At 40.5% G+C, this 45,491-nt stretch carries 40 protein-coding genes and 1 pseudogene (1 of these 41 only partly in view); 19 read left to right on the forward strand and 22 right to left on the reverse strand.

What is annotated here, in order from left to right:
• The 3 genes from V7K97_RS23980 to V7K97_RS23990 all read right to left on the reverse strand — a co-directional run.
• Positions 1 to 467: the start of an ATP-binding protein gene (locus tag V7K97_RS23980; protein ID WP_334803485.1), read on the reverse strand. It extends 1,564 nt beyond the left edge of the window; the window shows 467 of its 2,031 coding nt (coding positions 1-467); its start codon is at positions 465 to 467; its stop codon lies beyond the left edge, outside the window.
• Positions 454 to 768, reverse strand: coding sequence for a hypothetical protein (locus V7K97_RS23985; RefSeq protein ID WP_334803486.1), 315 nt, complete (start codon positions 766 to 768; stop codon positions 454 to 456). The genes V7K97_RS23980 and V7K97_RS23985 overlap by 14 nt, the downstream gene beginning before the upstream one ends.
• A gap of 609 nt (positions 769 to 1,377) precedes the next feature.
• A complete protein-coding gene (locus tag V7K97_RS23990) occupies positions 1,378 to 1,878 on the reverse strand; it encodes a fatty acid hydroxylase (protein WP_334803487.1) in 501 nt (166 codons plus the stop codon).
• Positions 1,879 to 2,475: 597 nt separating this feature from the next.
• On the opposite strand from V7K97_RS23990, the gene V7K97_RS23995 reads away from it, so the two are divergent.
• Positions 2,476 to 3,174: a haloacid dehalogenase type II gene (locus V7K97_RS23995; RefSeq protein WP_334803488.1), complete on the forward strand. Its 699-nt coding sequence runs from the start codon at positions 2,476 to 2,478 to the stop codon at positions 3,172 to 3,174.
• A 588-nt stretch (positions 3,175 to 3,762) separates the two neighbouring features.
• A complete protein-coding gene (locus tag V7K97_RS24000; RefSeq protein ID WP_334803489.1) occupies positions 3,763 to 4,632 on the forward strand; it encodes a DUF5895 domain-containing protein in 870 nt (289 codons plus the stop codon).
• A gap of 122 nt (positions 4,633 to 4,754) precedes the next feature.
• Here the strand turns inward: V7K97_RS24000 and mltA are convergent, their stop codons facing one another.
• Positions 4,755 to 6,017: a murein transglycosylase A gene (mltA, locus tag V7K97_RS24005; RefSeq protein ID WP_334803522.1), complete on the reverse strand. Its 1,263-nt coding sequence runs from the start codon at positions 6,015 to 6,017 to the stop codon at positions 4,755 to 4,757.
• Positions 6,018 to 6,020: 3 nt separating this feature from the next.
• Positions 6,021 to 6,275: a hypothetical protein gene (locus V7K97_RS24010; RefSeq protein WP_179066232.1), complete on the reverse strand. Its 255-nt coding sequence runs from the start codon at positions 6,273 to 6,275 to the stop codon at positions 6,021 to 6,023.
• 199 nt (positions 6,276 to 6,474) lie between these two features.
• On the opposite strand from V7K97_RS24010, the gene V7K97_RS24015 reads away from it, so the two are divergent.
• Entirely contained in the window at positions 6,475 to 6,600 is a 126-nt protein-coding gene (locus tag V7K97_RS24015; protein ID WP_334803490.1) for a hypothetical protein, read from the forward strand.
• Positions 6,601 to 6,769: 169 nt separating this feature from the next.
• Here V7K97_RS24015 and V7K97_RS24020 read toward each other — a convergent pair whose 3' ends face one another.
• On the reverse strand, positions 6,770 to 7,003 hold the full coding sequence (locus V7K97_RS24020; RefSeq protein WP_334803491.1) for a hypothetical protein: 234 nt from the start codon (positions 7,001 to 7,003) through the stop codon (positions 6,770 to 6,772).
• Positions 7,004 to 7,697: 694 nt separating this feature from the next.
• Between V7K97_RS24020 and V7K97_RS24025 the strand changes: the two genes are divergently transcribed.
• Positions 7,698 to 9,074: a serine/threonine-protein kinase gene (locus V7K97_RS24025; RefSeq protein WP_334803492.1), complete on the forward strand. Its 1,377-nt coding sequence runs from the start codon at positions 7,698 to 7,700 to the stop codon at positions 9,072 to 9,074.
• A 335-nt stretch (positions 9,075 to 9,409) separates the two neighbouring features.
• Here V7K97_RS24025 and V7K97_RS24030 read toward each other — a convergent pair whose 3' ends face one another.
• Complete coding sequence (locus V7K97_RS24030; protein ID WP_334803493.1) at positions 9,410 to 9,892, reverse strand: O-antigen ligase family protein; 483 nt, start codon at positions 9,890 to 9,892, stop codon at positions 9,410 to 9,412.
• A gap of 109 nt (positions 9,893 to 10,001) precedes the next feature.
• On the opposite strand from V7K97_RS24030, the gene V7K97_RS32155 reads away from it, so the two are divergent.
• The 3 genes from V7K97_RS32155 to V7K97_RS24040 all read left to right on the forward strand — a co-directional run bounded on the left by V7K97_RS32155 (position 10,002) and on the right by V7K97_RS24040 (position 11,960).
• On the forward strand, positions 10,002 to 10,373 hold the full coding sequence (locus V7K97_RS32155; protein ID WP_442936881.1) for a transposase: 372 nt from the start codon (positions 10,002 to 10,004) through the stop codon (positions 10,371 to 10,373).
• The gene (locus V7K97_RS24035) at positions 10,336 to 10,647 is read left to right on the forward strand and encodes a transposase (RefSeq protein ID WP_334803494.1); all 312 of its coding nucleotides are present in this window, start codon (positions 10,336 to 10,338) and stop codon (positions 10,645 to 10,647) included. The genes V7K97_RS32155 and V7K97_RS24035 overlap by 38 nt, the downstream gene beginning before the upstream one ends.
• A 182-nt stretch (positions 10,648 to 10,829) precedes the next feature.
• Positions 10,830 to 11,960 carry a hypothetical protein gene (locus V7K97_RS24040; protein ID WP_442938924.1) on the forward strand — a complete coding sequence of 377 codons (1,131 nt, stop codon included), beginning with the start codon at positions 10,830 to 10,832 and terminating at the stop codon, positions 11,958 to 11,960.
• A 79-nt stretch (positions 11,961 to 12,039) separates the two neighbouring features.
• On the opposite strand, the pseudogene V7K97_RS24045 reads toward V7K97_RS24040, so the two are convergent.
• The 3 genes and pseudogenes from V7K97_RS24045 to V7K97_RS24055 form a co-directional block, all read right to left on the reverse strand.
• Positions 12,040 to 13,289, reverse strand: a pseudogene (locus V7K97_RS24045) (ISL3 family transposase).
• 472 nt (positions 13,290 to 13,761) lie between these two features.
• Positions 13,762 to 13,974: a hypothetical protein gene (locus V7K97_RS24050; protein WP_334803496.1), complete on the reverse strand. Its 213-nt coding sequence runs from the start codon at positions 13,972 to 13,974 to the stop codon at positions 13,762 to 13,764.
• Positions 13,975 to 14,527: 553 nt separating this feature from the next.
• Positions 14,528 to 15,442, reverse strand: coding sequence for a Tll0287-like domain-containing protein (locus V7K97_RS24055; protein WP_334803497.1), 915 nt, complete (start codon positions 15,440 to 15,442; stop codon positions 14,528 to 14,530).
• Positions 15,443 to 15,624: 182 nt separating this feature from the next.
• Here V7K97_RS24055 and V7K97_RS24060 point away from each other — a divergent pair, with 182 nt between their 5' ends.
• Positions 15,625 to 16,479, forward strand: coding sequence for a phosphate/phosphite/phosphonate ABC transporter substrate-binding protein (locus V7K97_RS24060; protein ID WP_334803523.1), 855 nt, complete (start codon positions 15,625 to 15,627; stop codon positions 16,477 to 16,479).
• 661 nt (positions 16,480 to 17,140) lie between these two features.
• On the opposite strand, the gene rsmI is transcribed toward V7K97_RS24060, so the two are convergent.
• On the reverse strand, positions 17,141 to 18,001 hold the full coding sequence (gene rsmI, locus V7K97_RS24065; protein ID WP_334803498.1) for a 16S rRNA (cytidine(1402)-2'-O)-methyltransferase: 861 nt from the start codon (positions 17,999 to 18,001) through the stop codon (positions 17,141 to 17,143).
• A 145-nt stretch (positions 18,002 to 18,146) separates the two neighbouring features.
• On the opposite strand from rsmI, the gene V7K97_RS24070 reads away from it, so the two are divergent.
• From V7K97_RS24070 to V7K97_RS24090, 5 genes are all read left to right on the forward strand, one after another.
• The gene (locus tag V7K97_RS24070; protein ID WP_334803499.1) at positions 18,147 to 19,040 is read left to right on the forward strand and encodes a sugar kinase; all 894 of its coding nucleotides are present in this window, start codon (positions 18,147 to 18,149) and stop codon (positions 19,038 to 19,040) included.
• Positions 19,040 to 19,900, forward strand: a complete 861-nt coding sequence (locus V7K97_RS24075; RefSeq protein WP_334803500.1) for a 3'(2'),5'-bisphosphate nucleotidase CysQ family protein — start codon at positions 19,040 to 19,042, stop codon at positions 19,898 to 19,900. The genes V7K97_RS24070 and V7K97_RS24075 overlap by 1 nt, the downstream gene beginning before the upstream one ends.
• A 14-nt stretch (positions 19,901 to 19,914) precedes the next feature.
• Positions 19,915 to 20,043 (forward strand): hypothetical protein, encoded by a 129-nt coding sequence (locus V7K97_RS24080; protein ID WP_334803501.1) that lies wholly within the window; start codon positions 19,915 to 19,917, stop codon positions 20,041 to 20,043.
• Positions 20,044 to 20,295: 252 nt separating this feature from the next.
• Positions 20,296 to 20,607: an RNA recognition motif domain-containing protein gene (locus V7K97_RS24085; protein ID WP_334803502.1), complete on the forward strand. Its 312-nt coding sequence runs from the start codon at positions 20,296 to 20,298 to the stop codon at positions 20,605 to 20,607.
• 502 nt (positions 20,608 to 21,109) lie between these two features.
• Entirely contained in the window at positions 21,110 to 21,829 is a 720-nt protein-coding gene (locus V7K97_RS24090) for a hypothetical protein (RefSeq protein WP_334803503.1), read from the forward strand.
• Positions 21,830 to 21,951: 122 nt separating this feature from the next.
• Here V7K97_RS24090 and V7K97_RS24095 read toward each other — a convergent pair whose 3' ends face one another.
• From V7K97_RS24095 to murG, 4 genes are all read right to left on the reverse strand, one after another.
• Positions 21,952 to 22,839: a hypothetical protein gene (locus V7K97_RS24095; protein WP_334803504.1), complete on the reverse strand. Its 888-nt coding sequence runs from the start codon at positions 22,837 to 22,839 to the stop codon at positions 21,952 to 21,954.
• A 49-nt stretch (positions 22,840 to 22,888) separates the two neighbouring features.
• Entirely contained in the window at positions 22,889 to 23,404 is a 516-nt protein-coding gene (locus V7K97_RS24100) for a hypothetical protein (protein ID WP_334803505.1), read from the reverse strand.
• 838 nt (positions 23,405 to 24,242) lie between these two features.
• A complete protein-coding gene (locus V7K97_RS24105) occupies positions 24,243 to 25,559 on the reverse strand; it encodes a hypothetical protein (protein ID WP_334803507.1) in 1,317 nt (438 codons plus the stop codon).
• A 52-nt stretch (positions 25,560 to 25,611) separates the two neighbouring features.
• Complete coding sequence (gene murG, locus V7K97_RS24110) at positions 25,612 to 26,685, reverse strand: undecaprenyldiphospho-muramoylpentapeptide beta-N-acetylglucosaminyltransferase (RefSeq protein WP_334803508.1); 1,074 nt, start codon at positions 26,683 to 26,685, stop codon at positions 25,612 to 25,614.
• 84 nt (positions 26,686 to 26,769) lie between these two features.
• Here murG and V7K97_RS24115 point away from each other — a divergent pair, with 84 nt between their 5' ends.
• Positions 26,770 to 27,609 (forward strand): nuclear transport factor 2 family protein, encoded by an 840-nt coding sequence (locus V7K97_RS24115; protein ID WP_334803509.1) that lies wholly within the window; start codon positions 26,770 to 26,772, stop codon positions 27,607 to 27,609.
• Positions 27,610 to 28,652: 1,043 nt separating this feature from the next.
• On the forward strand, positions 28,653 to 29,813 hold the full coding sequence (locus V7K97_RS24120; RefSeq protein WP_334803510.1) for a histidine decarboxylase: 1,161 nt from the start codon (positions 28,653 to 28,655) through the stop codon (positions 29,811 to 29,813).
• Between the two features lie 86 nt (positions 29,814 to 29,899).
• Here the strand turns inward: V7K97_RS24120 and V7K97_RS24125 are convergent, their stop codons facing one another.
• The 6 genes from V7K97_RS24125 to V7K97_RS24150 form a co-directional block, all read right to left on the reverse strand.
• On the reverse strand, positions 29,900 to 33,283 hold the full coding sequence (locus V7K97_RS24125) for an amino acid permease (RefSeq protein WP_334803511.1): 3,384 nt from the start codon (positions 33,281 to 33,283) through the stop codon (positions 29,900 to 29,902).
• 320 nt (positions 33,284 to 33,603) lie between these two features.
• Positions 33,604 to 34,488, reverse strand: coding sequence for a ParA family protein (locus V7K97_RS24130; protein WP_334803512.1), 885 nt, complete (start codon positions 34,486 to 34,488; stop codon positions 33,604 to 33,606).
• Between the two features lie 475 nt (positions 34,489 to 34,963).
• Entirely contained in the window at positions 34,964 to 35,710 is a 747-nt protein-coding gene (locus V7K97_RS24135; RefSeq protein WP_334803513.1) for an SDR family NAD(P)-dependent oxidoreductase, read from the reverse strand.
• Between the two features lie 343 nt (positions 35,711 to 36,053).
• On the reverse strand, positions 36,054 to 38,630 hold the full coding sequence (locus V7K97_RS24140) for a DNA translocase FtsK (RefSeq protein WP_334803514.1): 2,577 nt from the start codon (positions 38,628 to 38,630) through the stop codon (positions 36,054 to 36,056).
• Positions 38,631 to 38,651: 21 nt separating this feature from the next.
• Complete coding sequence (locus tag V7K97_RS24145) at positions 38,652 to 40,778, reverse strand: ATP-binding protein (RefSeq protein ID WP_334803515.1); 2,127 nt, start codon at positions 40,776 to 40,778, stop codon at positions 38,652 to 38,654.
• 42 nt (positions 40,779 to 40,820) lie between these two features.
• On the reverse strand, positions 40,821 to 41,681 hold the full coding sequence (locus V7K97_RS24150) for a transcription factor RcaD (protein WP_334803516.1): 861 nt from the start codon (positions 41,679 to 41,681) through the stop codon (positions 40,821 to 40,823).
• Between the two features lie 341 nt (positions 41,682 to 42,022).
• Here V7K97_RS24150 and V7K97_RS24155 point away from each other — a divergent pair, with 341 nt between their 5' ends.
• From V7K97_RS24155 to V7K97_RS24170, 4 genes are all read left to right on the forward strand, one after another.
• Entirely contained in the window at positions 42,023 to 42,346 is a 324-nt protein-coding gene (locus V7K97_RS24155; protein ID WP_334803517.1) for a phasin family protein, read from the forward strand.
• 78 nt (positions 42,347 to 42,424) lie between these two features.
• A complete protein-coding gene (locus V7K97_RS24160; protein ID WP_334803518.1) occupies positions 42,425 to 42,946 on the forward strand; it encodes an FKBP-type peptidyl-prolyl cis-trans isomerase in 522 nt (173 codons plus the stop codon).
• A 182-nt stretch (positions 42,947 to 43,128) separates the two neighbouring features.
• The gene (locus tag V7K97_RS24165) at positions 43,129 to 43,635 is read left to right on the forward strand and encodes a hypothetical protein (protein WP_334803519.1); all 507 of its coding nucleotides are present in this window, start codon (positions 43,129 to 43,131) and stop codon (positions 43,633 to 43,635) included.
• Positions 43,636 to 43,863: 228 nt separating this feature from the next.
• Positions 43,864 to 44,190: a DUF6464 family protein gene (locus tag V7K97_RS24170; protein WP_334803520.1), complete on the forward strand. Its 327-nt coding sequence runs from the start codon at positions 43,864 to 43,866 to the stop codon at positions 44,188 to 44,190.
• A 498-nt stretch (positions 44,191 to 44,688) separates the two neighbouring features.
• Here the strand turns inward: V7K97_RS24170 and V7K97_RS24175 are convergent.
• On the reverse strand, positions 44,689 to 45,491 hold an 803-nt coding region (locus V7K97_RS24175; RefSeq protein WP_442938923.1), incomplete at its 5' end, for a hypothetical protein.

The raw sequence follows: 45,491 nt of genomic DNA on the forward strand, positions 1-45,491 counted from the left end.
CCAAATTCGGCAATGATTTCAAAGGCAGTTGCATCTGGACTCAGCAGCAGAATCATCCCCGCAGATGATTCAATTAATTGACTCAATTCCTGAAGCACAAGTTGGGCAATCTGTCGCGGATCTAAACTTGTTGTGAGTTGAGTCGAGATATCCTGAAACAAATCAATTTCTTGGTATCGCTCCAGTAATTCTTTGGCGAGTTCTTTTTTCTCAGCTTCCTGCTTTGCTAGAAACGAGAGCAAAGTTGCAAGTATAGTCGCCTGTTCTCCCCCAACAACCCAACCGATGATTTCTCCTGACACCTCGATTGGATATCGGTTTTCGGCAGTTTGCTCCCCAATACTAATTAGTTTCGTACCGTCTACCAGTTCAATATCAATGGCGATGTTGAACTGGTAGACTAAGTTATGAAGGAGAGATGGCAACTCTTTTTTGTTAAGAATCTTTCTGAGGCTAACTGCCGGCATGAAACACCTCATCTAGAGCAGGTTGCAAATTGACCACATTCAAGCTAACCGAGTTGTTAATTTTATTAGAAACTTCCAAGAAATAAATTAGACATCTTGTGGAGTGGGCAGCCTTCGACTGACTTGTACTAATCGTTGTCGTTCGCGTAGTGTCTCGCAGAAAAGTAGCGCTCACGCCGAAGTCCTGCGGCTCGACTGAGCGCTCGCCGAATGTCCTCCTGCCTTCTTCACCGTAGCTATCCGTACCCCTTCGGATAAGCAAGTTACGCCTAGCATCTCCAGAAAAGAGAGGAATTGTCATAAAAATCTAGGGATATAATAATTTACTAATTAAGACTAGTTTTCCCAAAAACATTAACGATATAACAGCGAAGTTGAGCGGTAGCAGATACCTTTAAACTCCCTGCCAGAGACATTCTTAGGTCTTTGCAAGTCTCTTACTGGTTGATTATTTTTAGAAAACCTATAAGTAAATATTTTATAATTAGAGAAAGGTATAGACTTAAATCTATGGTCAATTGATATCTTTTGTTGCTACTACTCGGAAATTGTCATCAGCTTTTTTGAGTATGTGGGTGAGCGCATTTCTGAGACTGGAATAATCTGACTTTTCACGGCATCTGGAAAATTTCACTTCTATTTCTCTCTTCCTTTAAGGCTACGGTGTACACACAAGTCTTAAAAACCTAACTTGATAAGGCTTTACTCTGTGTGTACACCGTAGTCCTTTAAGGAGAGAGACTTGGAATTTTTCCCATTCCCGTGTCGGGAAGGGGGTTAGGTCAATCGTTAGCTTTTCCACATAACGTGAAAAGTTAGTGGAATAATCCCATATAGTGTAAGAAAATCAGCTGCGATCGCAGCTGATTTTCCTACTTTTAAAAAATATTTAGGTAAGCAGTAGCTTCAGTTAGATTCGAGAGTAGCGAAAACGAATTCTGAGTAGCCGAAGCCAGCGTAACCACATTTGGGCAGGTTGTTCAAAGAAGGTGAAAATATCACCGAAGCCTAAATTAGTTTTGTGATGATGTAACCAATGCCTTTCAGGAGTAGTAACAAATAGAATTTGGCATAAAATATTTATCGGCTTTGGAGTTTGCCAACCCAGTACGCTGATGTGTCTCCACCATACATGAAACTGACCAAGCAGTAATCCAGAAATCACGCCAATGGGAGAGAAAGACCACAAGACTACTGCTATGAGTACATAAGGCAAAGCTCCCAAGATCCCATCTAAAAGAACCTGGGGATTAAAAGTCAAAATAGCGTAGTGGCGAAAGTCCTTCTTCCAGGAGTGGTGCGTTTTTAAATGAAGGCTACCAAAAACGTGCTCGGGTACGTGGTAAAAGAATGTAGATAGAAAATCACCAAAAAACAGTAATAACCAAGCAACAGCGATAGCCTCAAGCATTTGTACTCCTCAAGAATAGTTAAGAAAACTCCACAGAAAATATGCAAATGTCATGCTGTCGGCGTAGATACCTAGCTTTCCACTATGCAAGCAGCATCTCTGTGTTTCATGGGTCTACGCTCCAGTTAATTTTGCTCAGAGTAGATGTAATTGGATCAGTTGCAGTTTCATCAATCTCCGATCCTTAATGCAGTAAACAGCAACTCGTAAGAACCTCCAATTTGACTTCTAGCTCTGGGTTAATGGTATCAATACATCTAAAACCCGATTGGGATACAGTATTTTACCATAGTTACTACACAATCTTCTTACTAAGGCATACAGCGTAAGCAAAGGTTGAGTTAAAGTTAGTACAAATTTAGGTTAAGGCTTGCTTTAACATTGTTAATACTAAATTGATTGCAATTAAGCTTCAATTATGAATCTAATCACAACGATGGAAATAGGTATTCTGCCAAGGTAACTTGGGTTATCGAGGTGAGTTAAAAGGGGTGAAAAGTTGATCTTAGAGTATCAAATCTTGATTTTTCACATATCATTTATAAACCAGTACCCAGTATCCAATTCCGAATTAATCAAGTTTGGGAGTATAAAAAGGTGATTGATTTCAATCAGTATAAGGCTTTAACTTTCGATTGTTACGGAACCCTGATTGATTGGGAAAATGGCATCTTAGGGGTGCTAAAGCCACTTCTGCGGGTACACAACACTAATTTGGATGACGATCAAATTCTGGAACTTTTTGCTGAATTTGAAGCAGAACTGGAAGAAGGAGAATATATCAAATATCGAGAAGTTTTGAAGAGAGTAGTCCAGAAATTTGGTGAACGATTTGGCTTTGAGTCAACTGGTAACGAACTCAATTTGCTTGCTGATTCGATTCAGCATTGGCTGCCTTTCCCCGATACAGTTGAGGCACTTAGAGCTTTAAAGCAAAAGTTTCAGTTGGTAATTATCTCAAACGTAGATGACGATCTCTTTGCTTTCTCGGCAAAGCACTTGGAGGTAGAATTTGACCAGATAATCACAGCAGAACAGGCAAAAAGCTACAAACCCTCCTTAAACAACTTCAGACTGGCTATTGAACGAATTGATTTACCGCTAGAGCAGATATTACACGTTGCGGCTAGTGTATATCATGATATTGTTACAGCTAAATCTCTAGGACTATCTACAGTCTGGGTGAACCGTCGAGCAGACCAGAAAGGAATTTTTACCACAGTAGCAGCAGTAAGTCAACCTGATTTAGAAGTGCCTGATTTAAAGACTCTCGCTGCTTTGAGTTCACCAAAATAATATTGAGAAAGAGGAAAAGGGGCAGGGAGCAGGGAGCAAGGGGGATAGAACAGAAAAGGGATTCGACCCCTCCAATACGAGAACCACTTAGCAGAAGTGGGGGACGTAAGAACATGTTCCGCTCCGCAAACTAGGCAGGAGTCAGGGGTCATTTCCCCCCGCTCCCTGCCCCCTGCCCCCTGCCTCTTCGTTGAGCAATAAATCCTGAGTACCCAGCACTGTTTCCATGAGTTTATCCTAATACCAATTTAATGTGAAGTTGCACATATCTTGATCCCCCTAAATCCCCCGATAAATTGGGGGACTTTGATAGATGTTTTTCCGGTTCCCCCCTTATTAAGGCTTGCTCGGGGGGATCGAATTCTATGCAGCTTCATAAAAAATTGGTATAAGTTAACAATTTACTAGATAAACCTGTAGAATCATAGTCATATACTGACAAATGTCTGATGTATAAACCTAGTGAATTTGCCGAAAAAATAGGGATCTCTGTTAAAACTGTACAAAGGTGGGATACGCCAGTTTGACGGCACGTTTGCCCTTCTGCCGATAAACTTGTTCAATAAAACACTTTGATAGCCTAAAACGATGAAAGCATCTGCTAATTTCGACTTTGAAGACGAGAAATTCAATGCACCGCCTTCTCAAGTCATCCCTTGGTGTCAGATGATTAATCCTCGGTATGGCACAGATGGTATGCAATCCCACGGTTTGGCGATTAAATTAGATAATGCCAATGCTGTCGGCTTTGTGCCAGATGATAATTGGCAGCAAGTGGAGCATGAATTTAGCTCTGGAGTCGAAACTGTCTTTATTACCACTACTCCACGCTTGGTTCTAGTGCGTCGGGGACCATTGTCTGTTAAAGATCGGGAAAGTGGTCTAAAACTGGGTACGCTCAAAGAGAATTATGATGCTTTTTTAGCCGACAAACTGAAATTTAAAATTTTTACTCGCTATCTGATTTTTATAGTGGGAGAGAATCAAAAGTTTTTACATGAATCACCACTACAACTAACTCTTAATGGTGTCGCCGGAGCGAGTTTCAGCAAAACCTACTGCGAATATCAACAAGGCAAAGTAGTTAGTGGATTCGTTGCTGAACTAGAAAAAGCTTATGCTATCTACCGCAAGCAACCTTTGACACCAAAAGGTCCTTTGTTCCATGCTCACGGGATTTTTTGCCCGATAATTGAGTGTGAAGAAAGAGGTATTGAACCAAATACAGTTTTGGTAGCTTCAACTGTAGACTACAAACATCCCACGGTAGGGACTTTAACAGAATACTTAATTGCTTCCGATTCTCTTGAGTCTGCAATGATTTGCAAGATTTTTGAAGAATACAAAGATTTTGGGAAGGAACCTGTGAAAGCTGAAACGCCTAAATTGGAAATGGCAGGAGTTTCCAACTCTTACGTTTATGCTGATGAAGATGATTTTGCTTATCCGCCGTATTAGGTGGGAGTGGGGAGTGGGGAGTGGGGAGATGAGGGAGATGAGGGAGATGGGGGAGATGAGGGAGATGGGGGAGACAAGGAGAATAACTAATGCCCCATGCCCCATGCCCCATGCCCCATGCCCTATTCTTTGAGCAGCAAGTAATATAGTGAACCATTACCGCCTGTGATGCCAGCGCGATCGCCTGCTAGTTTACCAGAACCCATGAAATAATCCACTCGGCCTGGACCTTTGATGGCGCTTCCTGTATCCTGATCTAGCACAAAGCGGCTGACGGTACGACTTTGAAGTTTGCCACCACTGGCGGGATAGGGAAATGAGTTGTAAATCAGCGCTAGCGCTCCCGGAGGCATGAGAGACTTATCTGTAGCAATGGAACGTTCTGCCGTCACTGGCACATGAATACTGCCTGTAGCCCCGGTACCACCAGTTTCCTCAAAGAAAACAAATCGTTCCCAGCGTGGCAGATAATTGCTCAACTCATGCGGCTGTTGCCGGAAGTAAGCAATCATCCGTGGTAGCGTCAATCCATTTAGTGGAAGTTTGCCATCTTTGGCTAGTTCTTTGCCGATGCTAGTCCAAGGGTAATCAGTTCCACCTGCATAGCCAATTGATGTTGTCTTGCCATTAGTTAATTTAATTTGGGCAGAACCTTGGATATGTACCATATATGCGTCTAGGCGATCGCGGAACCAAAGCAGTTCTAAACCGCGTAACTGGCTCTTATTCCCTAGTAAACCATCCTTCCCTTCCAAATCAATTCGTTTTGGGTGGGGTTTAGGCCATTGCCCAAAATCAGGTGGTAGCCGATAAAGAGGATATTTATATATTGCAGTTCTGACACGGCTAGCAGTGTAAACAGGTTCGTAGTAAGCAGTGAACTTAACAGTACCCTTGCCATCGTTGCCCACGGACTGGTAGAAGACAAATTCCCGGCGGACAGCCGCTTGTAGTTGCGCTGCTGACTTAGAAATGACAACTAGTTGCCGAAAACGTAGTAAACTCCGACGGACGCGATCGAGGGTAATTTCCTGAACTGGATAATTTTGATATGCTGCGATCGCGTCACTCTTGGTTAGGTAAAGCAAACTGTTATCAATGGAAGCCAACAACGCATTGCGATCGCCTATTTTACCTCTTTGACCCCAAATTTGGTCATCCCAACCCACTAAGCAAGTTTGCCGGAACTTACAATCGCTGCCGATAGCGATTGGTTTTAGCGCGGGCGTTATCTCAGGAGTGATTGGTACTGGCAGAGGTGGGAGATCGGGATTAGTCGGTATTGGCAACGGCACTAAGTTAGGAACCTGAGCAACAGCCGTCCAGAGAGGGTTTGCAAGGGCAATTCCCAGACTCAAGGAAAGCAAAGCAAGGGTTTTTTTCATCATTTAGTTGAATCTTTCAACACTGGAACTAAAAACGGGTTCTACCCGGATTGCGACAATCCGAGAAGGGCGTATTACCATATATTCCCCTTGAATATTTTTGATCGGCACACTAATAAAGTCATTAGAAGCAGACTTTGGCACAAGTTCGCCACTATACCACTTCTGAAACTCTTGAATAGTCGGAAAACGTACTTCTTCCCGGTGGCCGCTTTCCAGTAGGAGGAATACGGCATATTCATTTGCAGTTCTAGCCATAAGGTTGGATCATTTAAAAAACATTCAACCCATTGTTAACCACCTAACCTCCGAATGAAAAGGGTAAGCATACGGGAGCAGGGGATTTGGAGGGCATCCTTGACAGTGTAAGGTCATAAAAAATTTGTCAATAAGTAATAGTGCTGAAAATTTTCCCAAAAAAGGGTAATTAAACACCCAATTGTATAGATAAGCTGAGATGCATTTAATTTTTGAAGGTGAAAATCTCACAGCGAATTTTTCCGGCTCCAAAAAGTACAACTTAGATGCGCGACAGCTTATTGCTCTTGTTGGGTGTTGTGGTAATGAACTCAAAGAAACATAGTCTTAGACAAAAGTTCCCCTGTTAGTTCTAACTTGCTACCTGACGTTGATGCTCTGGGAGCATCCCAATGAGAGCTTAAATCTTTTCCCTCACCCCCAGCCCCTCTCCCAAGGATGGGAGAGGGGAGACATAATTCTAGTTCCCCGAATCCCAAAGATGGGAGAAGGGGTTAGGGGATGAGGGCTATCAAGGTTTTTGCACATTTGGGATGCTCCCGATGCTCTTGATCCAGAAATGCGCTCGGCTGAAATTTGGCGATTTTCTCGTCAAGAATAAAAGATTTGACATATTCAACGATCATCGTTTGGAGAGAGAACAGACCTGATTTGGCATCAATCCACGATCGCGCTTCCAGTAGTTCCAAGGTTTCTAGGAGTTCTTGGGATGAAACAGAGGATGGCATCTTTGTTCGTAGCTGTGAAAAAGAAATGGGTTGACGATTGAGTGCCATACATTGAATCGTTGCTTTCGCTGCATCCGACAGGTGTGCAAATTCTTGGTCTAAACCGTTAAAAATTGTACCAAAAACTGTAACTTCTTGTTTTAAAAATTCAGTGATGCTGCCATCAAATAACTGTTGAATCGTTGTGGCAATGCGGTTTAGGACATAGGGATTCCCTGCATAGGAAGCGCTATTAGACTATAAATTGAGCTTTAGGGGAATCACTTACCTTCTAAATAATATGGCTGCAAGCTGATTTGGAGTCTAGGTAGTCATGAACTTGTAGTATAATCCTCAAAAAACTTGAAATTACAGCAGTTATCGTTTACGTGAGTTACACCCGTAGGGGCACGGCAATGCCCATTGGTGTCAACTTAAGCCTGGGCGAAGGTCATTCGCGGCTACACAAACGAAGTCCGCCTGCGCGGACTGACGGAAAATTAAGGATTTGAAACCTGCGGAGGCAGGTTTTGTTTGTGTAGACGCGGTTTCTAACCGCCCATTTCACGTTAAGTTGACACGTATGGGCAATGCCGTGCCCCTACACCTCGTGATGTAACGTTGTACTGCATCTGAATGGGAACCGCTATACCAAACCTCCCCAAACCTGGTAGTTATGCCAAGATTAATTTGAGGACTTAAGGCAAGTGACACAATGTTAGGACAATTATTAGACGGACGTTACCAAGTCCTCCAGGTTTTAGGTGGAGGTGGATTCGGTCAAACCTACATAGCCCAAGATACCCATCGGCCAGGTTTCCCGAAATGCGTTGTCAAACACTTTAAGCCCGTCACTCGTAGCCCAGAATTTCTCGAAACTGCTAGACGGCTATTTACTAGTGAGGCAGAAACACTAGAACAACTGGGCAACCATGACCAGATTCCTCGGCTTTTAGCCTATTTTGAAGACAACCAAGAGTTCTTCTTAGTGCAAGAATTTATTGAAGGGCATACTCTGAAAGCGGAACTGTTTCCCAATCAACATTGGACAGAGGATCAAGTACTTCAACTGCTCCAACAGGTGTTAGGTATTCTACAATTTATTCACAGCCACAACGTTATCCATCGAGATATCAAGCCGGACAATATAATCAGGCGGCAACAAGACGGTAAGTTAGTGCTGATTGATTTTGGCGCAGTTAAACAAGTCCAAACTCAACTGCTTGCAGTTCCAGGGCAGACGGGGGCTACTATTATCATTGGCACCCCAGGATATATGTCTACAGAACAGGGGCAAGGTAAGCCTCGTCCTAACAGCGATATTTATTCTTTGGGTATTATTGGTATTCAATCGCTGACAGGGTTACATCCGATAAACTTTGAGGAAGACACAAATACAGGAGAAATTTCTTGGCAGCACCAAGCTAAGGTTAGTTCTGGGTTGGCATCTGTGCTATCTAAGATGGTGCTACACCACTTTAAACAGCGTTATCAGTCTGCGGCTGAAGTTCTACAGGTGCTTAAGCATCTCGATCCTCAAGTAGAAACGCCATTACCTCAACCACCATCTTTGACACAACCGCCTCAAGCTTCACTTTCTCAACAAAACTCAATTGGATATCTTACTTCTATCCTGTCTGCGGAAAACTACAGCCGCTTAGAAACGATTCTTTTAGAATTTGTTGGTCCGGTAGCCTCAAGATTACTACGACAAGTTGCGGCCTCATCGCCCAATTTTGAAGAATTAATTAGTCAATTAGCCCTTCATCTTCGAGGAAATCAACAAATTGATTTTCAGAAAAAAACAATGTTTTTACTAGAAAAACCTACTCTATTACAGGAAGTTACTGTTCAGTCTGAAATAAAGCCAAATAATTTATCAAGCCAACAATCTCAAGGAATCAGCGATAGTTTTGTGCATCAGTGTGAGCGGGAATTAGCTGATTTAATTGGCCCAATAGCTAAGTTTTTAGTCCAAAAAGCTGTTAAATCTTCTGGGCAAATTTCTCGTGCAGAATTTGTGAAAGTTTTAGCATCACAAATTCCCGAGCCTCAAAAAGCTTTGCAATTTCAGCAACGTCTACTTTCTTGATTTTTTCACTTATAGCACGCTATAGGGGTCAATTACCATCAAGGCTATGGTAACAATACACCATTAGAACTGGAGAATCGCCGATTAAAATATCTAAGAGGATTAGCTAAAAATTGAACAGGACTTACGCACACTCTACGATTCTTGGCGTTCTTGGCGTCTTCTCTACGAGACGCGAAGCGCGAAGGCGGTTCGATAAATTAATCTTTTTGGCGATTTTTGCGTAAGTCCTATTGAAAAGTAGCGCTTATTTTTTGTCTAAGTCCCATTGTGACTCTGGCTTTGACTGAGTGCTGCCCAGTAATAGACACAGCAAACAGATGATGGTAGCGGTTTTAAAGTGTGATTTTCGGGACACGGGATATTCCAGATATACTGAGCGACCACCAAGCTAGATGGGTAAATTGGGCGCACTCAAACCAAGTGAAGGTAAAAGCGAGGTAGGCAATGAAGACTGCTTCAATGCCACGGTAAGGTGATTTGATCGCCTGCCACAGACACCATCCTAACAAGGCTAGGTACGATGTCATCCCCAGTAAGCCTACTGATAAACTTGTATCTAAAATTAGATTGTGCGCTTTAGTTGTGGGTAGTTGTGCCGTTTTTATTTGGCCATTATCGTCTTGGTAGTCGAAACTAAAATCACCCAAGCGAATTACTTTAGTTATTTTTTTGCCGGGGCGCATATAGGAATAAGCGGTGCCAAAACCATCCATTCCCCATCCGAGTAAGGGACGCTGACTAATTCTATAGTTGACCAACTGCCACAGATCAACGCGGTTTGATGTGATTTGTTTAATCAGAGGTAAATTATTCATCTGCCTAGTGCTGGTAGCGATGCCAATTATGAGCAGACATACCAGAACCTATCCCACTAATGCCAGATTGTAGTAATCTATTTTTTGGCTTGAGTTGGGTGTATCAGTGATGGCTGGACGTTTTGAGGGATTGAGCGACCTGGAATGGAATCTATTTGAGGATATATTTCCTAAGCAGGCATCCAAACGTGGTAAGGGAATGCCTCATGCACCGTATCGCTATGTATTAAATAGTCTGTTATACATTTTGATAACTGGATGTCGATGGTGTGACCTTCCACGAGGGGATATATGGGCATTGAAAAGCTCATCCCACCGATGGTTTAAGCGATGGCGTTCTGATGGGACATTTGAATATATACAAGGACGTGTATTAGCGATGCCTGCGGCGGGCTACGCCTACGCTAATGAGAAGGGGCTTATAAACTGGGACTTTGGGGCTGTTGACGGCTCTTTTTCCCCCTGGAAAGGGAGGAGGTGAAGAAGTTGCGTATGGAGGTAAAGGGAAAGGTGTTCTTATCCACACAATTACGGAAGGTGGTGGAATGCCCTTGGCTAATTGTACTACCCCAGCCAATGGCAACGAGAGAGAACAAGTAATACCTCTACTCGATAAAGTTAAACTTAAAACATTAAAACGTGGCAGACCACGTAAGCGAATCAAAGTACTAGCTGCTGATAAAGGTTACGACTCGAAACAAAAACGCGCTGACCTGCGGAAACGAGGTTATATTTATTTACTATTTCATCAGTAATAATATTTATTTATAAAAAATTTTCTTATTTAATATGCTAGATATCTACATTAATACTAAAACACTTGATAACAGTCATACATAAAATTACAAGACCAATCTTTATATAAAAAATATTTTCCTGAAAACAATTATTGTTAAGATATATAACAGGAGCATCTTTATCAGGATATATTAAGTTAATGGCTATTGTAAAAGAGTTTCCAGGAAATCATTTAAAATCAATTTCTAGTGAAGTAAATAAGACGGTTGTTGAATCTTTAGCACAACAATGGGCTAAAAAATATATAGGGAATCTCAAGGTTGTTCCTGATAATATAGAAAAAATAGAAATCCTTAATTTATCAGAGATAGTATCACCAGATGGACGAAAGAAAACTGCTCAAAAAGTATTGGATTCTTTACGAAGTGTTAGTGCTAGAGCCTGGAATAAAACGGAGGGATTATTATCAAAAGAAATTCCCCAACATGGCATAGACTTAAACCTAATTAATCCCTGGGAAATCGCTGGAGATTCTTTTAACATTTACCAAAAAGCTTTGGATGTATATACTCAACAAACAACATCACAACCTCTTTCTTTGGTAAGGAACCTAGTTGACTCAGAGAATCCACTTTATGAACAGGCATTAGATGTTTATACAGAACAAGTGGCTCCTAGCAAGCTGGCTACAGTAATTGGTGGGGATATAGGAAAGCTCAGAAAGAAATACACAAGTAATGACCCTAGAGTTATTGGCTTTGTAAGTATGCAGTTTCATTACACAAGTCAAATGCTCATACAATCACTTGAGCCAATAGAACAATCACTTATTAGTACATACTTTAAAGTGATTGACGACCATTTGTATATGCCACTGCAACGTGCTTATGAAGCAGCAGCTAACCATGATTCTGATTCTGTAGCATTATCCGCAGTGCAAAAGTTACTACCAATTAGTACACAAATTGCTAAGAGGATTTCCCAAAGAGTAATTGAACTTAATCCAAATTACAACTCAATGTCTGGTGCATTAAGTAATCCAATAGTTAAGACTTCTAGTATACGGGATGTAGAAATGTTTCAAATATACCTGTGGGTATGTACTTTAGAAACAAGCTGTGGAGCTATCCAACAAGAGTTATTTCCCTTATGTGTAATGCTTTATCCCAGATTAAAAGTGCAGTGGGAAGTAGTTCGTCAAATGCTACATTTGCTGAGACAAGAAATAAACATTAGCTTGACTTCTCAAGAAGCAGAAACTTTAATGCCATATTTCCAGGTATTGTGGGATATGTTCTCTCCAGAGGTGTTTGCTGAACTTGGATTGTAATAGGGGACTTCCAAGGAATAAATTACTCAACTGTGAATATTTTGAATAATTTTGGTTCTTCAGTACATAGTATGCTTAACTAATAGTTAAAATGCCAATTCAACAAGCATCTAACTCGGAAATTTTCAAAGTTTCTAAATCCATATCCAGAACGTTTAATTAGCTTAAGTTTGTTATTAATGCCTTCCACAGCACCACTAGTTGTCCCATTATCAAAGTAAGCGATTATCTCATCAAACCAACGGATAATAGTATTGTTACTTTTGGGAAAATATTTTTTAGCTTTCGCTAACCACATACCCAGTTTAAAAACTCCCGGATACCAGTTATCTGTCTTATTAAAAATTTTTCTAATTTTCTCTTTTAATTCATGCATTTCTCTTAAAATAGGAGATACACTTTTCACAACAAAAGAGTTTATTTATTTGTTCCTCATTTAAGTCTGACTCATTTGTAAGTAAAGCGTACTTACTATTTTTTAATCCCGCTAACACTTTTTCGTGGTCATCTTTTTCTGATGATGATTGCGCTTTTTTAACTAGTTCTTCTAAATTCCGTTTCTCTTGTTTTCTTTGTGTATCTAGTTCTTTATTGATCTGTGTCATCACATGAAATCTATCTGTTACTACTTGAGCATTGGGCATTAATTCTATTACTACGTTTTTGTAACCTACCCACAAATCTATACTCACTTCCTCAAGAAAGTTCTAAGACCTCAGTTCCCCACCCTATAAGGGTTTTCTTTACTACCTCTTGGGTGCGCGCATTTAATATAGTTATTAGTTTAGATGTATCTAAATCTATTAATACCGCACAGTAATTACCCTTACCTTTTACTAAAGCTATTTCATCTATTCCAAGTCTTTTTATAAAATCAGGTTTTGAATCGGATAATTTTTCAGATGCATCTTTTAACATTCTTTCTATTTCTTCTGTTGTGACTATCCCTTTATCAGCTATACTGTGGATATCGTTTTCTACTACCTCTTGTATTATCTTGTGTGCCAGCCGTTTTGTATAAGTTCTTTTCTTACTCACAAAATCTAGCTTTTCACTAAAGGGTTTTTTACATTCTTCACATTTGAATTGTCTTCTATTTATTTCTAAAAATACTGGTTTCTCACCAAAAGGTAAGTCTTTAACAATGTATCGATGATTTTGATGTAATCTATGGCTTTTTATACCACAGCGAGGACAAGTACTGTATGATTTTGTTGATTCGGTTTGTAAAATCATGCCTATCCCATCATGAAGACGATGTGATATAACTTTCACATCTTTTAAATCAAGAAGCTCTGTTAAAATTTTAATATCTTGTTTCCTGAGCATGACTGTAAATACACCAAATACAACAAAAATATTTTTCTTGTACTTAAAGTTAACAACAAACATGCTTTAGATGTCAATTACATCAACGGTTTTATTTAAAGATTGATGCAATTATTTTTATTTATTAAACTTAATAGCTAACAATTTAGCATAACAAGTACTGAAGAACCTGATTTGTTGTCAAATACAGATTTTTCAGAAATCTTTTTGCCCTTTGCTTCATCTCACCAAGGCAACAACATTAATATTCTCTTAAATGCAGGACAATTACTTTTTCTAAAAAGTTTATATAAATGTTCTTTATTTGAGTATTCATAAATGGGTAGTAGATGCATAAATTCAATTCTTCTAGGTTGCAAAACTATTCAGTCTTGTGCTTAGGTGCTACAGACCATCAGAAAGCATTAAGATAAATGTATGATCCTTTTGAGGATGTGAATACCCAATATTTACTGAACTATTAAAACAGCCTCTACTGAATTAAAGTGAGGCCGGTAGAACCAAATATGTAGTTAGCAGGACTTGGAATTTTTAATTTTAGAGAGTTATTTTGCCAAAAAAGCTTTGCCGTCAGACGAAAACCAAAAGAAGATTCAGGTCTGATTTGCCACCATCTGACTTCTTCCCTGTGACTATATTCAAGCGATTTATTTAGTTGAGTATTAGTAATAATCTCTTCAGTCACTAGATTTTGTTGTATTATTCGTCCATCCAATGTCACCAAATCTGGAATAAAGCTTTGGAAGAGGTTGATAGAAAAAGGCGTTGAACTATTTATCTTGAAGAATCTTCATGAAGATAGCCGCGATCGCGTCAGAAAGGTGTACAACATTGGCGACTACAAATGTTTGACATCAGCCGTTTATCGCTTTCATACAGCTAGCTAATTTTGGTGAGTTTTAATAGTCAGCAGACCAAATAATGGGACTTAAACATATAAGTTAAAAATAGAGTATAATTGTTTACCAGCATAGCTTTAACGTCGAAGTAACACCCCATGAAAGAGACAACCCCCGCAGCTATGCCCCCCATGTTTTGAAAAATGGTGTAGCAGGTTTGATGATGTGTTTACTGATAAAGACGCTCAACCAAACCTAGGAATATTCTTAACGGAGCAGTATTGGGACTTTAGTCGTGATAATCCTTCTTTTGAGCGATTCATCGCTCACTACAAACTTGGATTTTATTTGATGTTTCTTTCATAATCCACAATCTGAAATCCCAAATCTAAAATTGTGTCAGTTTTCGCTATTGAGCATCTCCAGGGCTATTTTTAAGCTAGCTTTCATCCGATTAAATGCTTCTGCTAACCCGCCAATTTCATCATTAGAGCTTTCTTCAAAATCAGCGCTCATATCACCAACGCTAACTTTTTGGGCGATTTTTTCTATTCTTCTGATGCGCTGAATTACATATTTTGTGATTAAGAAGTTAATTAAGAAAACGACGAGGGCAAAGATCGCAATTAAAAGTCCCATGATCAATGTCCAAGTTCGTTTGGCATTGGCAAAAATCTCTTGAGAAGGAACAGAGATTATTTGGGCAGAAACAATTTGATTAAGTTGCCAACCAAAACCATTTTCTGAGCCATAGGTTGCCAACTGACTTTTAGGAGCCTGATCTGGTGTAGAATGACATCGCAAGCATTTCTGTTCTGTAATCTTTAGTGGTTGTGCAATATAAAATACTTCACCTTCTGGCAAGTTACGAAAGCCTTTAATTTCTGGAGTGTTGGGTTCGTTGCGAAAACGCTCTACAAGTTGAGTTTCAAAATTATCCGCTTTATCCGCTAAATTGGTTGGATTAAGTGTTGCATCTTTATGAAAAAAGTTTTTAAATTCAGGCTTTTTACGAAAATTCTCAAAAACCTCTTTAGAAGAAAAAGTTGGTACGACTTCAGGCATGAAGGTGGGGTTAGTATCTAATCTCGGTTCTAATAAAGGATCTATCCGATTTTGTGTATAATCTCTAACTGCGTTCACCATTTGGATGAGAATCTGCGCTTGAGAAGCTACTTCATTTTGCGCTCTCCCTTGAAGTACACTGGATAAGGCAACGCCACTACCCACAATACTGACTATGAAAACTAATATTAAAAGTAAGTTAAATTTAGCACCTATTTTTAAGTTTCTTAACGTAATGTTATTTAACATAACCTAAGCAATGAAGGTGGTATCTGAGTTTGTCTAATATTTATTTATACCTGTTAGAAAGCATCTCAACAATATTTAAATAAATATTAACTTTTTGTTGCAATATAACCTATTTAGGCAGTAATTAAACTTATCTAAAATTAGTCCTGAAAGCCAAGTTAATTTTTTAACCATAAATAGTGATGTTTTTGCGATTTCCCCGTCGTTTATTTTTGTTTCATCTGCTAGGTTTTACATTTGTTGCTTGCAAACCACAAAACGAGTTTGAGGGCACTTTAACTGTTGGTGTTCTGAACTATGGTGGAGGCGAACAGGTAATTAGCCAATATGCTAAATTTAATAGTTACTTGGGTGAAAAAACAAACTCATATATTCAGCTAGAGCCTGTTTTTAATGAAAATAGAGCGGTTGAGCGTCTTGAGGCTCGTGCTTGGTCGTTGGTATTTGCTCCACCGGGTTTAGCAGCTATTGCGATCGCCCGCCACCAATATGTTCCTCTGTTTCCTTTAATCGGTATTAGTAATTTGCGTTCCATCTTCGTTGTTCGCAAAGACAACCCAATCACCGACTTGAAACAGCTACAAGGTAAAACACTGGCTTTAGGGCAGTTAGGTTCAGCAACAGGATATTATTTTCCTCTTTACAATCTTTATGGTACAACACTAGCTGAGATCCTATTTGCACCCACGCCTAAAGCCGCCCTGGAATTGGTCGCTCAAGGAAAAGCGATCGCTTGCGCTGTCTCGGAGGCTGAATTGAGTCTCTACGCTTCACAGTTTGCCCCAACGGAATTTCGCATATTATTTAAAGACCCTCACTATGTACCATTAGGTGTGGTCTTGATTGGTCCGAATGTAGAACGTAACCGTCAAGAGTATATCCGTAAAGTGATGAGTGATTCGCCTTCCGGTTTAGCTGAAGAGGTGGGATATGTACCCAATGGACAAGTACCAGACTACAAATACATGATTTCTGTGGTTGATCGGGTAAGCTCGATTAGTTCTAAGCTGCAAATAAAGCCTGTGCGTTTATTTTGAGTAAGTTAACAAAATAGAATTCAGGAGTCAGAATTTAATTCTGTATGACTGACGGATAGCCCAGTGTTAAAGGATGCTTGAAAAGTTTTTTTGTATACGCCTAACCCTTGGAGATCCCCCAAAATCCCCCGATAAATTGGGGGACTTTAAGAGACTCTTCACCTCCCTTTTTAAGGGCAGGGCTGTTTCATTCCCTAAAAGGCTCTGATTTACAAGCGTTTCAAGCAAAAAAGTCAGGTGAATAAAAAACCTGATTGGGCAAGAAAATCGCGTTCGCACTGAAATTTACTCGTTGAAGTGGTATCTTTTCAATGACCAAATCAAGCAAATTTCTGACTTACACTATTGACAAAATCTCTCAGAGATCGAATGAAACAGCCCTGCTTTTTAAGGGGGGTTGTGCAGGGTGGTTTCATACGAAAAAAGAAAAATACATAAGTCTTGATTTCTCATGTATAACCATAGATTTTGACCCCTCTCCAAACCTCTCCCCCACGGGGGGAGAGGCTTTAAAAACGAGTTTCAGTTTTTCTCTGATTGTATGAAACCACCCTGCTTTTTAAGGGGGGTTGGGGGGGATCTAAGACTTTGAAAACACGCCCTAGTGGTCAACAATAAAGTGGCGGCTCGGAATCCCTCACTAATTGATTCTGAATCTTCTTCAAGACTCAGGATTGAGGACTATAGAAAGAGCTAGTTGATAGAGTTGGCGACGGGGAATAAAGGTAGCTTTTGCTAACTGACGGCTAGCTTGCGATCGCGATATTCCCTGACTAATTAATTGTTTCAATTCGGCTTTTACTTCCTCTTCTGTCAGTTGGGGCTGACTGAGGGGAATTCCTGCCACGACTAATGTATATTCACCTTGGGGTTCTCGTTGGCTGTAGTGAGCGATCGCTTCGGCAATTGTCCCCCGCCAAAATTCCTCATACAATTTAGTTAACTCCCGTCCTAGCACAATTTGGCGATCGCTTCCCCAAACTTCTGCTAAGTCTTGCAAAGTATCTCGCAAGCGGTGGGGCGATTCATAGAAAATCAATGTGCGAGATTCGGTTTGCAGAGATTCTAAATGTTCTTGTCTCTGTTGAGTTTTCGCTGGGAGAAAGCCTTCAAAGACAAACCGATCTGTTGGGAGTCCAGCTGCACTCAAAGCGGTAATTGCTGCACTAGCGCCAGGAATGGGAACCACGGGAATTCCCGCCTCAATACAGGCTTTCACCAGTTCATATCCCGGATCGGAAATACCCGGCATCCCCGCATCACTCACCAGAGCGATCGCTTTATTATTAACTAAATGCTCTAATAATTCTGGGATGCGGCTGGTACGATTGTGTTCGTGGTAACTTACCTGGGGGGTTTTAACTTGAAAATGCTGTAGCAGTTTCCCTGTATGACGGGTGTCTTCCGCCGCAATGATATCGACAGTCTGTAAAATTCGCACCGCCCGAAAGGTTATATCTTCCAGATTGCCAATTGGTGTGCCGACAACGTAAAGTGTTCCTGGTTTTGGATCGGTTTGCATGAGGAAGAGTTAGGAATTTGTAGAGACGCGATTCATCGGGAATTTGTAGAGACGCGATTCATCGCGTCTGTGCAGGAGAGACAGGAGAGACGCGATGAATCGCGTCTGTACAAGAGTTAAAAATAATTAAGAACATATATGAGAAATGGATAATCTAAAATCCCAAATCCCAAATCCCAAATCGGATCGTGGGTTATTTGTAGGTTTAGTAACCTTGGATTTGATTTACCTTGCTGACTCTGCGCCTAAGAATAATCAGAAGATTGTGGCTACTGACTATACTGTAGCGGCAGGGGGACCAGCTACTAACGCGGCTGTGACTTTCAGCCATTTAGGAAATCAGGCTACAGTCTTGGGTGTAGTGGGTTCTCACCCAATGACGCAGCTAATTCGAGGTGATTTGGCAAATTACAAAGTTGCGATCGCAGACCTTGAGCCTAGCACTGATTTAGCACCGCCTGTTTCTTCAATTATTGTCACCCAAGCGACGGGTGAACGAGCTGTGGTTTCGATCAATGCTGTCAAAACTCAAGCCAGCAACGCATCTATCCCACCAGATATTTTCCAAAATGTCGGTATAGTACTGATTGATGGACATCAGATGGCGGTTAGTTATTCCATAGCGCAAATAGCTAAAGCGAAGAATATCCCAGTAGCGATCGATGGTGGTAGTTGGAAGCCGGGATTTGAGCAAATTCTGCCATTTGTAGATTATGCCATCTGTTCAGCTAATTTTTATCCCCCTAACTGCCAGACTGGAGAAGACGTTTTTACCTATCTATGCAGATTTGACATTCCTCACATCGCCATTACTCACGGACAAAAGCCAATTGAATACTTGAGTTGCACTAAAACTGGTATCGTAGATGTGCCGCAAATTCAAGCGGTTGACACTTTAGGGGCTGGAGATATTTTTCACGGTGCTTTCTGTGATTACATTTTAAGGGAAAGTTTTACTGATGCACTGGCACTAGCAGCTAATATTGCTGCTGATTCCTGTAAATTTTTTGGTACCCGGCGCTGGATGGATTTAAATTAATGAAAGACTTACAAGAAATATTAGCGATCGCTCGTGAGATCGGTTGGGGCGCAGCAGATATACTGCGATCGTATTACGACGGCACGGCAAAAGACCCGAATTTAGAGGTACAATATAAGCAAAATGAGCCTGTTACCGTTGCTGATGTCGCTGTAAGTCAATACATTTTGCAGAGACTACAAGCAAGTTTGGGTAACGAAGATTTTGCTTACATCAGCGAAGAAACTTACCAATCGCCAAGTAGTGGTACACAGCCTTCCGCCCCTTGGGTGTGGATAATTGACCCTTTGGATGGTACGCGAGACTTTATCGAAAAAACTGGAGATTATGCAGTTCATATTGCTTTAGTCAAGGAAACACGCCCAGTGTTGGCAGTGGTAGCAGTACCAGAGGCTCAAAAGTTATATTACGCTACCAAAGGCGGGGGTACATTTGTAGAAACCCGCGATCGATCTGTTCCTTTACAAGTGTCGTCAGGGAAAGGAATTGAGGATTTAACCTTAGTCGTTAGTCGCTCTCACCGCAACCAACGGTTAGATTACTTACTACAAAACTTACCCTGTCAAAATCAGAAATCTGTGGGTAGTGTCGGCTGCAAAATCGCCACCATTGTCGAGCAACAGGCAGATATCTACATTTCCCTTTCCGGCAAGTCTGCGCCCAAAGATTGGGATATAGCAGCCCCAGAACTGATTTTAACAGAAGCCGGTGGTAAATTTACCCACTTCGACGGCACTCCGTTGCAATATAATACCGGTGATATCAATCAATGGGGAGGTTTGCTGGCTAGTAACGGTGAATATCACGAAGTGCTGTGTCAGGAAGCAGAAAGGATTTTAGCGCAGTTTGACCAGAGCTAATGAGGCATTTGCGGATGAATATTTTTAATTTGCTTTTAAAACAGTTTAGTTATGGTATGATTGCCACGACTACCGATAATAATCTTTACCCCTTAGTCCGCAGTTTAATTTTCAAAACACTAAAATACCTGGGCGATCGCTAGTTAATATCGATTTCCTGTAAAAAGTGTAACTTTTATAGTACAGCCAACAAAAGCCTGTCGTTGGGAGGTCTGGAAACCTGTCCTAACAGTTTTATTTGTGAATAAAATTCACTATAAGACGATATTCAAAGGCTGAAGGCTGTGCTACACTCATGGACATAAAGATTATTTTCGGTTGAGTAACTCATTTTGATTTCTAAAAAGTGTCTCTCCGAATTTAACTCTCTACACTCCCTGAATTCGGAGATTTCTATGTCAATTTACGTCGGAAACCTGTCCTATCAGGTTACAGAAGAAGACCTCAAGCAGGCTTTTGCAGAATACGGAAAAGTAAATCGTGTTCAACTACCCACAGATCGGGAAACAGGCCGGCCTCGTGGGTTCGCTTTTGTGGAAATGGAATCAGACACCCAAGAACAAGCTGCTATTGATGCACTTGATGGTGCTGAGTGGATGGGACGTGATTTGAAAGTGAACAAAGCTAAACCTCGTGAGGAAAGAAGCAGTTCTCCTCGTGGTAGCTGGGGTGGCGGTAATGCCCGCAGCAACAATAATCGCTATTAAGTCGGTTCCTAGAAATTTCAGATTTAAAGTCTCCAGCAGATCAGGCCAAAAGCCTAACTCTGCTGGAATATTTTATTTTGTATCTAGCCTGAAATTATTTATTTCGGATTGCCATAGCTGTAAGTAGCTACGCATAATTAAACATAAAATAAAATCTTAGTTCATAGTGAACGATTCACCGCTCAAAATAAGGATTATTAGGACTAAAGTCCTTACTACAAACTTTAATTTATTTGCGTCCCTACCTAGAGCATCGATTCAGTAATCAAAAACCTAACACCCCAGCCCCCTTCCCTAGGAGCGTTGGGGGAGCCAAACTACCCTCTACGCTTGGGGGAGAGGTTCTTTGAGGATTACTGAATTGGTGTTCCAATGCCTCATTTCAAAAAGAAGCGCTATAGTTTGTTGAGTTCCATTTGCGGAATTCGCAGCAATTCTCTATACCCATAAAGTATTGTAGATATCGTTAGTCTGCAATCCTTAGCTCTGGATTTTTAAAAAAATGTTACGACTGTATCATTTATTGCTAGGTTCTATTTTAATAGTGTCAATACCAGTGGGAGCCAAATTTCTTCTACCCCAATTTTCTCCACCCAAAGAGGTAAAACCCACTACCGTTGCAAAACTTCCCAACCCTAATGAGGGAAATATCTGGCAGAAAATCCTGGGAAATTCTGCTGCTCCAACTAACTGGCAGGTTGCTGCTTGTGAAGGAAATGCGCCTCTGTTGTGTATCTCCTCCAAAGGGAAACTTTTGGGTACAGTTGAAATTAACGTATATCCACTAGCAAACAATGAGGATTTCCGAAAGAAACTCCTAGCAGCTGGTATTGCAACTGGTTCTCAAGCAGACTACCAAAGTTCCAAATACCAAACCCAGGTATTACCAGCACTCAAGGCTTGGGTTGCAGATCACTACGCTGCTTTTGCAAAAGATCGTCAAGGTAAATATGGAAAACAGATTACTTTCTCAGCCTACCCACCACAACCAGTACCCGTTGGTAAGCTTCAGGGAATCCGCTATGGGTTCGCCGAACTCAAGCAACAAGGTGGAGTAGAAGAGCAACATATCGGTCATGTTGCCTTTGATGGCAGTAAACTTTATGTAATCACCACTGCATTTGACCCAGGTACGCAAACAGGTAAGTTTGAGAAACTGGAAGACTTGGCTATTTTTCAACCTTACTTGTATGCGATCGCATCTGATCTACATTTACCCTAATTGGTATTGGGCATTGGGTATTGGGAAAGAGGAGGCAGGAGGCAGAAATAAATTCTTTAATTTTGAATTTTGAATTTTGAATTGATTTCTCCCTCATCCCCCACTCCCCACTCCCCATTAACCTAAATCTCAGCCACCGCCCGTTCAATCAAGCGATGTGCTAAAGTTTGCGTACCTGTGTGTTCATAATAATTTGTTGATACATCAATGAACGCAGCAAGGTAATCTAACTTGTCATCGGCAATATCGATAAAACCTTGCAAGTTGTGGACAACCTTTTGTGGCGTTAAATCATTGGCGGAGACTAGCCCACTCATCCAACCTTTAACTGAGTCAAAGCTTTCGCCAATAAAGTTGAGTTTACCAGCAGGACTGTCCCCTGGAATCACATCTTTGATGCTTTGGAAAGTCGAGTTTTGTTCTAACTCATGTGGATTTGTTTGATCAAGCATAGATAACGCTTTGCTGATAAAGCCTGGGCCTAGAGGTATCAAACCATCAACACAAACTAATGCCACCATGCGGATGAGTGACTCACCACTATACTCACCTAAAGAGGCAACAAAATCCCCAATACTATCTCCAGGAATGCCGTTAATTTGACAGAAGGCTACCAACTCAGCCACTAATTTTAATGTCAGATCGATGGTTTGGGCTTTATCAGCTTTGGGGGTGACGGAGTTTAAAAAACCCAACAAAGGAATTTTTTCGCCAACTTTGTTAGCTAAAGCTGCTGCACCAAGCGCTCTATCTGTAGCATCAACGGTTTGATATAACCACAAGGCTGTTTGGTATCCTTGGGATTTGTCGTTGAATAGATAAATCGCTCGTTCGCCAATTTGCTGAATTAAATCTTCGTCGTCTTCACCAGTGACTTTCTTAATGGTGTTGACAAAGCCGACAGTATTTTCCCACTCGCCAGGAGCAACAAAATCGAGGGCTTTTAACATAGAAATAGTCAAGCCGCCGGTTGGTAATTCATCAACTAACTGAAAAATCGATTTGCTCACAAAAATCTCCTTATTTTACAGTTTGTAATCTTTATGTCAGTAACGTGGTTTATTTTAGTTTGGACAGACCATCAAGATTAAACTTCTGTAGCCAATCTGCGCGATCGCTAGCTTTAAATGACGGATTGCGAGAAAGTGCTTTTACTTGGTACTTACCACCTACCAAAATTGCAGTTTGTGTCTTACCAACTTCTACTGCGGGATAACCGCCAATTTTTTTGGTACTATTCGAGAACTTTGCTGCTGCATCTGTGCCGGTAGTATCAGAAATAGACAGCAACGCTAGGTCTTGACCGCCTTTTTTCAACTTCGCTTCCGAAAAGCCTTTTTTCTCTTGGGTATAGACACGCTGGTAGCCATCACCCGCATCAGGGAAAAATTTATTAAATTCGCTACCCTGAGTTGCGGTTTTAGCAACTGCAAGACCCTTTTTTTGTTGAGTGCTTTCTTTTTGCACTTGGTCAAAACGTCCAGGTGTTTTGGGAGTTGGACTACAGGCTGTTGTCAGTATTACCACTGACAGCAACAAAGCAGCTACTACCTTACGCCCACGGTGTAAAATCATTCTTGGCTTCTCCTTATACTTGAGCTTTGAGGCAATTATCTGCGCTGCTAGCAATTATTACCCGTAAAATTTACTTTTTGATAATTATTGCCTAAATTCTCAACCATAACGGTCTAGTTTTGCTCCAACAGTCATCAAATTTTTGCACTTCAAAGCTTTACAAAATTTAATCAAATTTTGTAAAGCTGTAAGCCCAATACGCTTCAGTTAGCGCCAAAAACCTTGAAATGTGTAGGTTGGGGAACCACTGCGCCCTTGCGGTTTCCCCTTCTCCCAAAGCTGACTTTTCACGTTATGTGGAAAAGTCCACCAAAAACCTAACCCCCTAACCCCCTTCCCTAGGAGGGAAGGGGGAAAATTCAAAGTCTCTCTCCTTAAAGGAAGAGAGAAATAGAAGTGAGGTTTTCCAGATGCTGCTGAATTGTCAGCTCCCAAAGCTACGGTGTACACACAAGTCGAAAAAAGCTCGATTTCCCATTGTTCTCTCGTTCCCATGCTCTTCATGGGAATGGCTGATTAGGGGCTGCCGCCTCCAGTCAAGACATTGAGCCAGAGACTCAATGAATGCATTCCCAGGCGGCAGCCCAGGAACGAGTAAAGCCTTATCAAGTTAGGTTTTTAGGACTTGTGTGTACACCGTAGTCTCCCAAAGGGAGAGGCTAGCGCCAAGGGAGAAGTATATGGCGTTTGAGGAACGAAACCCAACATTTATTTTCGGGGCTTTGTTGGGTTGCGCTTTGCTTAACCCAACCGACAATTTTCCTTAACCCAAGCGTATTGCTTTAAGTTGTCACCAATAGCTGGAAACTGGAGAATTATGAATTATTCGGTCAATACATTACTTCTTTACTAAAAAATATGCCGTAGCATAGTCGGGTAATTGTGTGATGTGCTGCCCAAAATCTTTTTTATTCTTAAAAATACCTGCTAAAAAATCGAGTTGATAAAGATTGGGTAAAAATGCTCCGCCTGTATCGGCGATGACTCCCATTTGCAGATGTTTACGACCACCTTGAGTATGCTCAATCACAATCACTTTACCTAAACCGATATTCAAAACATCTCCAGCAAAAGTGACTCCGGGTTTGATAGAGATTTTTGCATCTATTTTGTATCCATAGCCTTTAATAGCATCAACTTCTCTAAAATACCAATAACGCTTTTGTGCGGTTGCCTTCAATCCGCGAATATAAGACATTCCATTATTTCTATCTACATTAAAAAATGCCTGATAGCCATCTGTAAAATTAATCAGGATCGTTCCTTCCATAATTGCTTCTTCTAAGCCATTTCTGGTTAGATAAGCGAGAGTTGTAACTTTTCCAAATTCTCTCCCACCTGGTTCATAAATACCCGATAAAACATCCTGCTTTGTGTATCTAGTGTAGAATTTATCGTTATTGGAGTTTTCTTTTAAGCTATAAATTGGCGTATTAAAAGTAGAGGTTTTCTTCCGAGAACCGGAGTGTGTAAAGACAGCATATTTGGTAATTCGTAATTGTTTTTGCTGTTTATTATTTGGGTTATAAGCAGACCATTTAATTACTCGAAAATTGGTATTGATAAATTTAGGGTCTTGTAAACGAGTCGTTCGATTATTAGCAATATCCTCCTTTAAGATAGCAATCATGAAATCCAAAGTTTTGAGAACATCGGGTACAGTAACTCCTTGCGTGGCAAGTATTCCTGTACGCAGAATATCTGGGTCTTCAGTAGTGTAGTCTTGAAAATATTTTCTAGTATTAGCGAGAACGCTTAACAAATCTGCTTGATTGAAGTTAACCTTACTAATTGGGAGTTTGACTGGACTAAAAACCTGGCTGCCATTAATGCTAAATTTATATTTTTTGAACTCATCAACAACTGGATAAGGTGCAGATGTTGAGATCAAATCCTGTCGAGATAAAAAAGCGTTTTGTGTGCCGATAATCTCATCAGATATTTGTTGATTTGTAAAAGGATTTTGAAATGTTGAGGTGAGGGAAGTCTCTGATTGAAGTGCGGTGAAATTTTCTCGCTGAGTAAAGGACTGATTTTGTTGAGCTAGTTGTTTTGTTTTTGACTGAGTATATAGATAACTACTGGCTAAAGTTGCAAGTAATAAGCCAGCACAACCTACTGTGAAGCGAAATTTTTGGCCGAATAGGATCTTCATAAGTTGGAAAATAAATTCCGATTGTCTCTTGCTATTTGGAATTTGGAATTTTTTAAGTTTCTACCACCTCACGCACTAACTGTGCCAGCTTTTCGGCACTATCGGGAACTGCGATCGCCCGAGCTTTTTCCCCCATCTTTGCTAACTCTGGCGGAGACTGCAACAGATTCAACACAATACTTTGCAATGCTTCTGCCGTCAACTCTGATTGCTTCAAAGTTAACGCCGCCCCAGCTTTGGTAAATACATCTGCATTATAAGATTGATGGTCTTCGGCGGCAAAGGGGTAAGGAATCAAAATTGCTGGCGTTCCACATACCGCCAATTCTGTCAAGCTACCAGCCCCAGAACGACTAATAGCAAGAGTTGCTCGTTGCAACAACGGGGCCATATTGTTGTAAAAAGGTAAGGCTATGTACTGTGGATTTTTGAGACTATCTGCTTCTGGATCGCGATCGCCAGTTAAATGTACTACGTATACACCAGCATCAAACCAAACTTTTGCAGATTCGCGCACCAACTTATTAACCGCAACTGCACCTTGGCTACCACCAAAGACAACAATTAAAGGAACACCATCAGGAATGGCTAAATCTAATGGCGCATTAATTGCCCCATCGAGAAATTGCGCTCTGACGGGAGTGCCAACACAGATATTTTTGGCGCGGGGTAAATACTTAGCAGCGACATCAAATCCCAAAGCTACCGCACTACACCAAGGACCAAAAAAGCGAGTTACTTTACCTGGTAAGGCGTTAGATTCGTGGAAAATCACGGGTAAACCGAGGGAACGCGCCGCAATCACAGCCGGACCTGCAATATAACCCCCTGTGGTAAACACCCCTTGAAAATTTCCCTGTTTGAGAATTCGTCTGACTTCCAGAATCGAAAGGGCGAGTTTACCCAAAATGCGAATCGAGGAGAGTCCAAACCCTTGCTGAAAGCCTTCAACTGCAATAGTATTCAAGGGATACTGTTTAGGAACAAGTTGAGTTTCAAGCCGATCGGGTACTCCCAGCCATTCTATTTGATAGTCTGGAAGTTTTTCTGCCAGTGCGATCGCTGGAAACAAATGTCCACCTGTCCCACTGGCAGCTATTAATAATCGTATCGGTGCGTTTGCCATCAAACCTTTACCGTTTAGCGTCTAGCTTAACTAAGATAAAACAATTTCCTTACTTTCTCTAATCAAATCAGTAAATTCTTGCCAATGACTAACATTATTACCGCCTTAGTGAGCCGCCAACTCAGATTATCAACCAGCATCGGGTTAATTTCCTTCCTGCTGACACTTGGTTTAACAAGTGGTTGGCAACGCACTCAAGCGACTATACCACAGCAATTAGCCCAAGCTGGTACAGCTCAAAATGCACCAGCCGATCTGAAAAACCTCTTGACACAAGTTGATGCCGCCGCCAACCGGGGAGATGTCAAAGGGGTGTTGCAATTCTACAGCCCCAATTTCACTCATGGGGATGGATTAAATCTTCAAACCCTGGAAAAGTCTCTGGTTTCACTTTGGCAACGATATCCCAAATTGCAATACAGTACAAAACTGCTATCTTCAAAATCTGAAGGCGATGGGATTATTGCCGAAACAGAAACGAAGATAACTGGCTTACCCTCCAGTAACAGTAATAATTTGGCTCTCAATGCCACGATTAAATCGCGTCAGCGCATCGTCGGTGGTAAAATCGTTCGCCAAGATGTTTTGTCAGAACGCACCCTACTTACCTCTGGCAGCAAGCCGCCCCAAATTGATATTAAGTTACCAGAGCAGGTGAAAGTCGGACAGAAGTATAATTTTGATGCGATCGTTCAAGAGCCACTTGGTGATGATTTTCTGCTAGGAACGGCGCTAGAAGAACCCATCCAAGCAGATAAATTTCTCAACCCCACACCTGTAGATTTGGAATTACTGACATCTGGCGGACTGTTTAAAACGGCACAAGCACCATCTACTCCGGGTAGCCAATGGGTTTCTGCCGTCATCCTGCGGGGCAATGGGATGACGATGATAACTCAGCGCTTACAAGTTGTGAATAAGTAGTTAGGAGTTTGTACAGATGCGATTAATCGCGTCTGTACGTGAGGAGTTAGGAGTTAGTACGCTAGCAGTAGCGTAGTAAAAATCTGGATGTTGCGTTACCTTCAAGACATTTTCGTGAGAAAATGTGGAGTTATCTTAAAGCCTTTGACAAGAAAAAACACGATTTGCTGACAAGCTCAGAGGCTTCAGCCCTGAGTAGAAGCAAACGGCAGTTTTAACTGCCTTGAAAATGGTAGAATGAAGTACATCTAGTAGGAATAACCGCAGCTACGAGGAAACAACCTAGTACGGAGAAATCCCGGCAACGGACATATCCGACTCGATTCGGAATAGTTAAAGGGCAAATAATGGCAGGTTGCGGAGTAGTTATTATTTTTCAATTTTGTGGACTCTGAAAGATAAAGGAAAAGTAAGCACAATGCCAGCATTAAAAAATAGTTGGTTTGAGTGTCTAGGGTGTTTTTGCCAGCACCATTGAAAGTTCAGATTTGGACTCTTCAAGAATCCCTGTCCCTTTAGGGCTGGGAGTGTCAAAAGCAGCGATATGCCTCTAAGGTACTGACAACAAATAAATTCTCCAATATTGTGGGGTGGGCATTTTGCCCGCCTTTGTCTATGGGCGGGTGAGACACCCACCCCACAAGAAGTAGTTGAGTATTTTTTGATTTGTCAGTCCCTAAATGAACTGCTACCTGCTGTCTGTCAAATATCACACTACCTGTAGCAAAGCTTTCTAGATCCCCGTAAATCCACGTTAAAAAGGGGGACTTTGATTCCGGTTCCCCCCTTAAAAAGGGGGGTTAGGGGAGATCAACAAGTGCGTAAAATCACAGCCAAGCAATTTTAAAACAACCTGTAAGGGTAATATACTTGCCAACAAACTTTTTAAGTGTTTTTACTGGAGTCAACTACGTATTTTCACTGAAACTTTCTCAAATAAAAAGCCAGATTCGTGGATTATTAAGAAAATATAAAGGTATGGATTAATACGTATATTTTCGACTAAAACATCCATTAACTGAAAATTCGAGATATATAGAGATATGTCAGATAAAGTTGCTAAAGAGTTGGCAGATTTTGTGTTGCAAATAGAACAGCGATCCCAGTTTCATGCAGGCTATCCATATAATTTAAGTTGTGATTACAGTGCGATCGCTAAATTTTTCAATTTTCTGTTAAATAATGCTGGAGATCCTTATGTGGAGCCAGATTTTGGTCTCCATTCTCGTAAATTTGAGCAAGAAGTATTAGCTTTTTTTGCTCACCTCTATAAGATTCCAGAAAATGAATTTTGGGGTTATGTTACTGCTGGCGGAACTGAAGGTAATTTATATGGAATATTCTTAGCAAGGGAAATCTACCCTAATGGGATTCTTTACTCATCAGAAGACTCTCATTACTCAATACCCAAAGCAGCCAAATTATTCCGCATCCAACATAATGTTGTTAATTCACAAATTAATGGAGAGATGAATTATGAACATTTTGAACAACTCATTAGTGAAAATCGTAATTATCCAGCGATCATAAATTTAAATATTGGCACTACTGTCAAAGGTGCGATTGATAACTTAGACAAAGTTCTAGAAATTTTAGAGCGTAATCAGATTAAAGATTACTACATTCATTGTGATGCCGCACTTTCAGGATTAATGTTACCATTTCTAGATGGCGCTCCGCAAGTTAACTTTGAAAAACCCATAGATAGTGTAGCTATCTCTGCCAAATTCATTGGTTCTCCCTTACCTTGTGGTGTAGTTTTAACCAAGAAAAAATGGGTAGAAAAAGTTGAAACAGTAATTGAATATATTGGTTCATCAGATACAACAATTCTGGGTTCTAGAAACGGTCACACCCCTTTGATTCTCTGGTATGCAATGAAAACAAGAGGTTATGATGGATTAGCTAGAGAAGCAAATACCTGTATTGATAATGCTCAATATCTTTTCCAACAACTGAAAATCAGAGAATATCCATGTATGCTCAATAATTTTTCCAATACCGTAGTGTTTCAAAAACCTTCTCAAAGGTTAATTAAAAAGTGGCAGTTAGCGACTTTTGAAAATTGGGTACATATTATAGTCATGCAAAATATCGATCGCGAGAAAATCGATACTTTTGTTAACGAACTTTTGTTAGAAGAAGGCTTACTTAATAATACACAGAATTTCCAGCTACAGCCAGCACTACACAAATATAGATGATCAACTTAATAGTGGTATCTACGAAAGAGTACGCCTACACCCAATTTTACAAACTGTTTCTCAAAACAAAATTTAAACCGGAGATTTTATCTACTTAAAAAGTTTTTTCCGCATAAATTAGCAGCAAGTAGTATTTCTACTTCTGAACATTCCATAGGTGGTAAGAAAAAATACCCTTGTCCATAATCACATTGCAAAGCCTTCAATTGTGCTAATTGCTCTACAGTTTCTATCCCTTCTGCTGTTACAGACATATTTAAATTATGAGCTAATGTCACGATCGCTCGAATAATTTCTAAATTTTCTCCTCGACTACCTATACTGGTAACAAAAGAGCGATCAATTTTAAGGGTTTTAATTGGTAGGCGGTGCAGATAACTCAAGGATGAATAGCCAGTACCAAAATCATCCATGTGCGTCTCAACATTCAGCGCTGTTAGCTGGGAAAGTACGGCGGTAGCTAATTCAAAATTATCCATCAACAAGGTTTCAGTAATCTCCAATTTCAAACAGCATGGCTCCAATCCAGTTTGCTGCAAAATATGTTTAACCTGTTTAAACACATCAGGTTGCGTGATTTGTTTACCAGAAAAATTTACGCTAATTGTCAGAGGTAGTGAGGTAGGAAATTGTTTATGCCATCTATGCATTTGGTGACAGGCTTCATAAAGCACCCATTGCCCGATACTAACAATCATTCCAGTTTCCTCAGCCAGGGGAATAAAATCTTGCGGAGAAATAAGTCCTCGTTCTGGATGATGCCAACGTATCAGTGCCTCAAATCCAATAATTTTGCCAGTTGTCAGTGAAACAATTGGCTGGTAATCAAGGCGAAATTCTTCATGCTTGAGCAACGCATGACGTAAAGCAGTTTCTAACTCCAAAAGCAAAGCTGCACCCTCATGCATCTTGGAATCAAAAACCTCATAACGTGCCTTACCAAGTGCTTTGGCACAATACATTGCTACATCGGCATCGCGTATAATCTGCGCTGCTTGCTCATAATCTGCTTTATTTAAAGCGATGCCAATACTAACATTAGTAAACACCCGATGCTGATTTAATTGAAATGGCAAAGCTAGCACCTTGTTAATTCGCTCGGCTACCTGTATGGCGGTGCTAATATCCTCAATTTCCTCAATTAAGATTGTGAACTCATCTCCGCCAAAACGGGCAACTATGTCTCCGGCTCGCAGAACTGACTTTAGCCGATGAGAAATTGCAATTAAAAGTTGATTTCCCAGTAGATGTCCAAGACTGTCATTAACAACTTTAAAACGGTCTAAGTCTAAGAAGAGTACGGCAAATAAATAATTATTTTGCTGTTTAGTATGTTGTATTGCCTGCTGCACCCGCTCTATAAATAATCGTTGGTTAGGCAATCCAGTTAGCCCATCATGAAGACTATTGTGCAGTAACTGATCTTGCGCTTCTTGACGTTTGAGAATGTCTTGTTCAAGTTGTTGATTAACTCTAATAAGTTCAATAGTGCGTTCTAGCACCAACTGCTCAAGCTGATAACGGTACTGAACTAATTCTTCCTCTGCTAACTTACGCTTAGTGATGTCACGGACAATAACAATATACTCTCGTAGCTGGGAATTAAATGGCTGTGAAATAGTTGATTCAACAATTCGTAGAGACTGGTTTATCTTTAAGCTTTGCTCACTCCTAATAGACCATTGCTCTGGTTTCCCGCGATAACATATTAGGAGTTGATTCAACTTTTGTCCAAGTAACTGATCAATAGTTGTTTCAAATAATTCTTCGGCTGCGGTATTTGTCTGAGAAATCGTACCGTTTTCATCTAAAACTAAAACAGTATCGGGAACGGTATCGAGAGTACTAATAAATAGGTTTCTCGCTTGCTTGCGTGCCTCATCAATAGCAATAATTTGTGGTAAAGTTGTCCAGCAAGCGATCGCTACACCTGTAAAAGAAAGTGTAACTAACAAAATAGCTAGTAAAGAGTTTTGAGGATTAGTAGAAAGTTTATCTAATAAATCGCGCAGAACCCAACTAATTGTGGCAGTAATACAAATTAATGATACTAAAACAATCACTTGTAGTACCACAAAGTCTGAGTTGTTTTTACTAGACCTAGTGCCGTAATACTGTGTCCACCATTTGGGGTGTAATGGCCCAAATCTTAAGCGACGTAGCGCTATATCTCCGATCATCAGAACAATAGGTAATAATAATCCCACTAAAAAATCTCTCCAATTCCAAGCCAAACCTCCTACTATTAAAACTACTGTTTCTAGCAAGAAAAAACCAAGTGACCACCAAGGCCATAACACCTGTGTTTGGCTCCGACAGAGCCATAATCCTAGATGTAGTCCCATAATGGATATGAGATAACAAGTGCCTGCTACTGTCACAAGTTGAGATACATTTCCTAAATTTAGACAAAGCAAACTGAGTAGAAAGGTAACTAAAATAGCAGGGACAAGGACACCTTGATGGCAAACTAATGCAAATATAGGAGAAAGCTGTTTGTCTAAGGCAAGCTGGTATAATATCCGAGGAGAGTTGGAAACTGCCGTAGCAGAACTGAGAAGGCAAGATATAGTAATCAGAAGTGTTACTAGAAAAGATGCATGTTCACCCCAAAAAGGCTTAGAAGCCGCTACCAGATTTAAGAACGTATCATCACCTATTGTGGGATTTGGAGGCGAACACATTAATACCCAAGAACCACCTAAAAACACTGGAGGAATTAACCAAGCAGCTACGGTTAAAAACTTTAAAGTTTTATATGGGTGGCGACTATCAGCAACAAAAGAAGAAGTGGTTTCACAAGCATAAATTGAATAACTAGCTAGAAAAAACCACTTTGCCCATTCTTCAAAGCTCAGGCTATGTGTGCTAGCTGAGATAAATTTAAAACTAGCAGATGAGAAGGCTAACCATAATACACCTTGAATACAAAACAATAACAGTAATAAAATCGCTGGGAATACAAAAAATAAATGCAGGAGCGCTAAAGCACGGGTGCCACTAAACGCTAAAATAAAAGGAATAGCTGTAAATACAACTTTTAAGAAAGTTTCTGGACAAGAAATACCTAATGTTTCAAAATTGACTTTGATTAGGTCGGTGAGAATAATCGCATATAGTGCTGGTGCTGCTGCCCAGCTAAAAAAGTATCCTAAGGCTACGTAACGGCCTAAGCCAGGAAAGTTCTTTAATAGCCTTGTGGTGTAGTTTGGTGTTCCTCCAGCGACATCTGGCCAATGTCTACCTAGACTTTGTACCTGCAAGTTAAGTAAAAAGGAAATAATCGTGCCAAAAAACCAAACTAAGATAGCTTTAGACCCTAATGCTGCATGAATGATGGGGGCAGTACCAATCCATCCAACATGACCCGTTAACCCAAAGCCCCAGGTTTCGAGATAACTCAGAGTTCGTGGTAGGCGCATTAGCAAGTGCTGATTGTTCTCTGCCCGTGCAGAATCGTTACTAACCATTGTTTATTAGTGAAATTTACTGACCTTTTCACTCAATAGCTGAATCTCACTGATTATAGCTTCCGTATAACTGCTGAACTTTAGGAAAGAATAACTTAATTGTTACTGAATTTTAGATTTTAGATTTACGCCATATCTGAAGGCTTGTTCTTGAATAAAGAATTTTAAGTTTGGGATTTGATATCTGTTCAACTTAGCTTGTTTCTCGCAGAGTAAGTCTGAATTCTCTTGATTCAGACCTTTGTCAAAATCAAAAAATTCAGATTTCCGACTTATTAAATAGGTCGGAAATCATGTTGTTCATGAATGATTAATTAGGGCTATAGCTTTTGCAACAACTCCTGAGTTAACTGAAAGAAAGCTTTTGAACCTGCTGATTGGGGAGCAATTAAAACAGCTGGCATAAAACTATCAACAGCCTTAGCAACATTAACATCAACTGGTATTTGTACTTTACAAATTTTTTCTACACCAAAATCTTCGACAACGCGGTGCATTACTTGTTTATAGTATCTGCCAGTAAGCAGGTTAGCGCTGGACATACTAAATACAATTCCCAGCATTTTTATGTTTATCTTAGTTTCATGTCCATGACTGTCTTTTAATTGGGCAATTCGTCTTTCTAGCAGTTGAATACCCACTACAGACAATGGTTCTGGTTTAGCAGGAAGTATGTAGAAATCGCTGGCGGCTAAAGCGCTACGAGTCAATAGATTATAGCCAGGGGCACAATCGAGAAGGATAAAATCATATTCTTGACGTACTGGTTTTAAGATGTTATTAATCAAGACTCTTTCAAAGCGATTCCAAATCGTTTCAAAGTCCTGTTCGCCCAAAGCAGTTGCTTGCTTATGCAGCATTTCTGAAACAACAAATTCATCATACAAATCGATATCTCCCGGTAATAAATCTAGTCCTGGAAGATTACAAACTGGAGATTGAATGATATCCTGAATTGTGAGTTTTGCTTGTGGGTCTGGATTGATAACTTCGTCTATCAGATACCTAAATGTCTTGCTTTGTTTACGACGCTTGGCAAAATCTAAAGGCGACATCAAACTGAGTGTGGCGCTAATTTGGGTGTCTAAATCAAGGACAAGCACCCGCTTGCCATGATTTTTAGCTAAACAGGTAGCTAAGTTGACGGTGAGGGTGGTTTTACCAACGCCACCTTTCATGTTTGCAGTAGCAATTACATATCCCATTGGTTAAGTCCTCTGTTGACGCATTCCCCTCTAGGTAGCGTATACTTATGTTAAATAATTAAAACTTCCACTAAATTTAATATTTTCCGGGACTCAAAAAGAGTCGTTTCCGCAATCTTTACTTGATTGAGGCAGTCAGATTATAGCAGTGAATGCCTTGCTGGTGGTTAAGGATGCAGGTTTTTAAATGCTTTGGGGACGCAGAGTTTTGCCAAAGAGAATTCGCTATGAATTAAGGACTTAGGCACAGGTAACGGCAAATCGAACCACAGAGGCACAGAGAACACAGAGGAATAAGAGTTTGAGAGGTATTTTGTGTAAATCCTAGAATTAAGGTGTCACCGTTCCAAATTGGGTTGCATTGTACGCGCTTGGCAGAAAGTCTTTGTCTGTTTGGATTTGGGTTGTTAATTTTTTTGATTGTTGTAGAGTAGTACCAATACTCTGCACTAATCAACTGAGGTTTCATCACTATTCAGGTTAAATTTAGCCCGCCATCAGCCACGATAACTTCTCCAGTGATATAGTCCGAAGCGACCAACATTGCTACAAGATCAGCAATTTCTTCGGGTTTAGCGGCTCGACGCATTGGGGCGTGATTTTGCCAGATTTCTTTGGCGGTATCCCATTGCTCCGTCATTGGTGTCTCTACTAACCCAGGAGCGATCGCATTAACCCGAATTGCTGGTGCAAGAGTGACAGCCAGTAGTCGCGTCAAATGATTAAGTGCAGCTTTACTTACAGAATAAGGGATAGACGCTCCTTTAGGACGGACACCTGCATGAGAACTGATATTCACAATGCAACTCGGATGCCCCTCAGTAGCGCTTTGCCGCAGAGCCGATTCTGCCTCAGCAATCAATATCCACGGCGCAATTACATTTACTTTGTATAGTTTTGCCCAGATTTCTGATGTTGCCTGTTTGAGAGCAGTGTGTGGAATAACTTCACTAATCCCGGCATTATTAATGATGACATCAAGGCGACCATGTTGCTTGATCACTGAATGAATCAGCTGGCTAGTTTCCTCTTCGTTTGTCAGATCAGCTTGAATATAACTGGCATTTCCCAGTTCTTCCACAAGTGCTGCACCTGCTTGAACTGAAGATTTTGAATGGATTGCAATGGACATTCCTTCTCTAGCAAGACGCCTAGCAACGGATGCGCCAATGCCTGATGTCGAGCCAGTGACTAGTGCAACTCGATTCGAGAATGATTGCATCAGATTTGAAGTTCTCAATACTTCTTCAATTGTCCATGTTGCTACAGCTCAAAAGATTGCTCTGTACTAATGAAGAAAAGAATAGCAGAAAACGCCTATGTATAGCTGTAGGGTGTGTTATGCATTATAGCAACGCACCTGAGATTGTTGACGGTGCGGCGCTTGGCGACAACACACCCTACATGAAAATTCCTTAACATAGCTGGAAATATTAGCACCGACTTACTTATACTAATGAAGAAAAGAATAGCAGAAAACGCCTATGTATAGTGAGTTTCAGCCTAAGCGTACAATGTAACCCAATTTGGAACGGTGACACCATTAATGAAATGCTTTACTTAGTCTAGGTTGATGGTAGTTGAATAGTTGTTGCAAATAAGCTTTGTAGGCGGTGTTGTTGAGCGCCAATTTGGTAGAGTAAATCGCCTTTGCCCAAAAGATAAGCTGCTGTTGTTTGTTTTCCTCCCAAAACTATAGTTGAGTCTGCTTCGCTAGCAGTACGTAGAGCAACTCTTCCTGGAAGATTGGCGCGAATAATTGGGGTGACAACACTGGCTTCTGGACGTTGTGTAGCAATAATGAGATGAATTCCCGCAGCTCGCGCCATTGCTCCCAAACGTTTAATACTTAGTTCTAATGCTTTGCGGATTTCTTTTTCTGCCATAAAGTCGGCATATTCATCAAAAATGCAGACAATGCGAGGTAAAATATTACTGGAGCGGAGATTGTAAGTAGTTAAATCAGCACATCCAGCTTTTTCAAACTGCTGGTAACGAGATTCCATCTCTGTAACTAATTCTTCCATAAGTGCGATCGCGCGATCGCTATCTTTGACAACTGGCGAATACAACCAGGGCATTTTCTCAAACTCAGGAAAGGTAACTCGCTTGGGATCTACCAGGGCGATTTTGAGATGTTGCGGTGAATGGCGATATAGTAAGCTGAGGAGGAGCGATCGCAAAAACTCACTCTTACCACTACCAGTTGTACCACCAACTAAAAAGTGACAAGTATTCGGATCAGACAAATCAGCCTCTACTAGTTTCCCCTCAATACTCACCCCAATCGCAATTTTGACAGGTACTGTGGGAGGTAAGAATTGCGGTAAAATATACTCTTCAAAGCTAGCAACTTGTCTATCTGGACGGGGCAAATCAATACTGACATACCCAGCTTGTGGAGCAATCAGAGGCGGATTTCCTAACCCCATCTGTACTTGCAAATCAGCCGATAATTTCAAAAGAGCGTTAATTTTCACACCAAGATGGGGTTTAAGTTTCACCCGGATAAAAGCTGGCCCAACAGCAGCACCGTGATAATCTACATTAATACCAAAAGATTGCAAAGTAGTCACCAACTCTTCACCAATAGCATCAGCATTAATAGATTCCCCTTGATTGTTTGTACCGCCATTATTCGAGAAACTAGATAGCTGATTTACAACAGGCGAAGGAAAAAAAGTTTGACACTTTTGCTGCTGGGGGCAAATTTCGCACAGATGAGGCTGGGTTGTAGACGGTGGTGGATTGGAATCAGGCGGTTCCCAAGTCAGCCATTGCTGCATCTGATGTAATTTATAGGGTATCAACTGATGCACTGTATTTTCTAGCTGTTCCCAAGAATATTGATACCCTTTAAACTCTGGCAAAACACAGTAAACTGCTGAGTCAACAGGTACTTTTTTCTTTTGCCAAAGCATATAACTATAAAGAGAAACCTGAGCCAATTGTGCTGATGGGTCTACAGGCTGATAGGTTTTAAACTCAATTACACACAGACGCTTAAGCTCAAAGTTATAGACTAAGCAATCAAATTCTCCTCCTACTCTTTGTTGTGTGCCATCAGGCAACTGAAAATAATGCTCAAGCTTCCGTTCTTGTGCAACAAAAGTATTACGAATAACTGCTTCTGGATTACAATAATGTCGATTTATTACAAGTAATTCTGCAAAGCGTCGGATTAATCCTTGTAATCCTTGCCAAACTTTGTACAGAGGTTGTGCTGTACTAGCATCTTTTTCAACAGATTTTTCTAGATAAGCAGAAAATTTAATTTCATAAAAAAGCTGTTGCAGATGAGAAGCAACTTCGTCGGTATTTAATTGGGATGCAGTTGTTTTAAATATTTCTTGAAATCTTGGCTCAATCACAGCTAAGTTTATAAAATTATCAGCTAATTGATGAAATATATTACCGATTCCAAGGTGATTTTCTGCTGGGGTAAATAAAGTATTTCCGCCAAATAGCTGATGTAAATAAAACAACCGGGGACACTCAAAAGCGATTCTAACCTTAGTAGCAGTTAAAGATGAGTTTACAGATTTTTCTGTTGATTGCACTGAAGCATTAGGTATCATATTAAAAATATTACTTACGGAATCAGGGGTATAAATTTCTAATAAGCGGCGATGAACAGCAGCCAAATACACTGTATCCATTGCTGCATATTGTAGCTGCTTGCCACTAAGAGGACGCTTTCCCCAGTCACTTCTTCCTTCTTCTATATCTACATTGGAAAAGTGGCAGATTTCTGTTGCTAAAGTTTTGAGTTTTAAATTGGATGTTTGTAATGTTTCTTTGCTAATTTTTCTGGCTAACTTCAGAGTACAGGTAATATTTTGTGCAGAATTGCCACCCAAGTACTTTAAATCAAAACTTGCATTGTGAAATACTTTTTCAATTTGGGAACTGGTCATGATTTGGTTAATAAATAGTGCAGCCAAATCAGGTTTATCCAAGACATCGATAATATAAGCAAACTCTCCTGTAGAATCTGTGGGTTTTGCCAATACCTGAATTAATGATAATCTGGGATAATAAGTATTACAATCAGCTACTTCTGTATCTAGCCACAGCACTTTAGCCAAAGCGAATTTTGCAATTTGGGTCTGGATTTCAGCAGATTCTTTGAGGTAGTGCATTGGCTAAAAGTCTATCAACAGTTATCTATTAGTTACCAAAGAAATTAATTGGTCTTGCAATATGGCTTTTGGGTCAATAATTTTTACTTTCTTTTCCTGACACAATAAATCAATTAAGTGTTGAGTATCAGTTTCTTTTACAGAAGGAAATTGACCACCAGCCTCCTTAATTAAAGTTGGTACTCCCATAAATCCTTGGGTTTTGACTAGATTTAATAAAAACTCTTTTACTGGTCTTAAATCTTGTTTACTGTTTCCGTTATTTGTCTCAGGTTCTTGTTTAGCAACAATTCCTAAATCTTGCAATAAAGTACATTTGTGCAAAATTTCAGACTCAAGGATTAAAGATTGTAGTTTCTGTAAAGTAATAGTTTTACCTGCGACCACGAATTCTTGAGATAGAGCAGAATTCATTAAACTTTGGTATGTCGCCAAATAGTGAACTGAGGAAAGATTTGGTTTGATGTGAATATGCTTAGTACCCGTGAAAATCTGACTGTACATTTGATTACCAGCGAGTTTTGCAGTTCCTACACCTCCAATCCGAATCAAGTATAAAGATTGACAAATATTTTGTTGAATTACTTTTTGACAGGCATTCATAATATTAAAAAAGCTTGTCATATTTGAATCTTCAGTCCAAACTACACCTATCGGTTCTCGTTTACCAGGCTGTTGATAGCTCAAAGAGTAACTTGCATACTTTCCACTTAACAGTTTGAGCTTAATTCCCTGTATTTGTAAGGCAACTAGAGCTTCTTGTAACATCCGAATTAGGTCAGTCGATGATATCAAAGAAATTTTACTATTTTTGTCCTGATTTTTTTTATATTCTTTCTGCCATAACAATTGAAATTCTGGTTGAATTCTCTCATTATCGTCTGTAAACTGTGGTGAATTAATAATTATCGGAAGTTTAGTACCATCATTTGTTTTTGCTATTCTCACAGTAATTTTATTTGGATCAATTGTTGGTAACTTTAATGGAGAAGTATCAGTTCCCAAAGTTATAATTTTATATTTTTGATACTCATTACGACCTAAAACCAATGCATTTCTAGGCATCGTTTTACCACCAGGGTAAGATTGCTCCAATACTTGCCGATTCAACGGAAAAATTGGGGAATTAATCGGAGAATCAGCTTGTTGATGTATTGGTTGTAGCTGATAAGCCCAGAGCGCTTCTGCTTGTTCTAGGGTAATATATTTTAACTGAATTAGTCGATAAATTCCAGCTTTGTCAGACTGTTGAATCTTATCACTATGACGCTTCCAGGTGTTAGTTACAACACTGATAATCACTAAGAAATTTTTTAGATACTCACCGTGAATAGTTGTATTAACATCAAATAAAGGTTGTATATCTAAAAAACCATCTGCTAATTTAGGTAGAGTTTCTAAGTTTTCAAAGCATAAGATAATTGGTTGAGTCTCAGTAGCAATTTTACCGAAATTTGCCAAAATATTCTTTGCTTTATCTTCTGTATCAATGCAATTATTTACTTTTAAGGCTTGCATTGATTCTTCACTTAAATCATCTCCACGTAACCATTCACAAGCTGAATCATATAATTCTGGATTTATGAGATCGTGCAATACTCCGAAAAAAATATCAGGATTATAGATACTTGTTTGTTTGTAAGTATTCTTTAGATGTTTGATAAACTTTTGACGGTCGCTTTGCAATAGCTGCCAAATACCATCATTAAAAATTCGCTTTTTCAGGTTGCTTTTGGTGAAAGCAGATAAACTTTTGAGCCACAGAATTAACTGTGACTCTTGCTCACCTTCTGGAACTTGGATTAAGCTATCAACAGTAGAGCGTAAAATATGACGCCAAGTATTACTACTTTCAGCCCAATTGCAGAGGATATAGGCAAAGAATGCTTTGGGGTTGAGAGTGCGCTGTAGCCGACCTAATAAATAACTTTTGCCAGAACCAGAATCACCCGCAAGTAAAATTGTCCGGCTGCGATGGTCTGTTGCTACTAAGTCAAGTAACTCTTCAATCTCAATTATTGCTTCTTGATGAATTGACTCAACTGTGAGTGTAGCGTCTTGCTTCTCACTCCAAAAATTCATGGGTTTCAAATTTATGAGATCAAAAGGATTGACCTCGCGTTTAATAATTTCGTCAATCGATGCCATACTTTAACTTTAATGAAGTTCAAACCTATTTTGGGCTAAATTTTATCTGGAAATTTCAGTATTAAGGCTGACAAAAAACAGCACACCGCCAATGTTTTGGGTAATCCCAGCAGCAATCTGTTCTGGAATGTAAGGTGTAGGATCTACCAAAGAACTCAACTCTATATTGTCGTTTTTTTGCAACCGATATAGTACCTGGTCTAATTCATCTCGTGACAATGGCGGTTGTAACTTTTGCCGTATATGGAAAATTGGTAAATAATTCTCTGTACCCAATTCTTTGTCTAATTTCTCAATAATTTGTAAAACTTCTTCATCACTTATATTGGTAATCGTTTCAGAAGATGAATGTTCACTAATAGGTAGTGAAGTAGAGACTTCCCCTGGCTTTAACCGCAGAGTTTTCCGTAAAAAGCGGAGGTAATTACCCAGCAGTTCTAAGCTGATGGCGGGGTTAGAGCCTTTGTTAGGACTATAATCATCCCGTAAATACTCGATTCCTCGTTCAGTCAGCCAAACCTCAGCTTTTGCCCTTTTAATGCTCTTTTCGGCTTCAATCAAACCCCTTTGGCTTAAAACTTCTAATATCGCATCTCTTTCAGCAGCTTTTGGTGAGGTGATTTTGCTGGGGGCGATTTTGCCAGAAGCTTTACTAATCTTCTCCAGTACCTTCAGTTCTTTGTCTGCAATGGGTACTTCACCTGGATCTTTCAGCAGGGCTTGACCAGGCGGTAAAATTTTAACTGCGGTAATCTCGCGGGTATAGTCTACCAGTTCGCGATCGCCCAATGCTCGACAAATTTTGTTTTTCTCAGTTTTAAAAACATCGAAGTTCTTAAGGTCAGCTCGGTAATCGGTAAATCCCAATAACTTTAAGAGGAACTTTAACTCATTCGTTTCCATGTGGGTAGACTTGCCTATATATGACTCAGCAGTACTATAGCTCGAAGCTCAAAAATTTACACATCTTCTTCAGGGTAACTATAATTAGTGCCAATAACTACGACACACGGATATTCAGTAGGCGCTATGATCCAAATTTTTGCGTCCTCCTGGATAAAATCTTCCCGTAAATTCGGGGCAACCTGAAATCTTCAGCAGTTCTATAACCACGCTCTTGGAACCCTGTGCTTGCTAATTTGCCAAAATAGAGATGTAGGCTAGAATAACCACGCTTGAAGATAGCTTGATTGCCTACACTCAGAAGCAAGGGTCGGCTGGTTAATAAGTAAGAGGAAGGGAGTATGGACAATAACAACTGGTTGCAACAGCTAATGATAGTAGGTCTTGGCACAACGTCTTTAGTAGCAGAAAAACTGCGGCAAGTCGGCGATGACTTAGTTAAAGACGGTAAGCTCAATCCTGAGCAAGCCAAGGCAGTAATAGATGATATTGCCCAGCAGTTAAAGTCGGAACAAGGAAACTTCGATGTGCAAATGCAACGGCAAATGCGAAATATGATGCAGGATTTGGGCGTGGCTCGTCAGTCGGAAGTGGACGAACTCAGGGGTAGAATTGACCGTTTAGAGCGTCAATTGCGCGATTTGGAAAATAAGCTTTGGCGTTAAAATGCCCTTTGTGATTTAAACTAATTGTGTCCTATTGGTAATGTTTTTGCCAGGATACCTAAGTAAGGAGAACTGATTTTGAAACCAATTTTCCTCAGCGTGGCGTTCATGCTGATGTGTGTTGTGCTTTTATTTGTGGGGCAAGTAGGCAGTAAACAGAATATTGCCATTGCTGCTGAGTTAACCCAAACGTCGCCAGGGTCCACAACTGTAACTGAAAACAATATCTTAATTGCGGGTAACACTATGTCTGATGCGAATGTCGTAACCACTCCCTCTGGATTAAAGTATGAGGAGTTAAAAGAGGGGACTGGGGCGACTCCTAAACCTGGACAAACGGTTGAAGTTCACTATGTCGGCACTCTAGAAGATGGTACTCAGTTTGATAGTTCACGCGATCGCGGTCAACCTTTCAGCTTTAAAATTGGCATTGGACAGGTAATCAAAGGTTGGGACGAAGGAGTTAGCACTATGAAAGTAGGCGGTCTTCGTAAGTTAATCATCCCATCTGAGTTAGGCTATGGCGCTCGTGGTGCCGGTGGCGTGATTCCACCCAATGCAACTCTAATTTTTGTAGTGGAATTGCTGAAAGTTCAATAGGGAATGGGGACTGGGGATTGGGTACTGGGGACAAAGGAGAATTATTAAACTGGGCAATAACCCAGAACTAAAGTTTTAAAAGATTCGGCTGTGAGCGATCGCTCACAGCCTGATTTTTAGTATAAATGTACTAAATAACTGCTAAAATGCCTTACAAGTCAGCTAGCCTTGCTTGAGGTAGTATGAAAAAAATCCCAAACACAGACAAAAAGCCCATTTTGCGGAGAGTTTCGCTGTTGCAGCCTAAATCTGTAACTACTGCTATTGTGCCACTGCGACCCCAAGAAGAAAAAATCACCAGTGAACGAGGGCGTTTGCTTGTACAAATTGAACGCATTAATCAGATGGCAGGAGAGTTAGAAGCAGCGATATTGGAGTTGAAAGCGATCGCTAACACACTGAATACTCAAAGACGTTACCCAGTTCTAAATCACGAACCATCCCAAAATACTTGTCAGTATTTTGCAGTTAGCGTCCCTTGGGTAAAACGAAAGCCTGATGAATCATTTATTTTGACAACGCGAAAAGTTGATTTATTCCGAGCCGAAAGGGAAGCCGCACTGTTAGCACAGCAACTTCGTCAGCAAACCAAAAAAAGATTAGCATCTCAGGGACACGGAAAAACCAAGAATGGGGCTGAGACTGAGACAAAACCCTTGTTCAAAAAGGTATTAGTCAACAAATCTTAAAATTATCAACATTCAACGGCATTTCACCCAAGAGGAGTGTAACAGTTATGCTGATTGAAGTGGCAGAAGGAACTTCTTAGTCAAAATTGCTAGATACCACACTGCCATTGCTAATTGCCACCAACTATGATTGCAATTAGGCAAAGCTGCCCTCAGATTTGCACTTCCGTAAAACCAGAGTGCAACATCAGGGACAATCAATCAGCGCACAGAAGAGGTAAAAAGAAGGTGTTAAAGACACTTTTAGTAATTGCCGTTGGTTTTTTACCGTCCCTGATTTCACTGTGGGTGATCCGCAAAACCCATTTGCGATCGCGCTTACGGGTTAGACAAGCAGCCATAAATTTTCCAGTGGTGCAGGGACGGCAAAACCTGAGACCTGTTGAAGGCGATCGCTATTATTTAGAAGGGGTAGGTTATCTAATTGGCGACATCAGCTGCAAATTTAATGCCCGCTCTGGTTACGTCCGGTGTGCTGTTAATCCCCAAGGCCCATGTAACGGTTGCCGTCACTACGAACCGAAGCAATTAGCTGGTAGTGAAAAGAGTTCCTAAGACCTCTTGCATAAATCAAAAATAAAGAACCCCACCCCGCATTTGCTAATGCAAACGCTCCCCTCTCCGCTTGCTCTTAGGGGTTGGGGGTGGGGTGTTAAGGACTTTTGCAAGAGGTCTCTAGATCGGTAGAGATAACCTGATTTATACCTCAGGAAGCACAACTAGAATCTAAGGTGTATATACCTCCCAGACTCTCAGACCCATCAATCAATACCTTTCCTTCAGAACGCTACGCGAACGCCAAAAAAAGAGTTAGCCTATCTTTTGCCTAAATAGCCCAACAAAATAGGGTGTAATATTCGTAAGCCAAAAGGCAAAACCCCAGTTCAGACGGATAGGACAGTATAAATTCCTGACACAAAAACCATACAGGATTTTATTGGCTCAGTTTTGTGTCATGAGGCAAAAACAAGCGTGTAAAATCTTAGGTTTGCTCTATGCCAATACTCGTAAATTGGCGTTCGCGTAGCGTGTCCTTTAGGACAAGGTATTGAACTATGGACCAGTATTAACAAAAAGTGCATTATTGGTTCCCAGACCGGCACAGATAGCCTGATTTGTACCTAAGGAAGCACAACTAGGATTTGAGACGTATGTACCTCCCAGACCCTGAGGTCCACTCCAGGAACTGCCATTAAACCGATTCACATAAAGTGAATTATTGGTCCCGAGACCGGCACAGATAGCCTGATTTGTACCTAAGGAAGCACAACTAGGATCTGAGACGTATGTACCTCCCAGACCCTGAGGTCCACTCCAGGAACTGCCATTAAACCGATTCACATAAAGTGCATTATCGGTTCCGAGACCGGCACAGATAGCCTGATTTGTACCTAAGGAAGTACAACTAGGATTTGAGACGTATGTACCTCCCAGACCCTGAGGTCCACTCCAGGAACTGCCATTAAACCGATTCACATAAAGTGCATTATCGGTTCCGAGACCGGCACAGATAGCCTGATTTGTACCTAAGGAAGTACAACTAGGATTTGAGACGTATGTACCTCCCAGACCCTGAGGTCCACTCCAGGAACTGCCATTAAACCGATTCACATAAAGTGCATTATCGGTTCCGAGACCGGCACAGATAGCCTGATTTGTACCTAAGGAAGTACAACTAGGATTTGAGACGTATGTACCTCCCAGACTCTGAGGTCCACTCCAGGAAATGCCATTAAACTGATTCACATAAAGTGCTCTATTGGTTCCGAGACCGGCACAGATAGCCTGATTTGTACCTAAGGAAGTACAACTAGGATTTGAGACGTATGTACCTCCCAGACTCTGAGGTCCACTCC

Origin of the sequence: Nostoc sp. (assembly GCF_036917815.1) — a bacterium.
Taxonomy (GTDB): domain Bacteria; phylum Cyanobacteriota; class Cyanobacteriia; order Cyanobacteriales; family Nostocaceae; genus Nostoc.

What these genes read in the sequence shown, in the direction of transcription:
- V7K97_RS24000 (WP_334803489.1), top strand. Translation starts at nt 3,763, where the DNA reads ATGAAAGCATCTGCTAATTTCGACTTTGAAGACGAGAAATTCAATGCA.
- V7K97_RS24060 (WP_334803523.1), top strand. Translation starts at nt 15,625, where the DNA reads ATGTTTTTGCGATTTCCCCGTCGTTTATTTTTGTTTCATCTGCTAGGT.
- V7K97_RS32155 (WP_442936881.1), top strand. Translation starts at nt 10,002, where the DNA reads ATGGCTGGACGTTTTGAGGGATTGAGCGACCTGGAATGGAATCTATTT.
- rsmI (WP_334803498.1), bottom strand. Translation starts at nt 18,001, where the DNA reads ATGCAAACCGATCCAAAACCAGGAACACTTTACGTTGTCGGCACACCA.
- V7K97_RS24025 (WP_334803492.1), top strand. Translation starts at nt 7,698, where the DNA reads ATGTTAGGACAATTATTAGACGGACGTTACCAAGTCCTCCAGGTTTTA.
- V7K97_RS24030 (WP_334803493.1), bottom strand. Translation starts at nt 9,892, where the DNA reads ATGAATAATTTACCTCTGATTAAACAAATCACATCAAACCGCGTTGAT.
- V7K97_RS24125 (WP_334803511.1), bottom strand. Translation starts at nt 33,283, where the DNA reads ATGGTTAGTAACGATTCTGCACGGGCAGAGAACAATCAGCACTTGCTA.
- V7K97_RS24090 (WP_334803503.1), top strand. Translation starts at nt 21,110, where the DNA reads ATGTTACGACTGTATCATTTATTGCTAGGTTCTATTTTAATAGTGTCA.
- V7K97_RS24165 (WP_334803519.1), top strand. Translation starts at nt 43,129, where the DNA reads ATGAAAAAAATCCCAAACACAGACAAAAAGCCCATTTTGCGGAGAGTT.
- V7K97_RS24020 (WP_334803491.1), bottom strand. Translation starts at nt 7,003, where the DNA reads ATGCCATCCTCTGTTTCATCCCAAGAACTCCTAGAAACCTTGGAACTA.
- V7K97_RS24100 (WP_334803505.1), bottom strand. Translation starts at nt 23,404, where the DNA reads ATGATTTTACACCGTGGGCGTAAGGTAGTAGCTGCTTTGTTGCTGTCA.
- V7K97_RS24135 (WP_334803513.1), bottom strand. Translation starts at nt 35,710, where the DNA reads ATGCAATCATTCTCGAATCGAGTTGCACTAGTCACTGGCTCGACATCA.
- V7K97_RS24075 (WP_334803500.1), top strand. Translation starts at nt 19,040, where the DNA reads ATGAAAGACTTACAAGAAATATTAGCGATCGCTCGTGAGATCGGTTGG.
- mltA (WP_334803522.1), bottom strand. Translation starts at nt 6,017, where the DNA reads ATGAAAAAAACCCTTGCTTTGCTTTCCTTGAGTCTGGGAATTGCCCTT.
- V7K97_RS24140 (WP_334803514.1), bottom strand. Translation starts at nt 38,630, where the DNA reads ATGCACTACCTCAAAGAATCTGCTGAAATCCAGACCCAAATTGCAAAA.
- V7K97_RS24150 (WP_334803516.1), bottom strand. Translation starts at nt 41,681, where the DNA reads ATGGAAACGAATGAGTTAAAGTTCCTCTTAAAGTTATTGGGATTTACC.
- V7K97_RS23990 (WP_334803487.1), bottom strand. Translation starts at nt 1,878, where the DNA reads ATGCTTGAGGCTATCGCTGTTGCTTGGTTATTACTGTTTTTTGGTGAT.
- V7K97_RS24015 (WP_334803490.1), top strand. Translation starts at nt 6,475, where the DNA reads ATGCATTTAATTTTTGAAGGTGAAAATCTCACAGCGAATTTTTCCGGC.
- V7K97_RS24115 (WP_334803509.1), top strand. Translation starts at nt 26,770, where the DNA reads ATGACTAACATTATTACCGCCTTAGTGAGCCGCCAACTCAGATTATCA.
- V7K97_RS24070 (WP_334803499.1), top strand. Translation starts at nt 18,147, where the DNA reads ATGGATAATCTAAAATCCCAAATCCCAAATCCCAAATCGGATCGTGGG.
- V7K97_RS24010 (WP_179066232.1), bottom strand. Translation starts at nt 6,275, where the DNA reads ATGGCTAGAACTGCAAATGAATATGCCGTATTCCTCCTACTGGAAAGC.
- V7K97_RS24085 (WP_334803502.1), top strand. Translation starts at nt 20,296, where the DNA reads ATGTCAATTTACGTCGGAAACCTGTCCTATCAGGTTACAGAAGAAGAC.
- V7K97_RS24105 (WP_334803507.1), bottom strand. Translation starts at nt 25,559, where the DNA reads ATGAAGATCCTATTCGGCCAAAAATTTCGCTTCACAGTAGGTTGTGCT.
- V7K97_RS24080 (WP_334803501.1), top strand. Translation starts at nt 19,915, where the DNA reads ATGAATATTTTTAATTTGCTTTTAAAACAGTTTAGTTATGGTATGATT.
- murG (WP_334803508.1), bottom strand. Translation starts at nt 26,685, where the DNA reads ATGGCAAACGCACCGATACGATTATTAATAGCTGCCAGTGGGACAGGT.
- V7K97_RS24130 (WP_334803512.1), bottom strand. Translation starts at nt 34,488, where the DNA reads ATGGGATATGTAATTGCTACTGCAAACATGAAAGGTGGCGTTGGTAAA.
- V7K97_RS24145 (WP_334803515.1), bottom strand. Translation starts at nt 40,778, where the DNA reads ATGGCATCGATTGACGAAATTATTAAACGCGAGGTCAATCCTTTTGAT.
- V7K97_RS24120 (WP_334803510.1), top strand. Translation starts at nt 28,653, where the DNA reads ATGTCAGATAAAGTTGCTAAAGAGTTGGCAGATTTTGTGTTGCAAATA.
- V7K97_RS23985 (WP_334803486.1), bottom strand. Translation starts at nt 768, where the DNA reads ATGACAATTCCTCTCTTTTCTGGAGATGCTAGGCGTAACTTGCTTATC.
- V7K97_RS24040 (WP_442938924.1), top strand. Translation starts at nt 10,830, where the DNA reads ATGGCTATTGTAAAAGAGTTTCCAGGAAATCATTTAAAATCAATTTCT.
- V7K97_RS24155 (WP_334803517.1), top strand. Translation starts at nt 42,023, where the DNA reads ATGGACAATAACAACTGGTTGCAACAGCTAATGATAGTAGGTCTTGGC.
- V7K97_RS24055 (WP_334803497.1), bottom strand. Translation starts at nt 15,442, where the DNA reads ATGTTAAATAACATTACGTTAAGAAACTTAAAAATAGGTGCTAAATTT.